This is a genomic window from Actinophytocola gossypii (assembly GCF_025165815.1).
GTDB classification, from domain to species: Bacteria; Actinomycetota; Actinomycetes; order Mycobacteriales; family Pseudonocardiaceae; genus Actinophytocola; species Actinophytocola gossypii.
Genome location: NZ_JAFFZE010000014.1, coordinates 337,599 through 392,289, shown reverse-complemented (window position 1 = coordinate 392,289; position 54,691 = coordinate 337,599). Strand labels below are relative to the sequence as shown.

The 54,691-nt window shown below is 71.5% G+C and carries 60 protein-coding genes (2 of these 60 only partly in view); 33 read left to right on the top strand and 27 right to left on the bottom strand.

Annotated elements, in window-relative coordinates:
* Positions 1-837 carry the 3' portion of a F0F1 ATP synthase subunit beta gene (gene atpD, locus JT362_RS18395; RefSeq protein ID WP_260192515.1) on the top strand. The gene continues 588 nt to the left of window position 1, outside the view, so only the last 837 of its 1,425 coding nucleotides appear in the window; its start codon lies beyond the left edge, outside the window; it ends in the stop codon at positions 835-837.
* Between the two features lie 52 nt (positions 838-889).
* Here atpD and JT362_RS18390 read toward each other — a convergent pair whose 3' ends face one another.
* On the bottom strand, positions 890-2,248 hold the full coding sequence (locus JT362_RS18390; protein WP_260192514.1) for a hypothetical protein: 1,359 nt from the start codon (positions 2,246-2,248) through the stop codon (positions 890-892).
* 1 nt (position 2,249) lies between these two features.
* Positions 2,250-2,753: a SigE family RNA polymerase sigma factor gene (locus JT362_RS18385; RefSeq protein ID WP_260192512.1), complete on the bottom strand. Its 504-nt coding sequence runs from the start codon at positions 2,751-2,753 to the stop codon at positions 2,250-2,252.
* A 115-nt stretch (positions 2,754-2,868) separates the two neighbouring features.
* Between JT362_RS18385 and JT362_RS18380 the strand changes: the two genes are divergently transcribed.
* Together JT362_RS18380 and JT362_RS18375 are read left to right on the top strand one after the other, a co-directional pair.
* Positions 2,869-3,231, top strand: coding sequence for a F0F1 ATP synthase subunit epsilon (locus JT362_RS18380; RefSeq protein ID WP_260192511.1), 363 nt, complete (start codon positions 2,869-2,871; stop codon positions 3,229-3,231).
* 21 nt (positions 3,232-3,252) lie between these two features.
* The gene (locus JT362_RS18375) at positions 3,253-3,693 is read left to right on the top strand and encodes a DUF2550 domain-containing protein (RefSeq protein WP_260192510.1); all 441 of its coding nucleotides are present in this window, start codon (positions 3,253-3,255) and stop codon (positions 3,691-3,693) included.
* An 8-nt stretch (positions 3,694-3,701) separates the two neighbouring features.
* Here JT362_RS18375 and JT362_RS18370 read toward each other — a convergent pair whose 3' ends face one another.
* From JT362_RS18370 to JT362_RS18360, 3 genes are read right to left on the bottom strand one after another with little or no spacing between them, the layout of a single operon-like run.
* Complete coding sequence (locus tag JT362_RS18370; protein WP_260192509.1) at positions 3,702-4,511, bottom strand: DUF1206 domain-containing protein; 810 nt, start codon at positions 4,509-4,511, stop codon at positions 3,702-3,704.
* A 54-nt stretch (positions 4,512-4,565) separates the two neighbouring features.
* Positions 4,566-5,141, bottom strand: a complete 576-nt coding sequence (locus tag JT362_RS18365) for a cob(I)yrinic acid a,c-diamide adenosyltransferase (RefSeq protein ID WP_260192507.1) — start codon at positions 5,139-5,141, stop codon at positions 4,566-4,568.
* A gap of 33 nt (positions 5,142-5,174) precedes the next feature.
* The gene (locus JT362_RS18360) at positions 5,175-5,882 is read right to left on the bottom strand and encodes a hypothetical protein (protein ID WP_260192506.1); all 708 of its coding nucleotides are present in this window, start codon (positions 5,880-5,882) and stop codon (positions 5,175-5,177) included.
* A 109-nt stretch (positions 5,883-5,991) separates the two neighbouring features.
* Here JT362_RS18360 and murA point away from each other — a divergent pair, with 109 nt between their 5' ends.
* Positions 5,992-7,266, top strand: a complete 1,275-nt coding sequence (murA, locus tag JT362_RS18355) for a UDP-N-acetylglucosamine 1-carboxyvinyltransferase (protein WP_260192505.1) — start codon at positions 5,992-5,994, stop codon at positions 7,264-7,266.
* Between the two features lie 11 nt (positions 7,267-7,277).
* On the opposite strand, the gene JT362_RS18350 is transcribed toward murA, so the two are convergent.
* From JT362_RS18350 to JT362_RS18340, 3 genes are all read right to left on the bottom strand, one after another.
* Positions 7,278-8,048: a DinB family protein gene (locus tag JT362_RS18350; RefSeq protein WP_260192504.1), complete on the bottom strand. Its 771-nt coding sequence runs from the start codon at positions 8,046-8,048 to the stop codon at positions 7,278-7,280.
* Between the two features lie 327 nt (positions 8,049-8,375).
* Entirely contained in the window at positions 8,376-9,107 is a 732-nt protein-coding gene (locus tag JT362_RS18345; RefSeq protein ID WP_260192503.1) for an alpha/beta hydrolase, read from the bottom strand.
* A 1,794-nt stretch (positions 9,108-10,901) separates the two neighbouring features.
* Entirely contained in the window at positions 10,902-11,588 is a 687-nt protein-coding gene (locus JT362_RS18340) for a DedA family protein (protein ID WP_260192502.1), read from the bottom strand.
* Positions 11,589-11,754: 166 nt separating this feature from the next.
* On the opposite strand from JT362_RS18340, the gene JT362_RS18335 reads away from it, so the two are divergent.
* From JT362_RS18335 to ggt, 3 genes are all read left to right on the top strand, one after another.
* Positions 11,755-12,906, top strand: a complete 1,152-nt coding sequence (locus tag JT362_RS18335; protein WP_260192501.1) for a sensor histidine kinase — start codon at positions 11,755-11,757, stop codon at positions 12,904-12,906.
* Positions 12,897-13,541: a response regulator transcription factor gene (locus JT362_RS18330; RefSeq protein WP_260192500.1), complete on the top strand. Its 645-nt coding sequence runs from the start codon at positions 12,897-12,899 to the stop codon at positions 13,539-13,541. The genes JT362_RS18335 and JT362_RS18330 overlap by 10 nt, the downstream gene beginning before the upstream one ends.
* A 61-nt stretch (positions 13,542-13,602) precedes the next feature.
* A complete protein-coding gene (gene ggt, locus JT362_RS18325) occupies positions 13,603-15,402 on the top strand; it encodes a gamma-glutamyltransferase (RefSeq protein ID WP_260192499.1) in 1,800 nt (599 codons plus the stop codon).
* 235 nt (positions 15,403-15,637) lie between these two features.
* On the opposite strand, the gene JT362_RS18320 is transcribed toward ggt, so the two are convergent.
* Entirely contained in the window at positions 15,638-16,015 is a 378-nt protein-coding gene (locus JT362_RS18320; RefSeq protein ID WP_260192498.1) for a DUF4267 domain-containing protein, read from the bottom strand.
* A gap of 96 nt (positions 16,016-16,111) precedes the next feature.
* On the opposite strand from JT362_RS18320, the gene JT362_RS18315 reads away from it, so the two are divergent.
* Complete coding sequence (locus JT362_RS18315; protein ID WP_260192497.1) at positions 16,112-16,681, top strand: TetR/AcrR family transcriptional regulator; 570 nt, start codon at positions 16,112-16,114, stop codon at positions 16,679-16,681.
* An 8-nt stretch (positions 16,682-16,689) separates the two neighbouring features.
* Here JT362_RS18315 and JT362_RS18310 read toward each other — a convergent pair whose 3' ends face one another.
* Positions 16,690-16,974, bottom strand: coding sequence for a hypothetical protein (locus JT362_RS18310; RefSeq protein ID WP_260192496.1), 285 nt, complete (start codon positions 16,972-16,974; stop codon positions 16,690-16,692).
* Positions 16,975-17,065: 91 nt separating this feature from the next.
* Here JT362_RS18310 and JT362_RS18305 point away from each other — a divergent pair, with 91 nt between their 5' ends.
* The 6 genes from JT362_RS18305 (at position 17,066) to JT362_RS18280 (ending at position 23,245) form a co-directional block, all read left to right on the top strand.
* The gene (locus tag JT362_RS18305) at positions 17,066-19,081 is read left to right on the top strand and encodes an ethylmalonyl-CoA mutase (RefSeq protein ID WP_260192494.1); all 2,016 of its coding nucleotides are present in this window, start codon (positions 17,066-17,068) and stop codon (positions 19,079-19,081) included.
* Positions 19,082-19,301: 220 nt separating this feature from the next.
* On the top strand, positions 19,302-20,201 hold the full coding sequence (gene ehuB, locus JT362_RS18300; protein ID WP_260192491.1) for an ectoine/hydroxyectoine ABC transporter substrate-binding protein EhuB: 900 nt from the start codon (positions 19,302-19,304) through the stop codon (positions 20,199-20,201).
* Positions 20,202-20,226: 25 nt separating this feature from the next.
* Entirely contained in the window at positions 20,227-21,000 is a 774-nt protein-coding gene (ehuC, locus tag JT362_RS18295) for an ectoine/hydroxyectoine ABC transporter permease subunit EhuC (protein WP_260192490.1), read from the top strand.
* Positions 21,001-21,003: 3 nt separating this feature from the next.
* Entirely contained in the window at positions 21,004-21,669 is a 666-nt protein-coding gene (gene ehuD / locus JT362_RS18290; RefSeq protein WP_260192488.1) for an ectoine/hydroxyectoine ABC transporter permease subunit EhuD, read from the top strand.
* 16 nt (positions 21,670-21,685) lie between these two features.
* Positions 21,686-22,450 carry an ectoine/hydroxyectoine ABC transporter ATP-binding protein EhuA gene (gene ehuA / locus JT362_RS18285; RefSeq protein WP_260192486.1) on the top strand — a complete coding sequence of 255 codons (765 nt, stop codon included), beginning with the start codon at positions 21,686-21,688 and terminating at the stop codon, positions 22,448-22,450.
* A 21-nt stretch (positions 22,451-22,471) separates the two neighbouring features.
* Positions 22,472-23,245 (top strand): enoyl-CoA hydratase-related protein, encoded by a 774-nt coding sequence (locus JT362_RS18280; RefSeq protein ID WP_260192485.1) that lies wholly within the window; start codon positions 22,472-22,474, stop codon positions 23,243-23,245.
* Positions 23,246-23,389: 144 nt separating this feature from the next.
* On the opposite strand, the gene JT362_RS18275 is transcribed toward JT362_RS18280, so the two are convergent.
* Both JT362_RS18275 and JT362_RS18270 read right to left on the bottom strand, forming a co-directional pair.
* The gene (locus JT362_RS18275; protein WP_260192484.1) at positions 23,390-23,596 is read right to left on the bottom strand and encodes a hypothetical protein; all 207 of its coding nucleotides are present in this window, start codon (positions 23,594-23,596) and stop codon (positions 23,390-23,392) included.
* The gene (locus tag JT362_RS18270) at positions 23,593-24,192 is read right to left on the bottom strand and encodes a hypothetical protein (protein WP_260192482.1); all 600 of its coding nucleotides are present in this window, start codon (positions 24,190-24,192) and stop codon (positions 23,593-23,595) included. The genes JT362_RS18275 and JT362_RS18270 overlap by 4 nt, the downstream gene beginning before the upstream one ends.
* A 133-nt stretch (positions 24,193-24,325) precedes the next feature.
* Here JT362_RS18270 and JT362_RS18265 point away from each other — a divergent pair, with 133 nt between their 5' ends.
* The 5 genes from JT362_RS18265 (at position 24,326) to JT362_RS18245 (ending at position 29,917) form a co-directional block, all read left to right on the top strand.
* Positions 24,326-25,528 (top strand): sensor histidine kinase, encoded by a 1,203-nt coding sequence (locus tag JT362_RS18265; protein ID WP_260192480.1) that lies wholly within the window; start codon positions 24,326-24,328, stop codon positions 25,526-25,528.
* Positions 25,525-26,166, top strand: a complete 642-nt coding sequence (locus JT362_RS18260; RefSeq protein WP_260192479.1) for a response regulator — start codon at positions 25,525-25,527, stop codon at positions 26,164-26,166. The genes JT362_RS18265 and JT362_RS18260 overlap by 4 nt, the downstream gene beginning before the upstream one ends.
* A 10-nt stretch (positions 26,167-26,176) precedes the next feature.
* Positions 26,177-26,836 (top strand): endonuclease NucS, encoded by a 660-nt coding sequence (gene nucS, locus JT362_RS18255; protein WP_260192477.1) that lies wholly within the window; start codon positions 26,177-26,179, stop codon positions 26,834-26,836.
* Between the two features lie 248 nt (positions 26,837-27,084).
* Entirely contained in the window at positions 27,085-28,050 is a 966-nt protein-coding gene (locus JT362_RS18250) for a DUF3558 family protein (RefSeq protein ID WP_260192476.1), read from the top strand.
* Between the two features lie 91 nt (positions 28,051-28,141).
* A complete protein-coding gene (locus JT362_RS18245; protein ID WP_260192474.1) occupies positions 28,142-29,917 on the top strand; it encodes a 3-hydroxyacyl-CoA dehydrogenase family protein in 1,776 nt (591 codons plus the stop codon).
* A gap of 7 nt (positions 29,918-29,924) precedes the next feature.
* On the opposite strand, the gene JT362_RS18240 is transcribed toward JT362_RS18245, so the two are convergent.
* The gene (locus tag JT362_RS18240) at positions 29,925-30,128 is read right to left on the bottom strand and encodes an FmdB family zinc ribbon protein (RefSeq protein WP_260192472.1); all 204 of its coding nucleotides are present in this window, start codon (positions 30,126-30,128) and stop codon (positions 29,925-29,927) included.
* A gap of 35 nt (positions 30,129-30,163) precedes the next feature.
* On the opposite strand from JT362_RS18240, the gene JT362_RS18235 reads away from it, so the two are divergent.
* Together JT362_RS18235 and JT362_RS18230 are read left to right on the top strand one after the other, a co-directional pair.
* Positions 30,164-30,463, top strand: a complete 300-nt coding sequence (locus JT362_RS18235) for an Rv1322 family protein (RefSeq protein ID WP_260192470.1) — start codon at positions 30,164-30,166, stop codon at positions 30,461-30,463.
* A 114-nt stretch (positions 30,464-30,577) separates the two neighbouring features.
* Positions 30,578-30,856, top strand: a complete 279-nt coding sequence (locus JT362_RS18230) for a hypothetical protein (protein ID WP_260192469.1) — start codon at positions 30,578-30,580, stop codon at positions 30,854-30,856.
* A 9-nt stretch (positions 30,857-30,865) separates the two neighbouring features.
* Here JT362_RS18230 and hisC read toward each other — a convergent pair whose 3' ends face one another.
* A complete protein-coding gene (hisC, locus tag JT362_RS18225; protein WP_260192467.1) occupies positions 30,866-31,918 on the bottom strand; it encodes a histidinol-phosphate transaminase in 1,053 nt (350 codons plus the stop codon).
* A 44-nt stretch (positions 31,919-31,962) separates the two neighbouring features.
* Between hisC and JT362_RS18220 the strand changes: the two genes are divergently transcribed.
* Entirely contained in the window at positions 31,963-32,694 is a 732-nt protein-coding gene (locus JT362_RS18220) for an alpha/beta fold hydrolase (protein WP_260192466.1), read from the top strand.
* Complete coding sequence (pspM, locus tag JT362_RS18215; protein WP_260192464.1) at positions 32,694-33,407, top strand: phage shock envelope stress response protein PspM; 714 nt, start codon at positions 32,694-32,696, stop codon at positions 33,405-33,407. The genes JT362_RS18220 and pspM overlap by 1 nt, the downstream gene beginning before the upstream one ends.
* 2 nt (positions 33,408-33,409) lie before the next feature.
* Here the strand turns inward: pspM and JT362_RS18210 are convergent, their stop codons facing one another.
* Entirely contained in the window at positions 33,410-34,537 is a 1,128-nt protein-coding gene (locus tag JT362_RS18210) for an adenylate/guanylate cyclase domain-containing protein (RefSeq protein WP_260192463.1), read from the bottom strand.
* Entirely contained in the window at positions 34,534-34,986 is a 453-nt protein-coding gene (locus tag JT362_RS18205) for a universal stress protein (RefSeq protein ID WP_260192461.1), read from the bottom strand. The genes JT362_RS18210 and JT362_RS18205 overlap by 4 nt, the downstream gene beginning before the upstream one ends.
* 88 nt (positions 34,987-35,074) lie before the next feature.
* On the opposite strand from JT362_RS18205, the gene JT362_RS18200 reads away from it, so the two are divergent.
* Complete coding sequence (locus JT362_RS18200; protein ID WP_260192459.1) at positions 35,075-35,533, top strand: nucleoside deaminase; 459 nt, start codon at positions 35,075-35,077, stop codon at positions 35,531-35,533.
* A gap of 5 nt (positions 35,534-35,538) precedes the next feature.
* On the opposite strand, the gene JT362_RS18195 is transcribed toward JT362_RS18200, so the two are convergent.
* On the bottom strand, positions 35,539-36,603 hold the full coding sequence (locus JT362_RS18195; protein WP_260192458.1) for a coiled-coil domain-containing protein: 1,065 nt from the start codon (positions 36,601-36,603) through the stop codon (positions 35,539-35,541).
* 56 nt (positions 36,604-36,659) lie between these two features.
* Entirely contained in the window at positions 36,660-37,991 is a 1,332-nt protein-coding gene (ccrA, locus tag JT362_RS18190; RefSeq protein ID WP_260192457.1) for a crotonyl-CoA carboxylase/reductase, read from the bottom strand.
* Positions 37,992-38,120: 129 nt separating this feature from the next.
* Between ccrA and JT362_RS18185 the strand changes: the two genes are divergently transcribed.
* Both JT362_RS18185 and JT362_RS18180 read left to right on the top strand, forming a co-directional pair.
* Positions 38,121-38,501, top strand: coding sequence for an SPW repeat protein (locus JT362_RS18185; protein ID WP_260192455.1), 381 nt, complete (start codon positions 38,121-38,123; stop codon positions 38,499-38,501).
* A 77-nt stretch (positions 38,502-38,578) separates the two neighbouring features.
* Complete coding sequence (locus tag JT362_RS18180; protein WP_260192454.1) at positions 38,579-39,187, top strand: TetR/AcrR family transcriptional regulator; 609 nt, start codon at positions 38,579-38,581, stop codon at positions 39,185-39,187.
* Here JT362_RS18180 and mce read toward each other — a convergent pair.
* Entirely contained in the window at positions 39,153-39,593 is a 441-nt protein-coding gene (gene mce / locus JT362_RS18175) for a methylmalonyl-CoA epimerase (RefSeq protein WP_260192453.1), read from the bottom strand. The two genes, JT362_RS18180 and mce, sit on opposite strands and share 35 nt — an antisense overlap.
* Before the next feature lie 124 nt (positions 39,594-39,717).
* On the opposite strand from mce, the gene JT362_RS18170 reads away from it, so the two are divergent.
* The 3 genes from JT362_RS18170 to JT362_RS18160 are packed head-to-tail and all read left to right on the top strand — an operon-like array spanning position 39,718 to position 42,536.
* Positions 39,718-40,896: an acetyl-CoA C-acetyltransferase gene (locus JT362_RS18170; RefSeq protein ID WP_260192452.1), complete on the top strand. Its 1,179-nt coding sequence runs from the start codon at positions 39,718-39,720 to the stop codon at positions 40,894-40,896.
* Positions 40,897-40,929: 33 nt separating this feature from the next.
* Entirely contained in the window at positions 40,930-41,886 is a 957-nt protein-coding gene (gene meaB, locus JT362_RS18165) for a methylmalonyl Co-A mutase-associated GTPase MeaB (protein ID WP_375546518.1), read from the top strand.
* Between the two features lie 23 nt (positions 41,887-41,909).
* Positions 41,910-42,536: a hypothetical protein gene (locus JT362_RS18160; RefSeq protein WP_375546521.1), complete on the top strand. Its 627-nt coding sequence runs from the start codon at positions 41,910-41,912 to the stop codon at positions 42,534-42,536.
* Here the strand turns inward: JT362_RS18160 and JT362_RS18155 are convergent.
* The 3 genes from JT362_RS18155 to pip form a co-directional block, all read right to left on the bottom strand.
* Entirely contained in the window at positions 42,533-43,543 is a 1,011-nt protein-coding gene (locus JT362_RS18155; RefSeq protein ID WP_260192645.1) for a class I mannose-6-phosphate isomerase, read from the bottom strand. The genes JT362_RS18160 and JT362_RS18155 overlap by 4 nt on opposite strands.
* Positions 43,544-43,548: 5 nt before the next feature.
* Positions 43,549-44,526: a LacI family DNA-binding transcriptional regulator gene (locus JT362_RS18150; RefSeq protein WP_260192449.1), complete on the bottom strand. Its 978-nt coding sequence runs from the start codon at positions 44,524-44,526 to the stop codon at positions 43,549-43,551.
* A 99-nt stretch (positions 44,527-44,625) separates the two neighbouring features.
* Complete coding sequence (pip, locus tag JT362_RS18145; protein ID WP_260192448.1) at positions 44,626-45,546, bottom strand: prolyl aminopeptidase; 921 nt, start codon at positions 45,544-45,546, stop codon at positions 44,626-44,628.
* A 102-nt stretch (positions 45,547-45,648) separates the two neighbouring features.
* Between pip and JT362_RS18140 the strand changes: the two genes are divergently transcribed.
* Together JT362_RS18140 and JT362_RS18135 are read left to right on the top strand one after the other, a co-directional pair.
* Positions 45,649-46,560, top strand: coding sequence for an ABC transporter ATP-binding protein (locus JT362_RS18140; RefSeq protein ID WP_260192447.1), 912 nt, complete (start codon positions 45,649-45,651; stop codon positions 46,558-46,560).
* Positions 46,557-47,603, top strand: coding sequence for an ABC transporter permease (locus JT362_RS18135; RefSeq protein WP_260192446.1), 1,047 nt, complete (start codon positions 46,557-46,559; stop codon positions 47,601-47,603). The genes JT362_RS18140 and JT362_RS18135 overlap by 4 nt, the downstream gene beginning before the upstream one ends.
* Before the next feature lie 27 nt (positions 47,604-47,630).
* Here the strand turns inward: JT362_RS18135 and JT362_RS18130 are convergent, their stop codons facing one another.
* On the bottom strand, positions 47,631-48,134 hold the full coding sequence (locus tag JT362_RS18130; RefSeq protein ID WP_260192445.1) for a MarR family winged helix-turn-helix transcriptional regulator: 504 nt from the start codon (positions 48,132-48,134) through the stop codon (positions 47,631-47,633).
* Between the two features lie 70 nt (positions 48,135-48,204).
* On the opposite strand from JT362_RS18130, the gene JT362_RS18125 reads away from it, so the two are divergent.
* Together JT362_RS18125 and JT362_RS18120 are read left to right on the top strand one after the other, a co-directional pair.
* Positions 48,205-48,507 carry an MTH1187 family thiamine-binding protein gene (locus tag JT362_RS18125; protein WP_260192444.1) on the top strand — a complete coding sequence of 101 codons (303 nt, stop codon included), beginning with the start codon at positions 48,205-48,207 and terminating at the stop codon, positions 48,505-48,507.
* An 88-nt stretch (positions 48,508-48,595) separates the two neighbouring features.
* On the top strand, positions 48,596-49,537 hold the full coding sequence (locus JT362_RS18120) for a tetratricopeptide repeat protein (protein ID WP_260192443.1): 942 nt from the start codon (positions 48,596-48,598) through the stop codon (positions 49,535-49,537).
* A 114-nt stretch (positions 49,538-49,651) separates the two neighbouring features.
* Here the strand turns inward: JT362_RS18120 and JT362_RS18115 are convergent, their stop codons facing one another.
* The 4 genes in view from JT362_RS18115 to glgB are tightly spaced (at most 56 nt apart) and all read right to left on the bottom strand, a layout consistent with a single transcriptional unit that may run on beyond the window.
* Positions 49,652-51,127 (bottom strand): neutral zinc metallopeptidase, encoded by a 1,476-nt coding sequence (locus tag JT362_RS18115; RefSeq protein WP_260192441.1) that lies wholly within the window; start codon positions 51,125-51,127, stop codon positions 49,652-49,654.
* A 49-nt stretch (positions 51,128-51,176) separates the two neighbouring features.
* A complete protein-coding gene (locus JT362_RS18110; protein WP_260192440.1) occupies positions 51,177-52,589 on the bottom strand; it encodes a neutral zinc metallopeptidase in 1,413 nt (470 codons plus the stop codon).
* A gap of 56 nt (positions 52,590-52,645) precedes the next feature.
* Positions 52,646-53,815, bottom strand: coding sequence for an MFS transporter (locus JT362_RS18105; protein WP_260192439.1), 1,170 nt, complete (start codon positions 53,813-53,815; stop codon positions 52,646-52,648).
* 4 nt (positions 53,816-53,819) lie between these two features.
* Positions 53,820-54,691 carry the final stretch of a 1,4-alpha-glucan branching protein GlgB gene (glgB, locus tag JT362_RS18100; protein ID WP_260192438.1) on the bottom strand. Its footprint extends 1,324 nt past the window's final position, so 872 of the gene's 2,196 nt are visible here — the last part of the coding sequence; its start codon lies off the right edge, out of view; the stop codon is at positions 53,820-53,822.

Here is a 54,691-nt window from a genome sequence, read left to right as displayed (position 1 = left end):
GGCACCGACCTGTTCCTGGAGATGAGCGAGGACGGCGTCATCAACGACACCGCGCTCGTGTTCGGCCAGATGGACGAGCCGCCGGGTACCCGTATGCGGGTCGCGCTGTCCGCGCTGACGATGGCGGAGTACTTCCGCGACGTGCAGAACCAGGACGTGCTGCTGTTCATCGACAACATCTTCCGGTTCACCCAGGCCGGCTCCGAGGTGTCGACCCTGCTGGGCCGCATGCCCTCGGCCGTGGGTTACCAGCCGACGCTGGCCGACGAGATGGGTGAGCTGCAGGAGCGGATCACCTCGACCAAGGGCCGGTCGATCACCTCGATGCAGGCGATCTACGTGCCGGCGGACGACTACACCGACCCGGCCCCGGCGACGACGTTCGCCCACCTGGACGCCACCACCGAGCTCTCCCGGTCGGTGTTCCAGAAGGGCATCTTCCCGGCGGTGGACCCGCTGGCGTCGACCTCGACGATCCTCGACCCGGCCATCGTGGGTGACAAGCACTACGCGGTGGCCTCCGAGGTCATCCGGATCCTGCAGAAGTACAAGGAGCTGCAGGACATCATCGCCATCCTCGGCATGGACGAGCTGTCCGAGGAGGACAAGCTGACCGTGCAGCGGGCGCGCCGGATCGAGCGGTTCCTGTCGCAGAACATGCTGGTGGCCGAGACGTTCACCCAGATCCCCGGCTCGACGGTGCCCCGCGAGGAGACCGTCGAGGCGTTCGACCGGATCACCAAGGGCGACTTCGACCACTACCCGGAGCAGGCGTTCCTGGGCATCGGTGGCCTGGACGACCTGGAGAAGAAGTACAAGGACATCACCGGCAAGTAGTCCGCACGACGAACGGCGCCCCCACGACCTCGCGGGGGCGCCGTTCTCGTGTCTACAGATCGACGACCTCGTCGCCGACGCGGACCGACACCGTGTCGGCCGGTACCAGCGCGGCGTCCGCGACCGGCTGCGACCAGGTGCCGTCGTCGGCGGTGCGGTAGCTCAGCTGCTGTCCCCGTGCGGCGACGACGACCTCCTGGCCGCCCGGCACCCGGTACACGACCGGCAGCGGGCGCTCCGGGTCCACTTCGGACACGCGGGCCACGCGGGCCACCTCGTACCCGCCTGGCCTGAGCGTCACCGCGTACAGGTAGGCGGGATGGTCGAGTTCCTGCCACTCGCCGAGAACGACCGTCGTGCCGTCCGCCAGCCCGGCCACGACCGTCCACTCCGGCGCCCTCGGAACGTACGACCAGGGATCGAGCACGTTCCCGTCGCGGACCGCGGTGACGAACACGTCCTCGGGCGTCCGGCTGAGGTCGCGTGGTTCGCCGGCGACGAGCGTTCCGTTCCAGCCGAGGCCGTGGAAGGCGGGCTCGGGCGCGGGGTCCGGGTAGGTTGCGGTGCGCAGCAGCGGCAGGTGGCCGCCGAGCTTCGCGTTCTCCGGCTCGTCCGGCCGACCCGCGACGAGCCGGACGTTGTGCACGTTCGTGCCCTCGGGGAGCTGGAGGACGCCGGCGCCGCCGTCGATCGGCACCTCGGTCCACGCGCGGCTCGACGTGCCGTTCCCGGCGTAGCGGATCTCGGGGGAGATCGAGAGCCCGCCGGGCACGTGCGGCGGGGCCACCGCGAGCACCGTCCGGTCGTCGGGCAGTAGGAAGTAGCCCAGCTGTCCCGGAGCGTCGACCTGGACGCCGAGCAGTCGGGGCTCGTCGGTTCCCGGCGCGGGCGCGACGAGCCCGGTGACCACCCGTTCCTGACCCTGCTGTTCGGGCGGCACCCGATCGTCCCCGGGGAGCCGCACGGTCTGCATGACGAGCGCGGCGACGCCGTACGGGGTCTCGCCCGCCCAGTAGACGTGCGGCTCGCCGAGGCGGTCGTCGAGGGCGCCGTCCGGGTTGACCGGGGCGCCGGTCATGCCGGTGTTCCATGCCTCGACGACCTGGCTGACGACCGCCTGCTCGTGAACGAGTTCGCCGCCGGACAGGTTCAGCCGCATGTCCGCCTTCGGTGCCCGTTCGGTTTTCGAGACACCGGGTGGGAGCGGGCCTGCCCCCTGGGTCGGCACCACGACCGCGACGGCGACGGCGGCCGTGAGGACGGCGGTGCCGGCGACGGCGGCGGTCACGGCGCGGCGGGTGCGGGTGCGCCTGTGCCGGCCGCCGTGGACCACGGAGTCGGTGAAGCCCGGCGGCGGTTCGATGTCGTCGGTGGCCTCGCGCAGGGCGTTGGTGAGATCGCGGGTGTCCATGTCAGCTGCTCCGTTGGGGGGTGGGCTCGGCCATCAGCTCGCGCAACCGGGCGAGCCCGCGCGAGGTCTGGGATTTCACGGTGCCGACACCGCAGCGCAGTGCCGCTGCCGTGTCGGACTCGGAGAGGTCGTCGAAGAAGCGCAGGACCAGCACCGCGCGCATCCTCGGCGGCAGTGTGGCGAGCGCCCGCACCACGCGGTCCCGGTCCAGTACGTGCTGTTCCGGCCCGGCGACGGCCGGGTGCGGGCCGTCCCACACCAGCGGCGTCTCGGCGACCCGGCGGCTCCGGCGGCGCCAGCGGTTCGTCGCCGCGTTGACCAGCGCCGCCCGCACGTAGGGCTCTGCCCGGTCGCGGATTCGGCGCCAGCGGGGGTAGACGCGTTCGAGGACCTCCTGCAGCAGGTCCTCGGCCGCGGCGTGGTCGCCACCGCAGAGCAGGTACGCGGTGCGCAGCAGCGCGGGGGAGCGGTGGGCCACGAAGTCGGTGAACTCCGCATCGTCCATGTGTTCCTCAGAGGTTCGGGTGAGGTGATTCACCCGTATTGACACCGGCCTGCCGGGAGAGGTTGTCAGCAGACCAATTAGACTTCGACCCAAGCTGACTCGTAGGAGGTATCGCGTGGCTGAGATGTCCGTCCAGCTGGTCGCCGTGGAACGACGCCTGTGGTCGGGTACTGCCACGTTTGTCGTCGCGCAGACCACCGAGGGTGAGATCGGCATCATGCCTGGTCACGAGCCGGTGCTCGGGCAGTTGGTCGAGGGTGGTGTGGTCACCGTCCGGACCACCGACGGCGAGACGGTCACCGCCGCGGTGCACGGCGGCTTCCTGTCGGTCACCGCCGACACGGTGAGCATCCTCGCCGAGTCCGCGGACCTGGCCGACGAGATCGACGTGGCCGCCGCCAGGGCCGAGCTCGAGGGCGACGAGGAGACTCGGGCGAGGGCACACGCCCGACTGCGCGCCGCGGGACAGACGGACTGACGGCAGGCGGGGCGGGCCGTCGTGGACATCACTGTCGTCGTCGGAGCGGTCCTGTTCCTGGTCACCGTCGTGCTGGCCTGGTTCGCCGTGCGCAGGTTGCGCGCGCTGCGGTCCGGTGGCGTGCACGCGGCCCTGCGCACCCGCCTCGACGACTCCGGCAAGGGATGGCACCTCGGCGTCGGCCGCTACCAGGGCGACGAGTTCGTGTGGTTCCGCGTGCTGAGCCTGCGCCCCGGCCCGGACCGGGTCCTGCACCGCAGCGGTCTCGAGATCGCCGACCGCCGGGAGCCGTCCGGGCCGGAGCAGTACAGCATGCCCCCGTCGTCCCTGGTCCTGCGCTTCCGTGCCGGCGCCGCCGGCCCGGGCCCCGACGTGGAGCTCGCGATGAGCCCGGACGCGCTGACCGGGTTCCTGTCGTGGCTGGAGTCCGCCCCGCCCGGCCGCCTGCCCTGGGCGTCCTGAGTCGCGTTCTAGGTGCGGTGCGCCTTCGCGGCGGCGAAGCAGAACACGCCGTAGGCCGCCAGGCCCAGCGCCACCGCCACCAGCGCCGCCGTCCCGAACGGCTGGCCGGCGACCGTCCTGAGCGCGGCGTCCAGCCCGCCTGACCGGCCCGCGTTCCGGTGCAGCGCGGCGATGCCGATGAGCACCCCGACGATCCCCAGCACGACGCCCTTCGCGAGGTAGCCCGCGATGCCGAGCCTGGTCACCCAGCGCCGGCTGCCCGTCGGGAGCGCGGTGGTGTCGAGGTCGTCGAGGAACGATTCGCGCACGCCCTTGACCACGAGCGCGACCGCGATCCCGATGACGACCATGGCCACCACGCCGACCAGGACCCGGCCGGCGGGCAGGGCCAGCAGTTGGGCGGTCCACGACCGCTGCTGCTGGTCGCCGGAGCCGCCGGAACCGTTCCCGCTGGCCAGCCGGACGGCCGTGACGCCCAGGACGACCCCGATGACCGCCCGCGCGACCGCGGCGACGCGCTTGACCGTGCGCTCGCGCCGCTTGAGGACCCAGTGGAAGCCCTTGGCGGCCATCAGGGCCTGCCAGGCGGCGTAGGCGAACAGGCCGACGGCCAGGACCCACAGCACGAGCTTGCCGAACCCGCCGCTGCCGATCTCGGTGAGCGCGCCGCGCTGGTCGGCCTGCTCCCCGCCGTCGCCGAACGCGACGCGCAGGGCCAGGTAGCCGATGAGGACGTGGATGACGCCGTAGCAGACCATGCCGGCGCGGCCGAGGGTCTGCGCGGCGGTGCTGTTCTTGGCCTGGATCGCTCTGGACATGCCCGGTGGACTACCCGGGCGGGGAGGGCCGGAACGGTCCGTTCGCAGTAATCGTCAGTCGCGGTCGCCGCCGGGGACCCACAGCACGTCGCCGTCCGGGTTGGCCACCCGGCCGAGGACGAACAGCAGGTCGGAGAGCCGGTTGAGGTAGGTGGCGGCGAGGGCGTTGGTCCGCTCGCCGTCGACCTCGACGAGCCGCCACGCGCCGCGCTCCGCCCGTCGGGTGACCGTGCGGGCGACGTGCAGCAGGGCGGCGCCGGGGGTGCCTCCGGGAAGGATGAACGAGTCGAGCTTGCCCAGCCGCGCGTTGAAGTCGTCACACCAGCCCTCGAGGCGGCCGACGTACTCCTCGGTGATCCGCAGCGGCGGGTACTTGGGGTTGTCGACGACGGGCGCGCACAGGTCGGCCCCCACGTCGAAGAGGTCGTTCTGCACGCGGCGCAGCACGTCGACCAGCTCGGCGTCGAGGTTGCCCATGGCGACCGCGACACCGATCGCGGCGTTGGCCTCGTCGACGTCGGCGTAGGCCGCCAGCCGGGGGTCGGTCTTCGGAACCCGCTGCCCGTCACCGAGCGCGGTGGTCCCGCTGTCCCCGACCCGGGTGTAGACACGCGTGATGTGGACGGCCATGGTCCGCACGATACCGGCGGCGCGGTGCCGCACTCATCTCTCGTCCCGGTCGTCGGGTGGGTCGTCGTCACGGAAGAACCCCGCGACCGGGGTGTCGGTGGCCTCCCCGGCGGTCCGGCCGGGTCGGCGGAGCATCAGGTCCCTGATCAGCAGCCCGACGTTGACCAGGGCGATCAGCATCAACCCGAACAGGCTGAGCCAGAAGCCGATCTCCGCGTGGATCATCTCGTCGACGATCTGGTCGACGTCCGGCATGGCGGCCTGCTCCCCGTCGGAGAGGTTCTCCGCGTCCGCCCGCAGCTCCGTGGCGAGGTTCGACCGCGCGACCAGCTGCGTGACCAGGACCGCCGCCGCGGCCAGCAGGGCCGTGCCGACGGCCAGGTACGACCGGGCCCGGCCGCGCGGGCGGGGGAGCAGCGGCACCACGATCCCCGCGAGCAGGACCAACCCGGTGACGATCGCGAGAACCTGGACGCCCGGGTCCGGCGGCGGCTCCTGGCCGTCCCCGCCGGGCAGTTCCCCGGCCATGTCGGCGAGGTCCGGGGGAACCTCCACCTCCGGTTCGGCGCCGACCGCGAGCTGCCCGCCGCTGTAGTCGGCGCCGATCGACCCGACACCGGGCACCTCGCAGGACACCGACAGGAACGGGAGCAGCAGGAACAGCAGCAGGACCAGCAGGAACCCGGTCGGACTCGCCAGCCTGGACAGCGCGGTGTCCGACCGGTCGGTCTGCGCGTTCATGGCGTCCCCTCTCGTGACGGCGGCAGGCTAGCGGACGGGCGGACGGGGTCGTCGGCGAACCACGGGGCGTGCGCGAGGGATTCATCCGGCTCGGGCATGATGGGCGCTCGTGACAGAGCACTTCCAGGTCCACGGTGGCGCGCGACTGGCCGGTGAGGTCGAGGTCGTCGGCGCCAAGAACAGCGTGTTGAAGCTGATGGCCGCCGCGTTGCTGGCGGAGGGCACCACCACGCTCACCAACTGCCCGCAGATCCTGGACGTGCCGCTGATGGCCGAGGTCCTGCGCAGTCTCGGCTGCGAGGTGACGATCGTCGGCGACACGGTCACCATCAGCACACCCGCCGAGCTGAACCACCGGGCGGACTCGGCCGCGATGGGCAAGCTGCGGGCGTCGGTCTGTGTGCTCGGACCCCTGGTCGGCCGCTGCAAGCGAGCGGTGGTGGCGATGCCGGGCGGGGACGCGATCGGCTCGCGCCCCCTGGACATGCACCAGAACGGCCTGCGCCAACTGGGCGCGCGCAGCGAGATCGAGCACGGCTGTGTGGTCGCGGAGGCCGAGGGCCTGCACGGCGCGCAGATCTGGCTCGACTTCCCCAGCGTCGGCGCCACCGAGAACATCCTGATGGCCGCGGTCCTGGCGAACGGCACGACGGTGATCGACAACGCCGCGCGCGAGCCGGAGATCGTCGACCTGTGCACGATGCTGCAGCAGATGGGCGGCAAGATCGAGGGCGCCGGCACGTCCACCCTGACGGTTCATGGTGTGAACGCCCTGCAATCCACCGAGCACCGCGTCATCGGCGACCGCATCGTCGGCGCCACCTGGGCCTTCGCCGCCGCCATGACCCAGGGCGACGTGACCGTGCGCGGCGTCGACCCGCACCACCTCGACCTGGTCCTGGAGAAGCTGCGTACCGCCGGCGCCGAGGTGACGATCCAGAGCGACAGCGCGTTCCGGGTCGTGCAGAGCGACCGGCCCACCGCCGTGGACTTCGTGACCCTGCCGTACCCGGGTTTCGCCACCGACCTGCAGCCGTTCGCCATCGCCCTGTCGTCGATCGCCGACGGCACGTCGATGATCACGGAGAACCTGTTCGAGGCGAGGTTCCGCTTCATCGAGGAGATGGTCCGCCTGGGCGCCGACGCCCGCACCGACGGCCACCACGCCGTGGTCCGCGGCGTCCCCAAGCTGTCCAGTGCTCCCGTGTGGGCCTCCGACATCCGCGCCGGCGTGGGCTTGGTGCTGGCCGGCCTGTGCGCCGAAGGGGTGACCGACGTGTGGGACGTCTTCCACATCGACCGCGGCTACCCGGGCCTGGTGGAGAACATGGTCGCACTGGGTGCCGATGTCCGCCGCGTGGCCGAGGCCCCCGACCGAGCCTGATCGTGTAGCCGCTACTGGCCGACCCGCCCGTCGATCCGTTCCCGCAGGAGGTCGGCGTGCCCGCAGTGCCGCGCGTACTCCGCGATCTGCGCCATCAGCATGTCGCGTAGTTGCAGGTCCGCGCCGTCCGGCCCGAGGTCGGAGACGCCGGCGTTCCGGGAGCCGAGGTCATCGACGCCCGCCACGAACCGGTCGGTGAGTTCGACCTCGGTTCGCCACTGCCGCCAGGCGTCGGCCACGACGGCAGGGTCGGCGATCGCGCCGTTCCAGTCCCCGTCCCGGTCGTCGTCGGTGCGGTAGAGCTTGGGCGCGTCCTCGCCGCCCATGACCCGGCGAAGGTGCCGTTCCTCCTCGGTCAGGTGCCGTACGAGTCCGAGCAGGGACATCGTGGACGGGGGGATGGAGCGCCGAGCGAGTTGCTCGGCGTCGAGGCCCGCGCACTTCATCTCCAGCGTGAGGCGGTAGTAGCGCAGGTAGTCGAGCAGCATGCCGCGCTCGTCGGCGCTTTCGACACCGGTCTCCCGCGGATCGTCATCCGGGTCGACCCACATGTCGGGGTAGACGGTCGCGTCCGTCCAACGAGTCGCGCCGGTCGCTGCGGTCGCGGCGGTCGCGGCGGTCGGGCCGGTCGCGCTGGTCGCGGTGGTCGCGGCGGTCGGGCCGGTCGCGCTGGTCGCGGCGGTCGGGCCGGTCGCGCTGGTCGCGGTGGTCGCGGCGGTCGGGCCGGTCGCGCTGGTCGCGGTGGTCGCGGTGGGCCCTGCCGAATCCTCCGACGAGGTCATTCCCGCATTGTCGGCCGCGCCGCCCCCGCCTGCCACCGATTAACCAGCCAGAGCCCGGTGATTCGTCGTGCACCTCCCCCGAGGGTCCAGCACCGCCACAAGTACCTGGCGTTCGCCGAGTTCCGGGTCGACCCATCCGACAGCGCGGCACGCTCGGCAGCTTCCGCCGGAGCCGACGGAAATTCGCTCCGAGTCGCTCGCCCGACCGTTCGGGCGCGAAATGGCCGCACGCCGAGGTCGGACGGTACACACCAGTTCGCCGTCGAAAGGCCGCCTGTCTCTCGAGAAAGACGTCCCAACATCAGCCGTCACCCAAACGTCCGGGTCTCACATCAGATGCCGGGCGAAGAACCGATTCCCCGCGTCCCCCTCGAATGGTGGGACGCCGGTGTGCCCGCCCATGTTGGCGTGCAACGTCTTTTCCTTGGAACCGAAGGCGTCGAACAGATCCAACGCCATCTGCCGATCGTTCCCTTCGTCGTCCCACTGCAGTAGAACGTGCAGCGGAATGGTGACCCGCCGCGCTTCCTCGAACGTGATGCGCGGCACGAAACTCCCGGCGAACAGAAGGGCGGCCGAAATACGCGGCTCGACCACCGCCAGCCGAACACCGACGGCGATGACCCCACCCGCGTACCCGACCGTCCTCCCGATCCCCGGCACCGAAAGGAGGACGTCCAGCACGCCCCGCCATTCCGGAACCGCCATATCCACCAACGGAACAACGAGCCGATCGACGATGTCGTCGTCGACTGGTCGGCCGCCCTCCAACGCCCGAAGCAGATCGGCCCGCGCCTGCTCCGCGGCGGCGGAACGAGGCCGCTCCCCGCCCCCGGGAAGCTCGATGGTGGCCGCGGCGAAGCCCTCCGCCGCGGCGTGCCGAGCCCGGGCCATCAGCCGCGGGTACATGTTGTCCAGCCCGCCCGGGTGCCCGAGCAGAAGCAGCGGTGCCGGTGCGGGCGTGGATGCGGGCGTCCACAGGAGTCCCGGGATCTCCCCGATGGTGAATCCGCGTTCGAGGACACCGTCGTCGAAGCGCTGTTCGGACGTGAATCGCATGGTCGTGCCTTTCGGGAGTGCTCGTGAACGGCGCTCCCGGACGACCTATCGCCCGACCGTGACCCCAGCGCGGAGCACCCATGTCGATCCGGTCACGGGTACCACCTCCTCGCTCTCCCGCACGGCTTCCCGAAAGCTAGCAGCGACTGCCGCGGACCACGAACGGGTTTTCCAGAGGCTCCGGGACCGGACGCCGCAGAGCCGTATCTCAACACCCCGTACGTGCTCAACACCCGGATGCCGCTGATGCGATCTACCGCCGCGGCTCGGTACACACTCTGAGGGTATCGAACCGACAGCACCGGCCGGTTGCTCGCCCTGGCCCCGCTCACGGCCCAGTGCGAGCCAGTTCCGCCGCGGTCACGGCCGAGCCCCGGACCAGCCCTCGGCACGGCCCCCGACACGGCAATGGTCGGGGCTGAAGCTCAGCCCGAGCTACGGCCCGGTCGCGGCCTCGGCCGCAGTCGTTGCCCAGCCCGAGCTACGGCCCGGTTCTGGTCACGGCCGCAGCTCTGGTCGCGGCGATGCATGTTCTGGCCCTGGTCATAGCCGAGCCCGAACAGCCCTCAGCCATGGCGATGATCGTGGCCAAGTCTAGCCCGATCACGGCCTCGGTCGCGGCCTTTGGCCCCCAATCGACGCTCATTGCGATCTGCGGGCACAGCTCTGACCACTTCACGGCCCTGGCCCCGGTGCGAGCCAGCTCGGCTGCGGTCACGGGGGGAGCCCAGACCAGCCGGGTCACGGCTCAAAACTACGGGACCTGGTCGTGGTCACGGCTGCCCCGAGCCACGGCCCGATCGTCGTCCCAGTCGCGGTCGAGGCTCACCTCGATCCATGGCCATGGCCATGGCCATGGCTACGGCTTTGGCAACGGCTTTGGCCACGGTCATGCCCCGTCCGAAGCCAGCTCAGTCGCGGTCAGCACCCCGGGCCAGTCCCGGTCGTGGGTCGTCCCTCGACCGCGGGTCGTGGTCATGGCTGCGGCCGAGCCGAAACCCCGGTCGCGGCCCCAGCCGAGTCACGACCAGGGCCCTGGTCACCGCACGCTGGCCTTGGCCTTGGCCTTGGCCTTGGCCTTGGCTCTGGCTCGGGTCCCGCTCTGGGTTGGCTCGGCCCTGACCCCGGTCCGAGCCAGCCCTTGGCACGGCCCCCAGCCACGGCAATGGTCGTGACTGCAGGTCAGCCCGAGCTACGGCCCGATCCACGGCCCGATCCACGGCCACGGCCACGGCCACGGCCACGGCCACGGTCACGGCCACGGCCACGGCTGTGGCCAGGCTCTGGCCACGGGCATGGTCAGTGCGAGCCAGCTCGGTCGTGGTCACGGCTCAGCCCGAGCTGTGGCGGCAGGCGACCGTCAGCAGAGCCATGCATATTGCCGGTGGGGCCACAGTCCTTGGCGTGGGCGTAGCCCATGGGGGCTGGATATTGGCGGCTGTTCTCGGCGCTTGTTGGGTAGGGCCCGCCGACAGGGCTACGACTGTGTGCTTGCCGTCGTATCGCAGCGGCGTGCGCTCCAGGTCCGCGGTGTGCTGCGGTGTGGGGGCGAGGCCACGTTCGGCGGCGCTGCCGGTCGTCGAGCGGGTGGCGGGCTGGGTGCTGCGCTTCGAACGGAGTGGGCTGGGCTTTGCGGCTGCGTTGGCGCCTCCCTTCTGCCGCTGTTCGTACTCTCGATCTTTGGGGGATGTCGGCGTTTGGGGTTCTGTGAGTGGTGCTGGCTTGTGGTTTGGTACGAACGCTGACCGGTGGGTCACCTAATGCGGTCAGCGTTCGTGGTGGTGGGCTAGGGGGTTAGGGGTGTGGGTGGCTGCCGGTTGGGGTCGTCTCCTGCTTGGACTTCTCCCTGCGGCGGTCGCGGAGGCGGTGTACGACGAAGACGACGATCGCCAGGACGACCAGGCCGATGACCACCTTCTGGAAGATGCCGGCGTACTGGTCCACGACCTGCCAGTTCGCGCCCAGCATGTAGCCGGCGATGACGAAGCCGGAGTTCCAGATCAGGCTGCCGAGCGTGGTGAGCGACAGGAACTTCCACAGCGGCATCCGCTCCACACCCGCGGGTAACGAGATCAGGCTCCGGAACAGGGGCACCATGCGGCCGAAGAACACCGCCTTCGTGCCGTGTTTCTGGAACCAGCGTTCGGTTCGGTCGAAGTCGGACGCCTTCATCAGGGGAGCGCGGGTGATCAGGGACCTGGTGCGGTCGCGGCCCAGCCAGGCGCCGAGGTAGTAGGTGAGCATGGCGCCGGCGACCGATCCGACGGTGGTCCAGATCAGGGCGCTGATCAGGCTCATGGTGCCCTGGCTCGCGGCGAACCCGGCCAGTGGCAGCACGAGCTCGCTCGGCATCGGCGGGAACACGTTGTCGATGCCGACCAGCAGCGCGGCTCCTGGTCCACCCAACCTGTCCATCAGGTCCACGGCGAGGCCGGCGATGCCGTCCACCGGCTCGGCTTGGGCGGCTAGAGACAGGTTCATGCGGGTGGGCCTTCCTTGGGTGTTCGGTTGGTGTCGATCTCCACGCTACGAATCTGGGGGTGGGTCGGCCATGTGGTGAACCGCAAAACTCGGTGGGTGAATACCTCAGTAGGACATTGCGGTAAACCGCAGTACGGTGCCGCCGCACCCTCGGTAACGTGGCCATATGCCCAACACCGCCCTCCTTCGGCGCGCGTTCGAGGGCACCGTCGGGCTCGTTCTGGGCAGCCTCGTCGCAGTGGTCGAGACGCCCTTCTTCCTCCTCGCGGTGCCCTTGCAAGCGGTGCCGGTGTTACGTCCCTTCGTACACGCGAGCGCCCGCCGCCTCGCCACGGCCGACCGCGGCCGCGTCAACCGCTACCTCGGCACCGGCCCGGCCGTCGACGCCGACTTCACCGGCGAGCGCGCGCTGCGATTCCTGTGCCTGCGATCGCCCGTCGGCCTGCTCGGCATGAGCATCTTCGTACTGATCCTCTGGGGCGCGGCCAGCGGCGCGCTCATGCTCTGGCAGATGCTGAACGGCGAGGCGATCGGCGGTGATCCGGCCGAGACCATGGGCTGGAGCGACCCGATCGTCGTCGTCGGGCTGGGTGCGATGCTCGCGTTCGTGGCCGTGTGGGGGCTCATCGGCGTCGCCCGGCTGGAGGGGATGCTGATCAGGTACTACCTGGGCCCGAGCGAGGAGGAGCTGTTACGCGAGCGTGTGTCCGAGCTGGCCACGACCCGCGCCGGCGTGGTCGAGGCCGTCAACCAGGAGCGCCGCCGCATCGAACGCGACCTCCACGACGGCGTGCAACAGCGACTGGTCGCGCTGGGCCTGTTGCTCGGCCGTGCCCGCCGCGCGACCGACCCAGACCGGCTGCACGAGCTGATGCGGCTCGCCCACGAGGAGGCCCAGCAATCCCTCGCCGACCTGCGGGACGTCACCTGGCGGGTGTACCCGACCGCGTTGGACGAGGGTGGACTGCATCCCGCTCTGGAGACGGTGGCCGAACGATCCAGCGTCCCGGTGCGCCTGGTCTACGAGTTACCCGACCGGCCCGACCTGGCAACCGAGACCGTCGCCTACTTCGTCGTGTCCGAAGCGGTCACCAACGCGATCAAGCACGGTGCGCCGAATCGGATCGACATCGGTGTGCGTCAGAGCGGCTCCTGGCTGGAGGTGCGGGTGTGTGACGACGGCCGAGGCGGCGCTCAGCCCACCGGCACGGGCCTGTCCGGCCTGGCCCGGCGAGTGGCCGCGGCGGACGGCGAACTCGACGTGGTCAGCCCGACCGGCGGGCCGACGGCCGTCACCGCGAGGTTGCCATGCGCGTGACCCTGGCCGAGGACTCGACCCTCCTGCGCGAGGGCCTGGTCCGGCTGCTCGTCGAGGAGGGCCACGAGGTCGTCGCCGCGGTCGGTGACGCCGCCGCGCTGGTCGCCGCCGTCGCAGCCGACCAGCCGGACGTCGTCGTCACCGACGTACGGATGCCGCCCGGCCACACCGACGAGGGGCTGCGTGCCGCGCTGGAGGTGCGTGACCGCTGGCCGGAGGTGGGCGTGCTCGTCCTCTCGCAGTACGTCGAGAAGCGCTACACGGCGGAGCTGATCAGCGACGACCGTGGTCGGGTCGGCTACCTGCTCAAGGACCGGGTCGCCCAGGTCGCCGAGTTCCTCGACGCGCTGGAGCGGGTGGGCGGCGGCGGCGCGGCGTTCGACCCGGAGGTGATCCGCGGGCTGGTGGCGCGCACGTCGCACGTGGACCCGCTCGCCAAACTGACCGAACGGGAACGTGCCGTGCTGCAGAAGATGGCCGAGGGCCATACGAACGCCAACGTCAGCAAGCTGCTGCACATGTCACTGAGCGGGGTGGAGAAACATGTGAACTCGATCTTCGACAAGCTCGACCTGTACCCACGGACGGGCTACAGCCGACGAGTGCTCGCGGTGTTGCGGTACCTGGGTTCGTAGTCGTTGTGCACGACCGGCATGACGGGTATGAACTAGAAGGCACCTGACGGAAGGGGTTGGCATGCGCACCCGCCGCATCGGTTCGGCACTGTCGGTCGGTCTCCTGCTCACGTCCGCGCTCGTGGCCGGTGGCGTCGCGGCCTCGGCCGACCACCGGCCGAGAGGGGAGGAACACCTCGCGGTGGGCTACGGCGGCGCGGTCGTCTCCGACACTCCCGAGTCCACCGAGGCCGGGCTCAAGGTCCTGCGCCGAGGCGGCACGGCGGCCGACGCCGCGGTCGCCGTCGCGGCGACGCTCGGGGTCACCGACCCCTACGTCGCCGGGCTCGGCGGTGGTGGCTTCTTCGTGTACTACGACGCGCGCACCGGCCGGGTGTCCACGATCGACGGCCGCGAGACCACCCCGATGGCCGGCGACGAGACCATGTTCATCGATCCGGAAACCGGCGAGCCCTACCCGTTCGACAAGGCCGTGACCAGCGGGTTGTCGGTCGGCGTCCCGGGCATGCTCGCCACCTGGGAGCGCGCGCTGGACCGGTGGGGCCGGTTCGACCTGGACGACATGCTCGAACCCGCGATCCGGGTGGCCGAGCGCGGCTTCGTGGTCGACGAGGCGTTCCGCTCGCAGACCGCCGGGAACGCCGAGCGGTTCGCGCAGTTCAGCTCCACCGCCGAACTGTTCCTGCCGGACGGTCGGGTACCCGAGGTCGGCTCCCGCCTGCGCAACCCCGACCTGGCCGACACCTACCGCGAGATCGCGCGCCACGGCACCGGCGCCTTCTACCGCGGGGCGATCGGCCGCGACATGGTCGACGCGGTGCGCACGCCGCCGCTCGCCCCGGACGCCACCATCGACCCGCCGCAGGGCCTGATGACCATGGCGGACGTCAAGGACTACCGCACCATTGACCGCCGGCCGACGCGGTCGAGCTACCGCGGCTACGACGTCTACGGCATGGCGCCTCCCTCCAGCGGCGGCATCACCGTCGGCGAGTCGCTGAACATCCTGGAGCAATTCGACCTGTCCGAGATGGAGCGGGTGTCGGCCCTGCACCACTACCTGGAGTCCAGCCGGCTCGGGTTCGCCGACCGGAACCGCTACATCGGCGACCCGGCCTATGTGGACGTTCCGCAGCGCCAGCTGCTGTCCGACCGGTTCGCGCGGCAGCGCGCCTGTCAGATCGACCCGGACGCGGCGGCGACCAGCCCGGTACCGCCGGGCGACCCGTTCGGTCCCGGCGGGTGCGTCGACACCGGGGAAGCGACCCCCGGAGGCAACCACGGCGCGCACACCAACCACCTCGTCGTGAGCGACAGGTGGGGCAACGTGGTCTCCTACACGAACACCATCGAACAGCTCGGCGGCAGTGGGATCGTCGTGCCGGGCCGGGGCTTCCTGCTCAACAACGAGCTGACCGACTTCAACTTTGCGCCGACGCAGGGCGACGCGCCCGACCCGAACCTGGCCGAGCCGGGCAAGCGGCCGCGGTCGAGCATGTCGCCGACGATCGTGCTCAAGCACGGCGAGCCGTTCCTCGCGGTGGGGTCACCCGGCGGGACGACGATCATCACGACCGTGCTGCAGATCCTGGTCAACCGGCTCGACTTCGGGATGAACCTGCCCGAGGCGATCGCGGCACCCCGCGCTTCGCAACGGAACGCGCCGACGACCCTGGCGGAGCCGGCGTTCCTCGAATCGGCCGGCCCGGCACTCGAGGCGCTCGGCCACCGGTTCAGCACCAGCTCGTCCATCGGGGTGGCGGCAGGTCTGGAGTTCGCCCGGCACGGGAAGGTCATCGCGGTGGGCGAACCGGTCCGCCGAGGCGGCACGTCCGCGGGGGTGGTTCACCCGACCCGGTGAAACCCGACCGGCGCGGACCGGGGGCCACCCGCGACCGCCGCGGACCGGGGCTACCCGCCGCCGCGGACCGGGGCTACCCGCCGCCGCCGCGAACCGGGGCTACCCGCCGCGGCGGACCGGGGCTACCCGCCGCCGCGGACCGGGGCTACCCGCCGCGGCGGACCGGGGCTACCCGCCGCGGCGGACCGGGGCTACCCGCCGCGGCGGACCGGGGCCACCCGCGGCTGACACGTCATCAGGCGACGAGCAGTAGCACGCTGGTCGCCAGCATCACCGCGGCGGTGGCCCCGTGCACGCCGTAGACGGCCGACCTGGGCCCGTTACTGCGCGCCACGATCAACGCGTCGGCGGCGGGTATGGCGGTGGCCGCCAGCATGACCCAGCCCAGTAGGTGCGGTGTCGCTCCTACCAGCACGATGAGGAGGAGCGCCCCCAACGCCGTGTCGCGCGCGGCCTTCACGGCCAGCCAGGCCCGGACCGTGTGGTCCTCGGTCGGCGTGCCGGGGATGCCGAAGCCGAGCGCGGCCCGCGGCACCAGAAGGTTGCCCGCTCCCATCAGGACGACACCCGCACCGATCAGTCCGGCGAGCACGTTGGCGACGTAGCTGAGCATGGTTCCTTCTTCCGTGAATGAAATCTAGCGGCGCTAGAGATAATAGCGACGTTACGCTGCCCTCGGCAGGATGTCTAGCGTTGCTACGATCCACCCATGTCCGCCGTCAGCGACCGCCGCGAACGCGAACGCGCCCACCGTCACCAACTGATCATCACGGCCGCGCGCGAACTCGCCGAGACCGAAGGCTGGGAGGCCGTCACCACCCGCCGGCTCGCCGAGCGCGTCGAGTACAGCCAGCCGGTGCTGTACAGCCACTTCAACGGCAAGGACGCCATCGTGAGCGCCGTCGCCCTGGACGGGTTCGGCGAACTCGCCACCCACCTGCGCCGCGCCCGGCGGAACACCCCAGAACACGCCCTACGCGCCGTCTGCCGCGCCTACCTGGGGTTCGCGGCCGAGCGCCCCGCCCTGTACCAGGCCATGTTCATCCTGCCCACCGACCTCAAGTTCGCGAGCGCCGAGACCCCGCCCTCGCTGCGAGCCTGCTTCGACGAGTTCGTCCACTGCTTCGGCCAGGACGACGAGCGACGTGAACTGTTCGCCGAGGTCGTCTGGAGCACCCTGCACGGCCTGGTCGTCCTGGCCGACAGCGGTCGCATCCCCCCGGCCGGGCAGGAGGAACGGCTCGACCTCCTCGTCACCCAGCTCGCCGGCACCGGCTGACCTCGGCGTCAGTCCCGGAGCAGCGTCCGGACGGCCACGTCCTGATCGGTGGGGAAGACGAGGACCCGCCAGTGTTCGCCGTCCTCGGCGGGGACCGTGGTCGTGGGGACACCAACGGACCGCAGTCGTTCCTCCACGATCCGGGCCGCGGTCGCGGACGGAACCGTGGCCACCGAACGCAGCAGGCCGTACTCCTTGCGGTGGGCCTTGTCGGTGTCGAGGTTCGACGCCCACCACAGAACCACCGCCAGCACGCCGATCACGCCCAGCGGGACGAACAGGGTGTACGCCACCCTCCCATTGTCCTCCGTGCGGTCTTCACCACAACCTCTGCCCATCGGGTTACTGGCCAGTACAGTCGGGGGATCGCACGGGAGGTGTCCGATGCCGTATCCGACCGACGACGAGCGCGACCGCCCCTGGGTCATGCGCACCTATGCCGGGCACTCCTCCGCCCGCGCGTCCAACGCCCTCTACCGGCGCAACCTGGCCAAGGGCCAGACCGGTCTCTCGGTCGCGTTCGACCTGCCCACGCAGACCGGCTACGACCCCGACCACGTCCTCGCCCGCGGCGAGGTCGGCAAGGTCGGTGTCCCGGTCAGCCACCTCGGCGACATGCGTCAGCTCTTCGACGGCATCCCGCTCGCCGACGCCAACACCTCGATGACCATCAACGCCACCGCCATGTGGCTGTTCGCCCTCTACGTCTCCCTGGCCCAGGAACAGGCCGAGGAACAGGGCGCCGACTGGCACGACGTGGTCGCGAAGCTCACCGGCACCACGCAGAACGACATCATCAAGGAGTACCTCTCCCGCGGCACCTACGTCTTCCCTCCCGGCCCGAGTCTGCGCCTGATCACCGACATGGTCGCGTGGACCGTCGCCAACGTGCCGAAATGGAATCCCACCAACATCTGCAGCTATCACCTGCAGGAGGCGGGCGCCACCCCGGTCCAGGAAGTCGCCTACGCCATGTGCACCGCGATCGCCGTGCTCGACGCGGTTCGCGACTCGGGACAGGTGCCGCGGGAGAAGATGGGCGACGTCGTCGCGCGCATCTCCTTCTTCGTCAACGCCGGCGTGCGGTTCGTCGAGGAAATGTGCAAGATGCGGGCGTTCGCCACCCTGTGGGACGAGATCACCCGCGAACGCTACGGCGTCGAGAACCCCCGGCACCGCCGCTTCCGCTACGGCGTGCAGGTCAACTCGCTCGGTCTGACCGAGGCGCAGCCGGAGAACAACGTGCAGCGGATCGTCCTCGAGATGCTCGCGGTCGCCCTGTCCCGCAACGCACGCGCCCGCGCGATCCAGCTCCCCGCCTGGAACGAGGCGCTCGGCCTGCCCCGCCCGTGGGACCAGCAGTGGGCGCTGCGCATGCAACAGGTGCTCGCCTACGAGACCGATCTGTTGGAGTACGAGGACATCTTCGACGGCTCCCCGGTGGTCCAGTCCAAGGTGGACGAGATCGTGGCCGGCGCGAAGGCCGAGATCGACCGCGTGCTCGAGATGGGCGGCGCGGTGGCGGCCGTCGAGTCCGGGTACATGAAGACCCAGCTCGTCGCCTCGCTGGCCGAGCGGCGCCGCCGGATCGAGACGGGTGACGAGATCGTGGTCGGCGTCAACCGCTTCGACACCACCGAAACCAGCCCGCTGCAGGGCGAGGGAACCATCGAGACGATCAAGCCCGAGGTCGAGCAGGAGGCGGTCGCCGCCATCGAGCGGTGGCGGGCCCAACGCAACCAGTCCGATGTGGACAAGGCGCTGGAGTTGTTGACCTCGGCCGCTCGCGGTGACGCCAACCTGATGGAGTCCACTGTGGAGTGCGCACGGGCCGGTGTCACGACGGGGGAGTGGGCCGGCGCGCTGCGTGCCGTGTTCGGCGAGTACCGCGCGCCGACCGGGGTCTCCGGCGCGTCCGCGAGCGGCGAGGCCGCCGGCGAGCTCGCCGTCGTGCGCGACCGCGTCCTGGCCACCGGCGACGAACTCGGCGGCCGGCTGCGCATGCTGGTCGGCAAACCGGGCCTCGACGGCCACTCCAACGGCGCCGAGCAGATCGCCGTTCGCGCCCGGGACGCCGGTTTCGAGGTCGTCTACCAGGGCATTCGTCTCACCCCCGAGCAGATCGTGGCGGCCGCGGTGCAGGAGGGCGTGCACGTCGTCGGCCTGTCGATCCTCTCCGGTTCGCACCTCGCCGTCGTTCCCGAGGTGGTCGAGGGCCTGCGCGCGGCCGGCGCCGACGACATCCCCGTTGTGGTGGGCGGAATCGTGCCGCCGGGCGACGCGCACCTCCTGCGTGAACGCGGAGTCGCCAGGATTTTCACCCCGAAGGATTACGAGCTCACCGAGATCATGAATGAGATCGTCGACGTGGTCCGTGCGGCGAACGGACTCACCGGATGAGCCGTGTGCGACGGACCACCCGCAACCCCCATGACAGCAACCTGCCGTAGTCGTGCGGAAAGTGTCCGCTAGGGAAACAGCCGGCATGTCTCGGTTTGCTAACGGGCAGTCCTGATCTTGCGTCTGACCTTTGACCCGCTCCGGGGATGGGCCTACGTTCGGTCACCAATCATCAGTGACCGAAGAACGCCGGACGCGCGTGAGAAAAAGGACAGACACGATGGCGAGCGACAACTGGACACGGCGGGATCTCTTCAAGCGCGGCGCGGCTCTGGGAGCCGTCGCCCTCGGCGGCCCGGCGTTGCTCGCCGCGTGCTCCGAGGTGCCCGAGTCGGGTGACGGCAACACCCTGCAACGCGTCCAGGACGCCGGCACGATCAAGGTCGGCATCGCCGGCGAGGTGCCCTACGGCTTCACCGAGGGTGACAAGGTCACCGGTGAGGCCCCCGAGGTCGCCAAGGCCGTGTTCAAGGCGATGGGCATCGACAACGTCGACGCCGACCAGGTCGAGTTCGGCCAGCTGATCCAGGGCCTGAACGCCAACCAGTACGACATGGTCGCCGCCGGCATGGCGATCATTCCCGACCGGTGCGAGAACGCCGCGTTCTCGGTGGTCGACTACGTCACCCCCACCGCGTTCATGGTGCCCACCGGGAACCCGCAACAGGTCACCACCTTCGAGGACGTCAAGGCCAAGAAGCTGAAGGTCGCCGTGCTCTCCGGCACCATCGAGCAGTCCGTCGCCAAGGCGACCGGCATCCCCGAGGGCGACATCCAGCCCTACGACGGCCAGGCCGAGCTCTTCCAGGCCCTGCAGGACGGCCGGGCCTACTGCGGCGCGCTCACCGACATCTCGCTCAAGCAGCTGAAGAAGGACAACCCGGACGCCCAGCTCGAGGTGACCGACGGCTTCGTCCCCGTCATCGACGGCGAGGAGCAGATCCAGGCCGGCGGCTTCGTCTTCCGCAAGGGCGACACCGAGCTGCTCGACCGGTTCAACCAGGAGCTGACCAAGCTGCACGACAGCGGCGAGTGGCTGAAGATCGTCGAACCGTTCGGGTTCACCGAGGACAACCTGCCTCCGGACGACGTGACCACCGAAGACCTGTGCGCCGGCTGAGCCGCGGAACGGCGCGGTAGAACCCATGTTCGAGAATGTGCCGGAGTACATCTCGACGGCCGCGGACGGCCTGTGGATCACGGTGGGAGCCACGGTCGCCGGCATCGCGATCGCGGCCGTGCTCTCGTTCGTGTTCGGGCTGGCCATGCTGTCCAGGCTGAAGACCGTCCGGGTGATCGCGCGGATCTACGTGGAGATCTGGCGCGGCACCTCGGAGGTCGTGCAGCTGTACTGGGTCATGTTCGCGCTGCCCATCCTCCTCGGCTACCGGCTGGTGCCGCTGCTCGTCGGCATCCTCGTGCTCGGGCTCAACTTCGGCGCGTACGGCGCCGAGATCGTCCGGGGCGCGGTGCAGTCGGTGCCCAGGGCCCAGTACGAGGGCACGATCGCGCTGAGCATGACCCCCGCGCAGCGGATGCGCCGGGTGATCCTGCCGCAGGCGCTGGTGGAGATGGTGCCGCCGTTCAACAACCTGTTCATCCAGCTGCTCAAGGGCAGCGCGCTGCTGACCATCATCGGTGTGTCGGAGCTGACCCATCAGGGCAAGGAGGTCCTGATCCCGAGGAACGTCAGCGAGGCGGCCACCATCTGGACCGTCATCCTGCTGTTCTACCTGCTGCTGGCGATCCTGATCACGATGGGCATGCGGTGGCTCGAACGCCGTGCGGCCGCACTGGTCGGCAGGCAGCCGACGAAACGTGACAGCGTCTTCGCCAGGTTCGGCGGCGGCAAGGACCCGCTGCCGGCCGAGCAGAGCAAGGGCGGCCTCGCCGATCTGCGCCGCAAGGGGGGTGAGTGACCGGTGAACGACGTGTGGCAGTGGGACTACGCCTTCGAGGTGCTTCCGGGCATCGTCGGCGGCGGGCTGTGGATGACGATCAAGGTCACCGTGCTCGCCTCGATCCTGGCCTACGTGATCGGTCTGGGGCTCGCACTCCTGCGCAGGTCCGACCTGCGAATCGTCAGCATGGTGGCCTGGGCGGTCATCGAGTTCATCCGCAGCACCCCGCTGCTGGTGCAACTGTTCTTCGCCTTCTACGTGCTCCCGGACATCGGGCTGCTGTTCGACCCGGTCACCACCGGCGTCGTCGTGTTCGGCCTGCACTACGCGACCTACGCGGCGGAGGTCTACCGCGCGGGTATCGAGGCGGTGCCGAGGGGCCAGTGGGAGGCGGCGACCGCGCTGAGCCTGCCCCGGTCGCGGACCTGGACCAAGGTGATCCTGCCGCAGGCGATCCCCAGGGTGCTGCCCGCGCTGGGCAACTACACGATCTCCATGCTCAAGGAGACTCCGCTGCTGTTGACCATCGGCGTCCTGGACATCGTGGGCGTCGCCGCCGAGGAGGGTTCGCAGGCGTTCCGGTACGTGGAGCCGATCACGATCGCCGGCGTGCTGTTCCTGATCCTGAGCTACTCGGCATCCCTACTCACCCGATGGATGGAACGACGTGTCGGAATCGCACGCTGAGTCCGGAACCAACGCCATGATCAGGTTCGAGGACGTCGGCAAGAGCTTCGGCCCGGTCACGGTGCTGGACGGGCTGAACTTCACGGTCGCGCCGGGGGAGTTCGTCACCCTGATCGGGCCGAGTGGGTCGGGCAAGACCACGATCCTGCGGCTGGTGATGACCCTGGAGCAGGTCACGTCCGGGGTCATCACGGTGGGTGGCGAGTACCTGAGCCACATGGAGCGCGGCGGCCGGCTGGTGCGGGCCGACGAGAAGCACCAGCGCGAGGTGCGCAAGCGCATCGGCATGGTGTTCCAGCAGTTCAACCTGTTCCCCAACATGAAGGTGATGCAGAACCTCACCGAGGCCCCGGTCCGGGTGCTGGGCAAGTCCAGGGCCGAGGCCGAGGAACGGGCCCGTGAGCTGCTGGACCTGGTCGGCCTGAACGACAAGGTGGACGCCCACCCGTCGCAGCTGTCCGGCGGCCAGCAGCAGCGGGTCGCGATCGCGCGGGCGCTGGCGATGCAGCCGGACGTGCTGCTGCTCGACGAGGTCACCTCGGCGCTGGACCCGGAGCTGGTCGCCGGGGTGCTGGCGCTGCTCAAGGACATCGCCCGCACGACCGACATCACCTTCCTGTGTGTCACCCACGAGATGGGCTTCGCCCGCGATGTGTCCGACCGGGTGATGATGTTCGACGGCGGCAAGGTGATCGAGGACGCGGCGCCGGACAAGCTGTTCAGCGAGCCCGACCACGAGCGCACCCGGTCGTTCCTGCAGGCGGTGCTGGAGCGGGGGTAGCGGGCGGGTTACCGTCGGGGCATGGCGGAGTACCGACACCTGCTGGTCAGGCGGGACGGCGACACGGTTGGGATCACGATGAGCCGGCCGTCCCGCCGGAACTCGCTGTCGTTCGAGCACCTGACCGAGCTGTGCGACGCGTTCCGGGAGGCCGGGGCGACCGACGCCACCGGCATCGTCCTCGGTGCCGAGGGCCCGGTGTTCTCCGCCGGCCACGACTTCGCCGACGTCGCCGCCCGGGATCTGACGGGCGTGCGTGACCTGCTGGACGTGTGCACCGATCTGATGCGCACGATCCAGTCGGTCCCGCAGGTGGTGGTGGCCCGCGTGCACGGCCTGGCCACGGCGGCGGGCTGCCAGCTCGTGGCGTCCTGTGACCTGGCGGTGGCCGCCGAGTCGGCCGGGTTCGCCCTGCCCGGGGGCCGGGGCGGTTGGTTCTGCCACACCCCGGCCGTTCCGGTGGCCCGCGCGGTCGGCCGCAAGCGCCTGATGGAGCTCGCCCTCACCGGCGACCCGATCGACGCCCGTACCGCCCTCGACTGGGGCCTGGTCAACCGCGTGGTCCCGGACACCGACCTCGACGACGCGGTGGCCGAGCTGTTGGCCAGGGCGACCCGGGGCAGCCGGGCGAGCAAGGCCATCGGCAAGCGGACCCTCTACGCCCAACTCGACCGCCCGGAGGACGACGCCTACGCGATCGCGCTGGAGGTGATGGCCTCGGCGTCCCAGCTCCCGGGCGCCCGCGAGGGCATGGCCGCCTTCCTGGAGAAGCGCCCGCCTGCCTGGCCGGACTAGAACTAGCCCGCCTCCCCGCGATTCCATGCGTGGGTCGCGTCCCGGCGCAGGCGTGGATGCCGAGGTTGATTGTGGTTGAGTGCCGTCACGTTCCCCTGAGGTACCTGTTGATCAGGCGCAGACATCCGCACAAGGAATCCATGGCTAGGATGCCTGCCGGCGCCGGGAGTTGGCCAGCAGGACGAGTCCGCCGACCAGTGCGATCACGATCGCGGCCGGGAGCTGGGCGCCGTCCGGTAGCACGTGTCGCACCACGAACCAGCTCGGATGGCCGTGCATGACCGCGCTCACCCCGCCGCCGATGCCCTGGATGCACAGCAGCACGCCCACCAGCTCGGTAACCCACTTCATGCTCGGTCCCTCTCGTAGTCCCTCGTTCCCGACGACAGGAGCGTCCACAGCGGACCCGCCACGAACCAGATCGCCGTGACGATCCCGAGCCGCGGCATCCATCCGCCCGGGGGCTGCCAGAGCGCCTCGGTCCGCTCCGGGGTGCCGACCACGAACGACAGCAGCGCCATCACCGCGCACGCGATCGCGCAGGCCAGTACGCACTTGCCCCACTCCCGCCATTCGTGTGCGAGCCTTGCCGGCCCCCGCTTCGGTGGCTTGACCGGCGGCGGGCCGCCCGCGAACCGGTGCGCGAACCGCTGGTCGGCCCACCGGATCAGCGAGTGTCCGAACGCGACGCTGAACCCCAGGTACGCGGCGCCGAGGCCGTGCACCGCCGACGCCTCGCCGCCGCCCCGCAGGTCCACCACCGTGATCACCAGCAGCGCCAGGTCCAGCAGCGGCGTGCTGACCAGCAGCACGGCGCTGGTCCGCCGCAGCCGCAGCAGGTAGCGGGCCACCAGGCCGCCGGCCAGCACGACCCAGAAGCCCACCTCGCAGAGCACGATCGCCACGGCCAGCGGGTTCTCGGACAACGTCTCGAACAGTTCTCCCACGTCGTCGAGCGTGCCGCCGCTTCCGGCTCGTGTCGTCGGCCGGCGGATTCACCGGCGGGTCATCACTTCGACGGACGACCCCTCCCGCGCCAGGCGGAGGTGCGGGTCCCGGCGGATGTGCTGTGATGGACCCATGAGCTCGACGACCGCCGCGATCCGCCGGTGGGCCGGGCCCCGGATCCCGCAGGTGCAGGCGGTCGTCCTGTTCGCCCTCGGCAACGTGATCCTCGCGTCCGGGCTGCCGGTCATGTTCGTGCTCGACGGGGACGCCGCGCTGGCCATGTCGCACCCGGTGCGTCTGGTGACCCTCGCGGTGATCTGCGCGGCGGAACTGCTGCGGTCGCGCGCGCCGGCCGTGGGGCTGGTCGTCGGTGTGGTGGTGTTCGGTGCGGAGCTGTCCTTCGGGGTCAGCCTCGCCGTGGTGATCGTGTTCACCGACCTGCTGTTCGCCGCCGTCTTGCACGGGTCGCGGCGTACCGTCCGGGTGATCCTGTGGTCGGTCGGCGTGGTCGTGCTCGGCCTGGTCGCGGCCTCGGTGCTGGTCGCGCACACCTGGCGGGACGCGGTGGTGGTCGGCCTGCAGGTGTGCTGCATCCCGCTGATCCCGGTGTGGTGGGCGATGAACGTGCGCCAGCACCGGGACATGGCCCGCGAACAGCGGGCGCGCGCCGACCAACTCACCGTCATCGCCGAGCTCGACCGCAAGGCGGCGGTGGCGGCGGAGCGGTCCCGGATGGCGCGCGACCTGCACGACGTGGTCGCCGGCCACCTGTCCGCCATCGCGATCCAGTCCGAGGCCGTGCTGTCCATGGTGGACGGTGACCGGGCCACGATGCGGAAGGTGCTGCGCTCGGTGCGGGAGAACAGCGTCGCGTCCCTGTCGGAGATGCACGCGATGATCGGTTTGCTGCGCGCCGACGAGGGGGAGACCGAGCGCACCGCCCCGGCGCGGCTGCGCGACATCGACCGGCTGCTGGACTCGGCCCGGGCCGCCGGTCTCGACGTCCACATCCACGCCGACGCCCACGCCACGGTCGAGGACGGCCTGCCCGCGGCGGTCGACCTGTCGGCGTACCGGATCGTGCAGGAGGCGCTGACCAACGTGATCAAGCACGCGCCGGGCAGCCGCGCGGAGGTGACCGTGGGGCGCGAGGACGCGAACCTGGTGGTCGAGGTGACCAACTCGCTGGTGGGCACCGGGACGCCGGGCAGCGGGCGCGGGCTGCTGAACATGCGGGAGCGGGCGCAGGCGGTGGGCGGCGTGCTCGTCGCCGGGCCGGCCGACGGCCGGTGGCGGGTGCGGGCGGAGCTGCCCGCGGAACTGGAGCGGGCGTGACCATCAGGGTGCTGGTCGCCGACGACCACGCGGCGATCCGGGCAGGGCTCGCGATGATCCTGGACGGCGCGGAGGGCGTCGAGGTCGTCGCGGAGGCCGAGGACGGTGCGGCCGCGGTGCGCAAGGCGGCGGCGCTGCGCCCGGACGTGGTGCTGATGGACGTGCGGATGCCGGGCACCGACGGCCTGGACGCCACCCGGCAGGTGATCGAGGCGGGCAGCGCGCAGGTGATCGTGCTGACCACGTTCGACCTGGACGAGTACGTCTACGGCGCGATGCGGGCCGGCGCGGCGGGTTTCCTGCTGAAGTCGGTCGACGCCGCCCGGCTGGTCGAGTCGGTCCGCCTGGTCGCGGCGGGCGACGGGGTCCTGGAGCCGAGCGTGACCCGCCGGCTGATGTCCGCGTTCGCGTCCACCGCGCCCGCGCGGCCCACCCCGGCGCTCGACGAGCTGACCAGCCGGGAGCGCGAGGTGCTCGCGTGCCTCGGGGAGGGCCTGTCCAACCAGCAGATCGCGCGCCGGCTCGGCGTCGGGGAGGCGACGGTGAAGACGCACGTGTCGCGGGTGCTCACCAAGCTCGACCTGCGGTCCAGGGTGCAGGCGGCGGTGCTCGCGAAGGACGCGGGGCTGGTCGGCTAGCCTGCCCTGCGTGCGTCTCGTGATCGCTCGCTGCCAGGTCGACTACGCCGGCCGTCTGACCGCCCACCTGCCCATGGCCACGAGGCTGCTGCTGGTGAAGGCGGACGGGTCGGTGTCGGTGCACTCCGACGACCGCGCGTACAAGCCGCTGAACTGGATGAGCCCGCCGTGCTGGCTGACCGAGGAGCCGGGCACCTGGACCGTCCAGAACAAGGCGGGGGAGAAGCTGATCATCGGTCTGGAGGAGATCCTCCACGACTCGAAGCACGAGCTGGGTGCCGAGCCGGGGCTGGTCAAGGACGGTGTGGAGGCCCACCTGCAGGCCCTGCTGGCCGAGCACATCACCACGCTCGGCGAGGGCTACGCGCTGATCCGGCGCGAGTACATGACCGCGATCGGCCCGGTGGACATCCTGTGCCGCGACGCCGACGGCGCGACGGTGGCGGTCGAGATCAAGCGCCGGGGCGAACTCGACGGCGTCGAGCAGCTGACCAGGTACCTGGACCTGCTCAACCGAGACCCGCTGCTGGCTCCCGTGCAGGGGGTGTTCGCCGCGCAGCAGATCAAGCCGCAGGCCCGCACGCTCGCCGAGGACCGAGGCATCCGCTGCGTCACCCTCGACTACGAGGCACTGCGCGGCATGGACTCCGACGAGTTCCGCCTGTTCTGAACCGGCTGGCCGGGGCCGCCCACGCGCGGGGCGACCCGGCCCGTGTGGTCGTCAGCAGCCGCCGCAGCAGCCGCAGCCCTTACCGGAGCAACTCGCGCATCCGCATCCGCAGCCACCCATCGTTACCTCCTACGGTCGGGAACACACCGTCCCAACGACGTTACGCCCGGTGAGACACCTCGGATAGCGCCGTCCGGGGTGTAGTTGCCGAGCACGACGCGAAACCCGGACCGGATACGGTGCACGGTGTGAGGGGACTCCTGTTGCTCGTGGCCGTCGCCGTGCTGGCCGTCGGATGTGGGGCCGAGGTCGACACGACCAAGGTCACCTATCCGCGTACCACCGTGCCCGCCGGGGAGCTGCCCGCCGCCGAGACGAGGGCCACCGGCACGCCCCGCACCAACGATCCGGCGTTCGCCCCCGAGAAGCTCCGCGCCGTCGACCCGTGCGCCCTGCTCGATCCCGACCTGCTCGGCGAGCTCGGCAGCGCGGACGACAACGTCCGCAACGACTTCGACGAGTGCGCGAACTACATGGAGGACGACGAGGGCAACGAGCTCAACCTGACGCTCACCGTCGGCGACAAGGTGAGCAACGCCGTCGACGCCGACCAGAACATCGGCGGGCTGCCCGCGGTGGAGGACGACGACATCGACGACGCGTGCTTCGTCAGCGTCGTCACCTCGACCTCCCCGAACTTCGGCATCACCGTCCAGGCCAGCGGCGAGACCGGGGACCTCTGTGCCGCCGGCCGCACCCTGCTGACCGGGGTGGTCGACCGGGTCCGCACCGACCCGCCCCGCTACGACCTCGCCAAGGGCACGCTCATCGAGGTCGACCCCTGCACGCTGCTCGAGGGTGAATCGCTGGGTGACGCGCTCGGCGGCGCGATCGAGCCGACGTACTACAACCTGCACTGGTGTTCCTGGTCGGGGACCGGCGCCAGCCTCGGGGTGTGGCTTCGGATCGGGCCCGACCCGGCGGCCAGCGGCACCCCGGTCGACCTCGGTGGCGGGATCACCGGCTACCAGGAGAAGACGGTCGGTGCCACCGCGTCCTGCTCGCTGGACTGGCAGCACCGCCCGTCCGACGGCGACGACGTCGAGATCGTCTCGCTCGAGTACGACGACCGGGAGCCCGCCCAGGGCGAGGATCCCTGCGCCACCACCGTCGCCGTCGCGAAGAAGTTGCTTCCCGCGCTGCCCAAGCCCTGACGCTCGTGACCTGGGCCACGCCCGACCGGTCGATCATGTTACTGGCAGGTAGCATCCGGCCTGTCCGTTCTGCCGGTCTCCGGAGGTTGCGATGGCGCGCGAGTTCGGATGTGTCGGAGTGGTCGGGCTCGGCACGATGGGTGCCGGCATCGCCGAGGTCGTGGCGCGCACCGGCATCCGGGTGATCGGCGTCGAACTGGACGACGAGGGTGTCGACCGGGCCAGGGGGCACGTCGAGCACTCCACCGAGCGCGCGCTGGCCGGCGGCAAGCTCGACGCGGCCGCGCGGGACGCGTTGCTCGGCCGGATCGAGTACACCACCCGGCTCGCCGACCTCGCCGACGCCGACCTGGTGATCGAGGCGATCCCGGAGAGCCTTGAGCTGAAGGCGCGGGTGTTCACCGAGCTGGAGGAGGTGTGCCGGCCGGACGTCGTACTCGCGTCGAACACGTCCTCGCTGTCGGTCACCGAGATCGGCGTGCACACCGGGCGGCCGGGCAAGGTCGTCGGGCTGCACTTCTTCAACCCGGCGCCGGTGCTGCGGTTCGTGGAGATCGTGCGCACGGTGGTCACCGAACCGGACGTGATCGCCGACGTCGAGGCGTTCGCGCGCAAGCTCGGCAAGGAGCCGGTGGTGATCGGCGACCGGGCGGGGTTCATCGCGAACGCGCTGCTGTTCGGGTACCTCAACCACGCGGTGTCGATGTACGAGTCGCGGTACGCCACCCGGGAGGACCTGGACGCCGCGATGCGCTACGGCTGCGGGTACCCGATGGGGCCGCTCGCGCTGCTCGACCTGATCGGGCTGGACACCGCGTACGAGATCCTCGAGACGATGTACCGGCAGTCGCGCAATCGTTTGCACGCGCCGGCGCCGATCCTGCGGCAGATGATCACGGCCGGGCTGCTCGGCCGGAAGTCGGGGCGCGGCTTCTACACCTACGCCGAGGTCGACTCTCCGGTCGTCGTACCGGACTCGCTGACCCCGGCCTCGGCGGCGGCCACCGGGTCCACCCGGGACGTGCGGCGGGTCGGCGTGGTCGGCACCGGGACGATGGCGACCGGGATCGCGGAGGTCTTCGCGCGCCGGGGTTTCGACGTCGTGCTGCGGGCGCGGTCGGCCGAGAAGGCGTCGTCCGCTGTGGACGCGGTGCGGAAGTCGTTGGACCGTCAGGTGAAGCGGGGCCGACTGTCCGAAGAGGAACGCGGCGAGGTGCTGTCGCGGCTGCGCGGGGTGGTGGAGTTCGACGAACTGGCCGACCGGGATCTCGTGGTCGAGGCGGTGGCCGAGGACCTCGCGGTCAAGCGGGCGGTGTTCGGCGCGCTGGACGAGGTGGTGCGGCCGGGGGCGGTCCTGGCGACCACCACGTCGTCACTGCCGGTGATCGAGTGCGCGGCGGCGACCTCGCGGCCGGCGGACGTGGTCGGCCTGCACTTCTTCAACCCGGCGCCGGCGATGAAGCTCGTGGAGGTCGTGTCGACGATCGCGACCGGGGAGGACGTGCTGGCGACCGCGGGGGAGGTGTGCCGGCGGGTTGGCAAGCAGCCGGTGCACTGCGCCGACCGGGCGGGCTTCATCGTGAACGCGCTGCTGTTCCCGTACCTGAACGACGCGGTGAAGATGCTGGAGGCGCACTACGCGGACGCCGACGACATCGACACCGCGATGAAGGTCGGCTGCGGGCTGCCGATGGGCCCGTTCGAGCTGCTGGACGTGGTGGGCCTGGACGTGTCCCTGGCGATCGAGCGCACGCTGTACTACGAGTTCCGCGACGCCGGGTTCGCACCGGCCCCGCTGCTGGAGCACCTGGTCACGGCGGGCCGCCTCGGCCGCAAGACCGGCAAGGGCTTCCGCGACTACGGGTAGCCGGGTCTCAGCCGCAGCCGCAGGCCCCGCCGCAGCAGCCGCCACCGGCCGGGGCCGCGGCGCCGCCGCCGGTGAGCGCGACGGTGGAGAGGAGCTTCGTGGTGTCGGTGTGGCCGTCCGGGCAGGGCGCGGGGTCGGCGGAGGCGCTCATCGGCCGCTGGACGTCGAACGTCCTGGCGCACTCGTGGCAGCGGAACTCGTATGTCGGCACGCGACCATTGTGCCCTGCCACTACGGTGACCGTCCGTGCCCCGCCGTAACCGGGATCGCCGCGCCCGGGCCACCCCCGCACCACCCGCGCCGACGGGGGGTTGGCAACAGCTGGAGACCGCCCAGGACGGCGACTGGCTGGTGCGCAGGGTGACCGGCACCCAGACGACCAAGCAGTACCGCTGTCCCGGCTGTGACCACGAGATCCGGCCCGGCACCGCGCACGTGGTCGTCTGGCCCGCCGACGAGACCGGCGGCGTCGCCGACCGCCGCCACTGGCACGAGTCCTGCTGGAACGCCCGCCACCGCAGGCGCCCCACCACCCGCCGCCGGTGACTACTGCTCTGTTCGGGTGGTCACGGGGAAACGCGCCGAAAATCATGGGCGAGGGTGTCGTTCCGAACGTCTCTGTTTCGTACGTCCGACAAGGCACGTGAAACGGAGGACACCATGTCGCACCCACTCGGCCCGCTCGCGCACAACCTCGCCGCCTACGCGATCTACGCGACCGCGCAGACCGAGATGCGGCGCGCCTACGCCCTGATCGACGCCGGCCGGTACCTCGACGCCGCGGCGGAGCTCGACTCCGCCGCGCACGCGGCCGAGGTGCTGGTCACCGCGTCCCGGCCGGTCGACGAGACCCGGGCCGCGCACTGGCGACGGGTCGCCGCCGCACGGCGCCGGTTCGCCGAACGAGCCAGAGCGGCGGGCGAGCCGGCCGCCGCGTGAACGGATCGTTCAGCGCTCGAACGTCCTGGCCGCGGCCAGGAACGCGTCGTTCTCGTCCGGCTGGGCGACGGTGACCCGGGCACCCTCGCCGGCGAACGCGCGGATCACCACCTTGTGCGCCAGCAGGTGGTCGTTGAACGCGGCGGTCCGGTCGCCGAGCGGCAGCCACACGAAGTTCGCCTGCGACGCCGGTACCTCGTAGCCCATCGCCAGCAGTTCGTCGCGCACCCGCTCGCGCTCGCGGGCGACCGGCGCGCAGCGGGCCAGCAGCTCCTCGGCCGCGTCCATCGCCGCCACGGCCGCCGCCTGGGCGATGCGGCTCACCGAGAACGGGATCGCCACCTTGCGGACCGCCGCCGCGACCGCCGGGGGCGCGGCCGCGTAGCCGACCCGGATGCCCGCCAGTCCGTACGCCTTGGAGAACGTGCGGACCACGGCCAGGTTCTCCCGGCCCTCGGCGAGCGCGAGGCCGTCTGGCAGGTCGGGGTCGGTGACGAACTCGCGGTACGCCTCGTCCAGCACGACCAGCACGTGGTCGGGCACGGCGTCGAGGAAGCGCTCCAGCTCACCGGTGTGCAGCGCGGTGCCGGTGGGGTTGTTCGGGTTGGCGACGAACACGACCCGGGTACGGTCGGTGATCGCGGCCAGCATGGCGTCAAGGTCGTGCCGGTAGTCGCTGGTCAGCGGCACCTTGACGCTCCGCGCGCCGACCACCTGCGTGACGATCGGGTACGCCTCGAACGACCGCCAGGCGAACACGACCTCCTGGCCCTCGGTGCACATGGCCTGGATCAGCTGCTGGCACAGGCTGACCGACCCGCAGCCGATCGCCAGCCGCTCCTCCGGCACGCCGGTGTACCGGCTGGTCCTGGCCATCAGGTCGTCGTTGGCCATCTGCGGGTACCGGTTGATCTCGGCCGCGGCCTCGGTGATGGCCGCCAGGACCGACGGCGGCGCCGGGGTGGAGACTTCGTTGCTGGACAGCACGATCGCGCCGGGGATCTTGCGTCCCGGGATGTAGTCCGGGAGATTGGCGAGGTCGGCTCGAACGGTGAGGGCCATGCCCCGCATCATGTCATTCTGGGGTGATGGATGGTGACGTGCACTTGAGTGATCCTGTCGTGCTGTTGCACGCGTTCCCGCTCGACTCGAGCATGTGGGACGGTCTGCGGCCCGCGCTGGGGTCCCGCCTGGTCACACCCGACCTGCCGGGCTTCGGCTCGGCGCCGCCGGTGACCGAGCCGTCCCTCGACGAGGCGGCCGCCGCCGTGCTGGCGACCCTGGACCAGCGGGGCGTGTCCCGCGCGGTGTTCGGCGGCTGCTCGATGGGCGGGTACGTGGCGATGGCCGTACTGCGCGCCGCGCCGTCCCGGGTCAGCGGGCTGGTGCTGGTCAACACCAAGGCGTCCGAGGACACCGACGAGGCCCGCGCGAACCGGTACGCGATGGCCGACCGCGCCGAGGCCGATGGCACGGACTGGCTGCCCGACGCGATGATGACGACCCTGCTCGGCGAGACGACCCTCGCGCGCCGCCCCGAGGTCGAGGAGCGGGTGCGTGCGTTGATCTCGGCCCAGCCGCCGGCGTCGGTGGCGTGGGCCCAGCGGGCGATGGCGGCCCGGCCGTCGTCGCTGGACGTGCTCGCCGGATCGGGGTTGCCGGCCCTGGTCGTGCGCGGGGCAGAGGACTCGCTGATCCCGGCCGGGGAGGCGACGGCGATGGCGTCGGCGCTGCCCGGTTCGGAGTCGGTGGAGCTGGCCGGGGTCGGTCACCTGGCGCCGCTGGAGGCCCCGGAGGAACTGGCCGGAGTGCTGAACCGATGGATGGAGGCGGGTTGATGGACTCGGCGGCGGGCAGGCTCGGTCACCTGTGGGCGGCGCGGTGGGTCGTCCTGTGGGTGCTGGTCATGGCGGTGTTCGGCGTGCTCATGGGGGCTGAAATGGGGGGACCCCAGATCGACGTCCTGCCCGGAGGGGACAGTGCCCACGTCACCGGCTTCGTGCTGACGTTGATCTCCGGAACCCTGGCGTTCCGGTCGACCCGGCGGGTGGTCCTGACCCGGCGCGGCCAGCGTGACCTCGCCGTGGGTCGCGGTACGCGCGGGTCGAGGCTGTCGGCACGCAAGCTCCCGCCGGAGGGGTCGGCGGCACGGGAACCGATGCGCGAGCTGGCCACGGTGGAACCCGCGTTGGACCAGGTGCTGAAACCGCTCAGTGGGTCCGCCGGGCCGGTGCCCGCGGAGTCGGTCGCCCAGGCGAAGGCCACCGCCGCCGAGACCGCCGCGGCGTTGCGGGCCGCCGCCACCCGGCTGGTGGCCGTCGAGGTCGCTCGCGACCACGCGCCGGAGGACGAGCGGGAGGCGCTGGCCGAGAGCGTTCGCCAGCTGCGCGCCCGGCTGGACGAGGGCGTGCGCGGCTACCGCGGCCTGATCGCCGCCGCCGGCCGGGTCGTCGCCGCGACCTCGCTGGCCGAGTCGGACCGCGAGCTGACCGCAGCGATCGAGCACCTCGCCGGTCTCGCCATGGCACTGCGCGAGCTTCCCGCGCGCTGAGGTCAGCGCCGCCTCCGGCGACCGAGGCGTGGCCGGTCGTCGTCCGGGTGCAGGGGGATGTGGGGTGCCTCGTCGTCACCGTCGGTCAGGCCGAGGAACTCGGCGGCCAGCTGTTGCGCCGACTCCGCCAGGCCGGGGGACTCCTCGCCCGCCCGGCGCAGGCTCGCCGACCGCAGCCGCGCGTAGCCGCGCACCGACGTCGGACGCCTGGTGCGGACGGTGTACGCGGGCTCGTCGGCGAGGGCCTCGGTCAGCTCCCGGTCGACCAGCACCGTCCCCGGCCGGGCGACCGACGTCAGCCGGCTGGCGATGTTGACCACCGAGCCGTACACGTCGCCGAACCGGCTCAGCACCCGGCCGAACGCCAGGCCGACGCGCAGCGGGGGCACGTCGTCCGTGGCGGCCGCGCGTTCCAGCAGGGTCAGCGCGATCTCGGCGCCGTCGGTCGGGGTGTCGGCGACGAACAGCACCTCGTCGCCCAGCATCTTCACGATCCGGCCGTGGTTGTCGGCCACCACCTCGGCGGCGAGCGCGTCGAAGCGGTCCACGACCTCGACCAGCTCGGCCTCGGTCGAGCGCCGGGTCAGGCTGGTGAAGCCCACCATGTCGGCGAACCCGACCACCAGCCGCCGCTCGTCGATGTCCTCGTCCCGGGCGACCAGCATGCGCACCGAGTACGCGGCGAGGTGCCGGCGCCACACGTAGTCCTGCAGCCGCGCCAGCCCGTGGGTGAGGTTCTCGACGAGCCGGGCCAGCTGGCGCTCGTCCGCCAGCTCGGGGTTCGCCACCACCACGTCCCGCAGCATCAGCACCTGCGACTCGGCCAGCCGCGACATGTGCTGGCCGATCATCCTGGTGCTGGCGATCACCGCCGACGGGTCGACGATCCCCGCCCGCACCAGCTCGTTGGCGAACCGCAGCGCGGTGACGTCGCTGTCGGTGAACACCGCGGCGTCGTCGCCGACGGTGGCGAAGCCCAGGGCGCGCCAGAGCGCGGTGGCGCGTTCGAGCGGGACGCCGGCGAGCTCGGCGACCTCGGTGCGGGTGTAGCGGCGCTCGCCGCCGAGCAGGACCCGCTCGATGCGTTGTCGCAGCGCTTCCAGCTCGTCGTCGTCCTGGGGTCCGGTCACGTCGTGCGCACGATGAGCACGTCGATCTTCGACTTGCGCGCCGCCTCCGACGGCACCGAGCCGAGGATGCGCCCGGCGAGCGTGTTGAGGCCGCGGTTGCCGACCACCAGGAGATCGGCGCCGCGTTCGCGGACCACCTTGGCCAGCGTGGCCACCGGCTCGCCGTCGACGACCACGGTGTCGATCTTCGTCGCGCCGGCCGCGCGGGCCCGTTCGGCCGCCGTGCGCACCGAGTCCTCGGCCGGCGTCGAGCCGACGACCTGGTAGGCGACGTCGTCGCCGAGCTCGTCCTGCGCGCGGGCCACGTCGTCCTGCCTGGCCGGGTGGTAGGCGCAGGCGATGACCAGGGTGGCGCCGGCGTCCGCGGCGATGTGCGCGGCGCGGTCGACCGCGAGGTACGAGGAGTCCGAGCCGTCCGTGCCGACGACCACGGTCTGGTAAGCCGCCATCTGTCCTCCCGGAGAGGGCTTATCTACTCGCGGGTAAACCTACCGCGCGGCGCAACCGTCGCGCAGAACGCGTGGTTGGCTTGCGCACATGGACGAACGGATCGAGGGGCGGATCGACGTCTGGCTCGATGTCGCGGTGGACGAGGCCAGGCGAGGTCTCGCCGAGGGCGGCATCCCGATCGGCGCCGCGCTGGTCGGCCCGGACGGCGCGGTACTCGGCCGTGGACGCAACCGCCGCGTGCAGGACGGCGACCCGTCGACCCACGCCGAGACCGCCGCGTTCCGCGACGCGGGACGGCGTCGGCACTACCGGGACACGACGATGGTCACCACGCTGTCCCCGTGCTGGTACTGCAGTGGCCTCGTGCGCCAGTTCGGCATCGGCCGGCTGGTCATCGGGGAGGCGACGACCTTCCACGGCGGCCACGACTGGCTGGCCGAGCACGGCGTGGCGGTCACCGTCGTGGACGACCCGCGCTGCGTGGCCCTGATGAGCGAGTTCGTCGCCGCGCACCCGGACCTGTGGTTCGAGGACATCGGCGAGTAGTCGGGTCAGGGCTTCCTGGCGATCCGCTTGGTCTCGGCCCTTGCCACGTCGTCCGGAATGGCGTCCGCGTCCGCCTCCCAGGCCTCCTTCGGCGGGCCGGGGACCGGGCGCGGTCCCGGGGTCGGCTTGTCCGACTTCTCCTCGGGCAGCGGCTCGAACGCCGGTGACGCCAGCTCAAGGCTCTCGTGCGCGTCGGTCACCAGGTCTCGCGCCGACTGGAGCTGGTGGGCCACCTTCGACCGCAGCTGGCGCAGCGCGTTCACCCGCTGCGCGGCGTGCGCGATCCGGCGGTTCGCCTCCTCGGTCGCCTCGCGGACCCGGCGTTCGGCCTCGTCGGTCGCCTCCTGCAGCCGGGCCGTCGCCTCGGTCCGCGCGTCGTGCCGGCGCCGGTTGGCCTCCTCGGTCGCCTCGCGGACGCGGCGTTCGGCCTCCGACTTGCTCGTCGCCTCCTGAGACGCCAGGGCGCGCATGGACTCCGTGCGGCGGGACGCCATGGCGATCTCGAAGTCCTCCTCGACCGCCGTCCGGCGCTGCTCGCCCTCCTTGTCCAGCCTGGTCGCCTCGGCCTCGGCCGCCGACACGATGTCCGCCGCCTCGGCCCGCGCCTTCTCCAGGATGCTCTTGTGCTCGGCCTCCATCGCGTTCCGGCGCTCGTCGAGCTCCTTGAGCTGGCGCTCGTACTGGCCGCGCAGCTCGGCGGCGTCGGCCTCGGCCTTCGCGCGGATGTGCTCGGCCTCGGCGTCGGCCTTGGCCTTCGTCTCGTCGCGTTCCTCCTGCGCCAGGCGCAGCATCCGCTGCAACCGCTCGCTCAGGCCAGCCATCGTGGTCGGGGGCAGCGACAGGCGCTCCACCTGGCCACGCAGGTCGTCGATGGTCGACCGGGCCACCTCGAGCTGCGCGGTGAGCTCCGCCGCCTGCGCCGCGGCCGCGTTGCGGTCGGCGGCCAGCAGCTTCAGCTGTCCGTCCAGCTGTTCGAGATGCTCCTCCACCTGCACGCGGCTGTAGCCCCGCTTGGTGATGTCGAAGCCGGCTCCCAGCGGTACGAGATCGCGCTCCTCACCTAACGCCATGGGCCCACGCTACCTTGCGATCGCGTTACGGGTGACGACAAGCCACCCGGAGAGGGTCACACTCCGCGGAACCGGTTGATGGCCGGCAGGTGCCGCTCCCGCAGCTCGGGGTCGGTCACCCCGAGACCCTCCTCGGGCGCCAGGCACAGCACGCCGACCTTTCCCTGGTGCGCATTGCGGTGCACGTCGAACGTCGCCTGCCCGGTCTGCTCCAGCGGGTACACACTGGACAGTGTCGGATGGATCCGCCCCCGGGTGATCAGCCGGTTCGCCTCCCACGCCTCCCGGTAGTTGGCGAAGTGCGAGCCGATGATCCGCTTGAGGTGCATCCACAGGTAGCGGTTGTCGTAGGAGTGCATGAACCCGCTGGTGGACGCGCACGTCACGATCGTGCCGCCGCGCCGTGCCACGTACACGCTCGCGCCGAACGTCTCCTTGCCCGGATGCTCGAACACGATGTCCGGGTCGTCGCCCCCGGTCAGCTCGCGGATCCGGGCGCCGAAGCGCTTCCACTCCTTGGGGTCAGGGGTCTCCTCGTCCTTCCAGAACCGGTAGCCCTCCGCGCTGCGGTCGATGATCAGCTCCGCGCCCATCCGCCGGCAGATCTCCGCCTTCTGCTCGCTGGACACCACGCACACCGGCGTCGCCCCGCCGTTCAGCGCGAACTGCGTCGCGTACGAGCCGAGGCCGCCGGACGCGCCCCAGATCAGCACCGTGTCGCCCTGCTTCATGTTCGCGCCGTTGGCCGACACCAGCTGCCGGTAGGCCGTCGAGTTCACCAGCCCGGGGCACGCCGCCTCCTCCCAGGTCAGGTGGGCGGGCTTGGGCATCAGCTGGTTCGACTTCACCAGCGCGAGCTCCGCGAGCCCGCCGAAGTTCGTCTCGAAGCCCCAGATCCGCTGCTCCGGGTCGAGCATCGTGTCGTCGTGCCCGTCCGGGTGCTCCAGCTCGACGTTGAGGCAGTGCGCGACGACCTGGTCGCCCGGCCGCCACGCGTTCACCCCCGGCCCGGTCCGCAGTACGACACCGGCGAGGTCGGAGCCGACCACGTGGTACGGCTGGTCGTGCCGCTTGGCCAGCTCCGAGGTCCGGCCGTAGCGCTCCAGGAACCCGAACGTCGACATCGGCTCGAAGATCGACGTCCAGACCGTGTTGTAGTTGACCGCGCTGGCCATCACCGCGACCAGGGCCTCGCCGGGACCGAGCTCCGGCGTGGGGATCTCGTCGACGTGCAGCGACCGGCGCGGGTCCTTGTCGCTGGTCACCTGGCCGTCGAACAGGTCGACCTCGTCGGCGTGCACGGTCACCCCCCGGTAGGAGGGAGGCACCGGAAGGGAGCCGAGCGCGGCGTGGTCGCCGGCGAGGATGGCGTCGAGGATCTTCCGCATGCCAGGCGAGGCTACCGGCCAGTAACGGTACAGAACCAGCGCCGTGAGTGGTGCGTCACAGCGTTTGACCGCCTGGCCAGTCAAGGTGCATCATGGAATCGAGACTCCATGGACACGGAGGTGGTCTCGATGACGACGAATCCATCCGCAACCGCTCGGCCGTGGACCCGGCCGCACGACTGGGCGGAAGTAGTGCTGGGTGTCGTGGCGCTGCTGTCCTTCCTGTGGACGGACACCAGCGACGCCGCGATGTGGACGATGATCGTCCTGGGTGCGCTGGTCGCCCTGGACGGGCTGGCGTCGCTTGCCGCGCCGGGCCAGGTCTACGGCGAGGGGATCCAGATCGTGCTCGGCGTGCTCATGTTCATCTCCCCCTGGGTGATGGGCTACACCGAGCTCGGCGGTATCGCCTGGTCGTCCTGGATCATCGGCGCGCTGACGGCGATCGCCGGCGCGGCCGCGCTGCCGCTCGCCCAGGCGGCCCACCGGGGCATGGCCGGCCAGCACTGATCCGCTGACAACACGCGGTCCACAACGCGGCCACTCGGCTACGTTGTGGACCGCGACTTCTGTGTGAGGAGACCGGCATGCGGCTGACCAAGCGGGGCGATGACCCGTCCGCGCGCGAGCGGATCCTGTCGGCCGCGGAGGAGCTGTTCGCCGAGTCCGGCTTCGACGCCACCCCGACCTCGCGGATCGCCGCGCGCGCCGGAGTGCCCAAGGGGCTCGTGCACTACTACTTCCAGCGCAAGCCCGACCTGCTGACCGCGCTGGTCGAGCGGCTGCCCGACGAGCACGTCGAGCCGGACGGCGTGGTCGTGCCGGGCGACGTCGCGGCGAGCCTGCGCCGGCTGGTGGCCGAGCTGGACGCCCGGCTGCGGGCCTCGTACCTGCTCTCGCACCTGCTGTGGCGGGAGGCCGACACGCACACGGCCGTCCGGGACGCGCTCCGGCAGCGGTTCACCCACCTGGTCGACCAGGTGCGGGCGGTGATCACGGCGGCGTCCACCGGGAACCTGCCGGTGGCGACCGTCGACACGGCCGCCGGGCTGCTGGCGATGGCGGTCAGCTACCGACACTCGGTCGCCAGGCACGACGCGGACGGGAACGAGGACGAGGACTCCATCGACCGCGAGGTGGACCTCGTGGCCGCCGCGCTGGTCAGCTCTCCGGCGCCGGCTCCACCAGCTCGATGAGCACACCGCCGGCGTCCTTGGGGTGCACGAAGTTGGCCCGGCTGTTCGCCGTGCCCGGCTGGGCCCGGTCGTACATCAGGCGCAAGCCCTTGGCCCGCAGGGCATCGGCCGCCGCCTCGACGTCGGTGACCCGGTAGGCGAGCTGTTGCAGGCCGGGCCCCTTGCGGTCGAGGAACTTCCCGATCGTGGTGTCCGGGCCGAGCGGGGCGAGCAGTTGCACGGCGGGACCGTTCCGGTCGCCCGGTGCGCGCATCATCGCCTCGCGCACGCCCTGCGCCTCGTTGGTCTCCTCGTGCTGGAGCTCAAGGCCGAGGACGTCGCGGTGGAACGCGATCGCCTCGTCCAGGTCGGGCACCGCGATGCCGACGTGGTCGAGGGCGGTGACGTACGGCTTGAGCTCGTCCATGTACTTCACGGTAACCGGCGGGATCCCCTGGTCGCTGTGCGGCTACTCACACCGTGACCGGTTCGGCGGGCCGGTGCCGAGTATGGTCCGAGTTAACGGCCGCTAGCTTTCCTGGGAGGCACCCGTGTCCGGTTCCGTCATCGTCGCCGGGGCCCGTACCCCGATCGGGCGACTGCTGGGTTCGCTCAAGGACTTCACCGGCGCGCAGCTCGGTGGCGTCGCCATCAAGGCCGCGCTGGAACGCGCCGGGGTCGCGCCGGAGCAGGTGCAGTACACGATCATGGGTCAGGTGCTGACCGCCGGCGCCGGCCAGATCCCCGCCCGGCAGGCCGCCGTCGCCGCCGGGATCCCGATGACCGTGCCGGCGCTGACGATCAACAAGGTGTGCCTGTCCGGCCTGGACGCGATCGCGCTGGCCGACCAGCTGATCCGCGCGGGCGAGTTCGAGATCGTCGTCGCCGGCGGGCAGGAGTCGATGACCCAGGCGCCGCACCTGCTGCCGAAGTCGCGGTCCGGGTTCAAGTACGGCGACGTCACGATGCTCGACCACATGGCTCACGACGGGCTGTTCTGCGCGTTCGACCAGGTGGCGATGGGCGCGTCGACGGAGAAGCACAACGCGAGGTACGGGATCACCCGCGAGGAGCAGGACGCGTTCGCCGCGCGGTCCCACCAGCGGGCGGCCGCGGCGATCGAGCAGGGGTACTTCACCGACGAGATCGCCCCGGTGACGATCCCGCGGCGCAAGGGCGACCCGGTCGTGTTCGACACCGACGAGGGCGTGCGCCCGGACACCACGGTCGAGGAGCTGGCGAAGCTGCGCGCCGCGTTCGCGGCCGACGGCACGATCACCGCCGGCTCGGCATCGCAGATCTCCGACGGCGCGGCCGCGGTCGTGGTGATGAGCAAGGCGAAGGCGGAGTCGATGGGGCTCACCTGGCTGGCCGAGATCGGCGCGCACGGCGTGGTCGCCGGCCCGGACGCGAGCCTGCACGAGCAGCCGTCCAACGCGATCAAGGCGGCGCTGGCGAAGGCCGGCCTGAGCGCGTCGGACCTGGACCTGGTGGAGATCAACGAGGCGTTCGCGGCGGTCGGCGTGGTGTCGACCAAGCAGCTCGGGATCAGCGAGGACATCGTGAACGTCAACGGCGGCGCGATCGCGCTCGGCCACCCGATCGGCGCGTCCGGCGCCCGGCTGGCCGTGCACCTGGCCTACGAGCTGCGCCGCCGGGGCGGCGGCCTCGGCGCGGCCGCCCTCTGCGGCGGCGGCGGCCAGGGCGACGCCCTCCTCCTGCGTGTCTAGGTCGGTGCGCCACATCGCGGTCGGGACCTGAGCGTGGACGTGGACGGGCTCGTCGCGGAGGCGCGGGCTGGGCGGGCGCGGGCGGTGGCCCGGCTGATCTCGCTGGTCGAGGACGAGAGCCCGCACCTGCGCGCGGTCGCGGCCGCGCTGTCGCCGCACGTCGGGCGCGCGCGGGTGCTCGGGCTGACCGGACCGCCCGGGGTCGGCAAGTCGACGTCCACGTCGATGCTGATCTCGGCCTTCCGTGCTCGGGACCTGCGGGTGGGCGTGCTGGCGATCGACCCGTCGTCGCCGTTCTCCGGCGGCGCGCTGCTGGGGGACCGGATCCGCCTGCACGACCACACCACCGACCCGGCGGTCTTCATCCGCTCGATGGCCACCCGGGGGCACCTCGGCGGGCTCGCCACCGCGACCCCGCAGGCGCTGCGGGTGCTGGACGCGGCCGGGTTCGACGTGGTGCTGGTGGAGACCGTCGGCGTCGGGCAGTCCGAAGTGGACATCGTGTCGCTGGCGGACACGACGGTCGTACTGCTCGCCCCCGGCATGGGCGACGGAATCCAGGCGGCGAAGGCCGGCATCCTCGAGGTGGCCGACGTGTTCGTGGTGAACAAGGCCGACCGCGACGGCGCCGACCAGACGGTGCGCGACCTGCGGCACATGATCTCGCTCGGCCGCCGCGAGACCGGCCCGTCCTGGCGGCAGCCGATCGTCCGCACCGTGGCGACGACGAGCCAGGGCGCGGACGACCTGGTCTCGGCCCTGGACGCCCACCACGACTGGCTGGTCGCGCACGGCGACCTGGCCCGGCGCCGCGCCACCCGCGCCCGCCGCGAGGTCGAGGCGATCGCGGTGCGGGAGCTGCGGGCCCGGCTGAGCGGCGTCGGCGGTGGCGAGACCCTGGACCGCCTGGCGACGCGGGTGGCCGCGGGGGAGCTGGACCCGTTCACCGCCGCCGACGAACTCATCGGTGAGCACCGGTACCAGCGCTGACGGTTACCATCGGCCGCGTGACGATGCCACCAGGGGGACCGCGGCGGATCGCGCCCGGCGTGGTCCTCGACGTCGGCACCACCGATGGGCGCAAGGCCGTCATCGGGTCCGTAGTGGCCGGGATCCTGGGGTTGCTCGCGGTCGTCTCCGGGGTGCTGGCCGCCTCGGACGACGGGGTCGGCGTCGGGATCGTCCTGATCGTCGTCGGCGTGCTGCTCCTGCTGCCCGGGGTCTTCGCCCTCGTCGCGCGGGACAAGCTGTTCCGGCCCCGCCGGCTCGTCATCGAACCGCCCGGGCTGCGGTGGGACGACCCGAAGGGCGCGCCCTGGGCGGTCCGGTGGAACGAACTCGCCGCCGTCGCCGTCACCAGGCGTCCCGTGCGCCGGTTCACCGTCGGCGTCAGCGACGCCATCGCGCACAAGGCCTCCGACAAGCTCCTCGGCGACAACGCCCTCGTCTGGCTCGACCTCTACCCGGCCGACCCGGGATTCGCCACCCGCCACCCCGAACTGGCCCACCTCTGGCAGCACGACGGCCTCCAGCACGGGTACCGGTTCCCGCTCGGCGGCAACGTCCGGTTCGTCCCCGGCATCGAGCACGCGGTCGGCCGGTTCGCCCCGCACCTCTGGCGCGGCGTCACCGAGATCTAGGCCGGCGGCAAACAGCGCACCGCCGACAGGTCACCGTCCACAGTGGTCGCGCCGGCGGCGTGCGGCAGCACGAACGTCTCACCGGCCGACACCGGCACGTCGCCCGCGTGCTCGGTGCGCAGCACCCCGGTGCCCGACAACGTCACCAGCACCCCGAACGACGGTGCCAACTCGGCACCCGCCCGCACCCGCTCCGCGCGGAAGAACTCCGGCGCACCGAACAGGTCCCGCACCGGCGCGGCGCCCTCCTCGTCGCCGTGCACCAGGGTGTCCAGGCGGTCGGCCCAGCCGTCGCGGTCCACGCAGCCCAGCGCGGTCTCGAAGCCCAGCCCCAGGTGCCCGCCGGCCGCGTCGTCGAGGAAACCCTTCCACTCCAACGTGACCGACAGGTCGGTCGGCTGCTGGAGCTCCACGATGAACACGCCGGCACCGATCGCGTGCGGCAGCCCGGCCGGCACGAACACCGTGTCCCCGGCCCGCACCGGCACCTCGTTCAGCGCGCCCAGCATCGCCGGGGTGTCCTGCCGCGCCACCCAGTCGGCCACCGTCTCCGCCGACTGCTCCCGCGCGAACCCGAGGTGCACGGACGCCCCTGGCGCCGCGCCGACGACGACCCATGCCTCGGTCTTGCCGTAGCGGGAACCGTAGTGCGCCGCGGCGAACCGGTCCGACGGGTGGCAGTGCACCGGCAGCCGCTGGCCAGCGTCGAGCAGCTTCACCAGCAGCGCCGGGTCGGTCCCGTGCCGGGCGAGGTGCGTCGCGCCGAGCCAGTCCTCCGGGTGCGCCGCCACCGCGTCCCGCAGCAGCGTCCCGGACGGCAGCGCCGACAGGCCGACGTCGCGCTTGCCGTGCAGCGTCGTGCACGACGCGACCCAGTCCTCCGGGCCGAACTCGCGCGGCTCGGTCCCACGCAGCGCGGCGATGGCGGCGCCGCCCCGGTAGAAGCGCTCCGGCTGGTTCGCGGGCAGCTTGACGGGACGACGACCGAGGGCGTCGTCGGCAGACATATCAGTCACGGACCGACCTCTCCGGATCCACGGGGTACGAGCCGGACCGGAAGCACGATCCGGCGGGGCGGCGACGAGTCCCCGCCCAGCCGCGCGAACAGCAGTTCGGCGGCGGCCCTGCCGAGCTCGCCGGGGTCCAGCGCGACCACGCTCACCGGCGGGTCGAGCAGGTCGGCGAGCTCGAAGTCGTCGAAACCGACCAGCGCGGGCCGGCGGGGGAGCCCGGCGAGGGCACGCAGCACCCGCACGGTGATCCGGTTGTTCCCGGTGACCAGCGCCGTCGCGGGCGGATCGGCGGCCAGCACCCTGGCCAGCGACGCGGCCGCTTCCTCCTCGGGACCCCGCGCGACCAGCCGCTCGTCGAACTCGACGCCGGCCCGCGCGCAGCCCTCGCGGAAGCCGCGGAGCCGCTCGGCGGCGGTGAAGATGCCCGGCGCGTCGCCGAGGAACGCGATCCGCCGGTGCCCGTGCCGCGCCAGGTGCTCGACCGCCTCGGCCGCGCCGGCCACGTTGTCGACCAGCACGGTGTCGGCCTCGACCTCGCCCGGCGGCCGGTCGACGAACACCACCGGCGTGCCCGAGGCGATCTCCGGCGCCAGGTACCCGTGCCGGCGCCCGGCCGGCACCACGACCAGCCCGTCCACCCGGCGCGCGCAGAACTCCAGCGACAGCTCCCGCTCCCGGCCGGCGTCCTCGTCGGAGGAGCCGGTGAGCACCTGCCGCCCGTGCCGCCGAGCGACCTCCTCGGCGGCCCTGGTCAGGCCCGAGTAGAACGGGTTGGCGACGTCCTCCAGCACGAGCCCGATCGTGCCGGTCGACGAGCCCCGCCGCAGGTTGAGCGCGCCGATGTTGCGCCGGAACCCCAGCCGTTCGATGGCCGCCAGCACGCGCTCCGCGGTGTCGGTGTGCACGCCGGGCTCGTCGTTGACCACGCGGGAGACGGTCTTGATGCTCACCCCGGCGAGCCGGGCCACGTCGCTCATGGTGGCCCGGCGAACGCTGCGTCCACGATCACTGGACAACGTTGTCATCGTCATCATCTTGGCCCTGGTGAGAACCTTCCCGCAAGGCGCCGGAATCGGTCAAAACTCGTCTATCGCGGCGAGCAGCGTGTCCATGATGCCGGGGGTCGCCGTCTCGTGCGCGCCCTCGACGACGTGCAGCCGCCCGTCCGGCCACGCCTGGTCGAGCAGCCACGGCGTGCCGGTGAAGTTCACGAAGTCCAACTGCCCGTGCACCATCACGCCAGGAATGCCGGCGAGCCGGCCCGCCTCGGCGAGCAGCACGCCGTCGTGGGCGAGGAAGTGCCCCTGGCTCCAGTAATGGGTCACGATCCGCGCGAACGCCAGCCGGAACCTCGGGTCGCGGTAGCGCTCGCTCGGGCCGGGCGCGATCGCGTCCTCCCACGCGCACCACCCGCGCGCCGCCGCCGCCCGCTCCTCCGGCGCCGGGGAGTTCAGCCGCCGGGCGTAGCCGGTCGGTAGATCGTCCACATCGGACCCGCCGCGGAACTCCGCCCACGCCTCGGGAAAGAGCCGGCGGAGGCCGCGCGTCAACAGGTCCACCTCGACCTGCCGCCCGGTCGCCAGCGCGAACAGCACCAGCTCCGACACCCGCTCCGGAAACGCCTGCGCGTAGGCCAGGCCGAGCACCGAGCCCCACGACCCGCCGAACACCAGCCAGCGCTCGATGCCCAGCGTGGTGCGCAGCAGTTCGAGGTCGCCGAGTAGGTGCGGGGTGGTGTTGGTGGCGAGGTCGGTCGCGTGCTCGCTCGCGTGCGGCGTGCTCCGCCCGCAGTTGCGCTGGTCCAGCAGCACCACCCGGTAGCGCCGCGGGTCGAACCAGCGACGGTGTCTCGGCGTGCACCCGGAACCCGGCCCGCCGTGCAGTACGACCGCCGGCTTGCCGTCCGGGTTTCCGCACTGCTCCCAGTACACACGGTGACCGTCGCCGACGTCGAGCATGCCGTGCTCGTACGGTTCGATCTCCGGGTACAACTCCATGCCGCCAGGCTATCGACTTTCGTTCACCCCGCGTTCGGCTTTGGTGCCGGAAACCAGCAGGGAGCAAGTGTCCCCGGCTCGTGCTCGGTTAGGGTCACCTGCGTGATCCACACAGGAAACGCCGTGGTGGTCGAGGACATCCGCAAGGCGTACGGGGACCTCAAGGCGGTGGACGGCGTGTCGTTGTCCGTCGCCGAGGGGGAGTTCTTCGGCATCCTCGGGCCGAACGGCGCGGGCAAGACGACCACGTTGGAAATCATCGAAGGGCTGCGCGAACCGGACTCCGGCTCGGTGCGCCTGCTGGGGGAGTCGCCGTGGCCGCGACGGGTCCCGTTGTTACCCAGGGTAGGCGTGCAGCTGCAGGCGTCGTCGTTCTTCGAGAAGCTCACCGCGCGTGAACAGCTGGAGACCTTCGCGTCGCTGTACGGCGTCGGCGCGACGCGGGCACACGAGATGCTGGACCTGGTCGGCCTGGCCGACAAGGCCGACACCCGCGAGGACAAGCTCTCCGGCGGGCAGCGCCAGCGGCTGTCGATCGCGTGCGCGCTGGTGCACGACCCGGACGTGGTGTTCCTCGACGAGCCGACCGCCGCGCTGGATCCGCAGGCCAGGCGGAACCTGTGGGACGTGCTGCGGGCGATCCAGGCACGCGGGAAGACGATCGTCTACACCACCCACTACCTGGACGAGGCGGAAATTCTTTGTGACCGGGTGGCGATCATGGACAAGGGCAGGATCCTGGCGATGGACCGCCCGGCCGCCCTGGTCCGCGGCCTGGACGCGCCGACGCACGTGATCCTCGAGCGCGGCTCGCTGTCCGCCGCCGACGCCGCCGCGCTGCCCGGCTCGGGCGAGGTCGGCGAGGACGAGCTGTCCCTGACCATCTCCACCCGGCAGCCGGCCGAGCTGCTGTCGGCCCTCGCGAACCGCGGCGCCCTGGAGGGCCTGCAGGTTCGCACCGCGACCCTCGAGGACGTCTTCCTCAACCTGACCGGACGGGAGTACCGGGCGTGACCGCGTTCAAGAGCCTCGCGCTCGCCATGGTGAAGGGCTTCTACCGCGACAAGGCGACCCTGTTCTTCACCTTCGTCTTTCCCCTGATGTTCCTGCTGATCTTCGGACTCCTGTTCCGCGACTCGGGCTCGGAGAAGATCACGGTCGGCGCGGTCGGCGAGGGCCCGGTGATCACGGCGCTGGCCGACACCGGTGTCGTGGAGCTGGAGCGCTACCCGACGATGGCGGAGGCGGTCGCGAAGGTCCGCGACGGCGACCTGCCCGCCGCGGTCGGCCAGTCCGGCAACGAGATCACCTACCGGTTCGCCGCCAGCGACCAGAACCAGGCCGGTACGGTCCGCGGCATCGTCGTTGGCGTGGTGGACAACCTGAACCTGGCGGCGACCAACCAGCCGCCGAGGTACACGGTCGACGAGTCCAATGTGGAGGACAGTTCGCTCGAGCCGATCCAGTTCATCACCCCGGGCATCATGTCCTGGGGCGTGGCGATCTCCGCGGTGTTCGGCGCCGCGTTGACCCTGGTGAACTGGCGCAAGAAGCAGGTGCTGCGCCGGATCAGGCTGGCCCCGGTCGGGGTTCCGACGGTGCTCAGCTCCCGGGTCGTGGTCAGCGTCGGCGTGGCGATCGTGCAGGCCGTGGTGTTCCTGGGCATCGGCTCGCTGCCGGTCTTCGGGCTGCGACTGGTCGGCACCTGGGCGCTGGCGATCCCGGTGTTCCTGCTCGGCGTCCTGGCGTTCTTCGCGATCGGCATGCTCGTCGGCGCGTTCTGCAAGACCGAGGAGGCCGCCACCGGCGCGGCGAACATCGTCGTGATGCCGATGGCGTTCCTCTCCGGGACGTTCTTCCCGATCGAGCAGTCGCCGAAGTGGATGCAGGCCGTGTCGCAGATCTTCCCGCTGCGTCACATGAACGACGGCATCATGGACTTCCTGGTCCGCGGCCAGGGCGCCAGCGCACTGGTCGTGCCGTGCCTGGTGCTGGCCGGCTTCACCGTCGTGGTCGGCGCGATCGCGGCCAAGGTCTTCCAGTGGGAGGACAGCTAGCCGGCGACCGGCCAGAACGTGTGCTGGTCAGTCCTCGAAGTCGCCGACGGCCTTGCGGACCTTGGCGAGCAGGTCGGTCAGCTGGGTGGTCTGGCGTTCGGTCAGCCCGCGCATGCCGAAGTCGATCTCGGTCACCGCGGCGGTGGCCTCCTCGCGGCGCTGCCGGCCGGCCTCGGTGATCTCCGCGAGCGTCGTGCGCCGGTCGGTGGGGTGCGGCAGGCGCTTCACCAGCCCGTCGCCCTCCAGCCGGTCGACGATGTTGGTCACGCTGGTCGGGTGCAGCTGCAGGCGCTCGCCCATCACGCGCATCGGCAGGCTGCCCTGTTTGGAGAACGTCAGCAGCACCAGCGCCTCGTACCGGGCGAAGGTCAGGCCGTGCGGGCGCAGCGCACCGTCCACCGCGGACTGCAGGACCTGCTGCACCCGCATGATGCTGGTGACCGCCGCCATCGTGCCGGAGGGACCGACCCGGTCCTCCCACAGCTCCGCGGCGCGGGCGATCGGGTCGAACGGCAGCACTCGCGAGCTCATGGAGCTTGAAGTTACCACCGAGTACCGGACAGGGTGCCCGGGCACGGATCATCGCGGGAGAGGAGCAGGCGTGTTAGTGGCGTTCAGTGTCGCCCCGGCCGGCGGCGAGTCGGACAGTGTGAGCAAGGCCGTCGCCGAGGCGGTGCGGGTGGTGCGGGAGTCGGGCCTGCCGTCGGAGACCACGAGCATGTTCACCACCGTCGAGGGCGAGTGGGATGAGGTGATGGCCGTGGTCAAGCGGGCGGTCGACGTCGTCGCGCAGGGTGCGCCCCGGGTCAGCCTGGTGCTCAAGGCCGACATCCGGCCCGGTCACACCAACCAGCTCGTCGCCAAGGTCGAGCGGGTCGAGCGGCATCTCCGGGAGGAGTCGTGAGGACGATCGGCGGTCGCTGCGGCGAGCGGTCGACGACTCGTGCCAGGATGGAACCGTGACAAGGCCAGACCCACGTCAAACAGCGGCCATGTCGGCCGCCCTGTCCGGAGCCGTAGACCTGTCGGCGCTCAAGGCACGCGCCGACGCCGCGAGCAAGGCGCCCCCCTCGGCGCCCCAGCAGCCTGCCGGCGAGCCGGGCCCGTCCAGTGCCTTCGTCCTCGACGTGACCGAGGACACGTTCCAGGCCGAGGTCGTCGAGCGCTCGCTGCAGGTCCCGGTGGTCGTCGACCTGTGGGCCGAGTGGTGCGGCCCGTGCAAGCAGCTCTCCCCGGTGCTCGAGCGGCTCGCGCGAGCCGCGAACGGCGCCTGGATCCTCGCGAAGGTCGACGTCGACGCGAACCCGAGGATCGCGCAGCTGTTCGGGGTCCAGTCGATCCCGACGGTCGTCGCGATCGCCGGCGGCCAGCCGGTGGAGGCGTTCGCCGGGGCGCAGCCGGAGCCGCAGATCAAGCAGTGGCTGGCGAGCCTGCTCGACGCGCTGCGTGACCGGCTGCCGGGCATCCGGGCCGCCGAGGAGGGCGCGCCGGCGGACGATGCCGCCGAGCCGGAGCCGGAGCCGGAGGACCCGAGGTTCGTCGCCGCCGAGGAGGCCTTCGAGCAGGGCGACTACGCCACGGCGGAGGCCGCGTACCAGAAGATCCTGGACGCCGAGCCGGCCAACGAGCAGGCGAAGGCCGCGCTCGCGCAGGTCCGGTTCCTGGCCCGCGCCGAGGCGGCCGACCCGTCGGTGGTCGTCCGCGCCGACACCTCGCCGGAGGACGTCGACGCCCAACTCCAGGCCGCCGACGTGGAACTCGCGAGCCAGCGCGTGGAGCAGGCGTTCAACCGCCTACTCGCCGTCATCCGCCGCACCGCCGGCCCCGACCGTGACCGCGCCCGCACCCACCTGGTGGAGCTGTTCGGCCTCTTCCCCCCGGAGGATCCCACGGTCGCCCAGGCCCGCCGAGCCCTCGCCAGCGCCCTGTACTAGCCCGCACCCACCTCCCGAAACGCGAACGTACGACTCGCGGTCCGGGAACGTACGACTCGCGACGCTCGCGAGTCGTACGTTCGCGTCGCGCGAGTCGTACGTTCGCGGCGGCGGTCAGGCGAAGTCCTCCGTGCAGGGGGTGGGGCCCTCCATGTAGCCGCGGCGGAAGGCCTCGACGCGGGCGAAGCCGGACTGCACCTGGGTGCCGTTCACGTCGGCGGCGATCAGGGAGTCGTCCTGCAGGAGTTCGGCGACCGCCTCGTCCAGGTCGCCGACCGCGAGGCGCAGGCCGCGGGCCTCCTGCTCCTGGTCGGTGTAGCCGGCCCACGCGCCGGTCAGGCACGCCGTCCGCAGGCCGGCGTTCTCGTCGTCCAGCGGCAGGCCGACCGACTTCTGGATCGACAGCGCGTACCGGGACGCGACCTCCGCGAACGCCGCGAAGTCGCCCAGCCCGCCGTGGCTCTCCTCGCCGGGTTGCGCGTTCGGGTCCGGCTTGGCGGCGAGTTCCCGCAGCGCGTCGGCGTCGTAGCCGACGACGTTCTCCTCCGGGCAGTAGGTGACCGGCTCGGTCGCCTCGCCGTTCTCGCAGGTCGAGCCGTTGTCGACGATGTCGGGCTGCTCGGCGCCGTTCTCCTTGAACGCCTCGTTCAGGCTCTGCTGCAGGTACTGCTGGTTGTCGTCCGTCGTCGGGTCGATGTCGCCATCGTTCGCGTCCGACCGCAGCTCGCTCTCGCTGCGCTCCTTCTCCGCGATCCGGCCGTCGATCTCCTCCGGATCCATCTCCGCGCACCGCGTGGGGTCCTTGGTGAACCCCTCCTGGAACGCGTACACCCGGTCGAACGCCAGCCCGTGCGCGCCCTCGGTGCGGTGGTCGAGACCAGCGGGGTCGCGGATGAAGAACAACGTCGCGAGGATCGCGTTCAGGCCCTCGCCGGTGTTGATCTGGAAGTGTGCGGCCTGGTCCTCGGCGACGTAGCGGAAGAAGTTGCCCATGTAGCAGTCGGCCTGCTGCTCACGCACGATCGTCGGCGTGGCCTGGTTGATGTTGCTCTTCTCCCCGAGCCGGAACTGCACGGCGTGACCCATCTCGTGGGCCAGCACCCCGACCACCGACATCGGTCCGAACATGTCGTTCAGCATCGGCAGCAGCTCGCCCCGGTCCCAGGCGATCGCGTCCTCGCCGCCGCCCCCGCAGTAGAACGCGTTGACCAGCCCCGCGGTGTTCGCGCCGCAGATCGGCACGCCCTCGCCGTTGGCGTCGTAGGACAGCAGCCGCTGCAACGGCTCGAACTCCTGGTCGAAGTGCTTGGGCAGCTGCTCGCCCCAGTAGTCGTAGAGGTCGGCGATCGCGTTGATCGCCAGCCGGTCCATCTCGCTCCCGTCGGTGCCCTCGACCTCCAGGTCGGCGTCCTCGACACCATCCCTCGGCCCGCTCGGCCCGTCGGTCACCTCGAGCCCGCCCGCGCTCGTGGTGTCGATCGCACCCGTCGCGACCGGAGTCCCCGAGACGACCTGCCCGCACGCCCCCAGCGCCGCCACCGTCGCCGCCACCACCGCGACGATCGCTCCGCCCCGCAGCACTCCGCGCATCGTTTCGTCCCCTCCGTACCGTTGCTGCCCGCACACTAGCCAAGCGGGTTCAGCCGAGCTCGCACGCCTCCAGGCCGTCCAGGGTGCCGTCGCGGAACACCGACACCCGGTCGTAGCCGGTGTCGATCGCGTCACCCGCGCTGTCCCGGCCCGGGTAGTCGTAGCGCAGCAGCATCTGGATGGCCTCGTCGAGGTCACCTGGGGAGAGGGTGAACCCGTCGGCCCGGCTCAGCAGCTCGCCGGTGTAGGTGCCGGACAGGCACACCAGCCGGCGCTGGGCGTCCGCACCGTCGGTGGGCAGCCCGAGCGCGTCCAGGGCGGCCATGGCGTAACGGCTGGTCAGCATGACCCCGGTCGCGTAGTCGCCGACGTCGCTGTGCAGCTCGGGCAGCTCACCGCCGGTGGCCAGGTCGATCTCGTCGGACTCCGCGCAGAACGCGACCGGCCCCTGGTCGGCGTCGGTGCACGCCGGCTCCTCCTCGCTGTTCGCCAGCGACGGCGAGGACCACTCACCGCCCTGCCCGGTGACCACGCCCTCGAAGTACGTGTCGAGGTCCTCGGTGATCGCCTGGACGAGCTGGTCGAACGGCAGGTTGCCGCCGAGCTCGTAGTCCTGGGCGTTGGTGAAGCCGCGCTGGGTGAACGTGCGGTTGTCGATGCTGATGCCCGCGCACAGCTCCGCGCCGGAGTCGTAGCCGTCCTGGAACGCCGAGATCCGGTCGAACGAGTCGCCGTGCGCGCCCTCGTCGGTCTGCGCGGTGCCCAGCGGGTCGCGGAATGTGATCAACGACTCGAGCGCGGAGTCCAGCCGGTCGTCGGCGACGCTCAGGTGATGGGCGTTGCCCTCGGCGACCCAGCGCACGAACGAGCCGGCGTAGCAGTCGGCCTGCGCCTCGACGAGGATCGTCGGGAACTGGTCGGGGTTGGCGCGGCGCTCCTCGAACGTGAGCCCGGCGCGGTTCTGCACGGCGTGGCCCATCTCGTGGGCGAGCACGAGCATCACGGCGGCCTCGCCGAACCGCTCCTTGAGCACCGGCAGCAGCGCCGCCCGGTCCCAGGCGATGACGTCCTCGGACGGGCAGTAGAAGGCGTTGCCCTCCACGTCGCTGGCCTTGTCCACGCACGGCGGGGCGGGCGCGTCGGCGGAGGCGGTGTCGACCGAGTAGTAGCCGCCGGTGAGGTCCTCCCACTCCTGTCCGTCGAAGGTGGCGGGGAAGGTCTCGGTCCAGTAGGTGCGCACGTCGGACAGCACGGCGGCGGCGAGCTGGTCGATCTCGCCGCCGTCGGTGTTCTCGATGAACGAGGGGTCGCCGCCCCCCGGCTGGTCGGGGTCGGGGTTGGACACCACCGAGCCCGAACTGGCCGGCTGCCCGGCGATGGCGGTCGTGCACGCGGTGGCGCTCGTAGCGACCAGCACCAGCAACGGCACGACCCAGCGAGTGGCGGCGGGTCGGGTTCGCACGCGTCCAGTGTGCCCAACATCGCGCTGCCGCGTGCCGATCCGGCCCGATCCGGCCGTCACCCCCGGAACCTGACCGCAGCGAGCACCACGATCCCCAGCTGGGCGAGCCCCGCCGCGAGCAGCGCCGGCCCGCTGACCCCGGGCCCCGCGAGCTGTCCCGCGACGGTCGTGCCGACCCCGAACCCGACCCACATGGTGCTGAACACCCAGGCGAACGCCTCGATCCGCTGGTCGTCCCGACTGTGCTCGCCGATCAGCAGCTGCTGCAGGGTCTCCACCGGCCCGGTGCACAACCCGACCACCGCGAACACGAGCCCGACCAGCACCAACCCGAACCCGGCCGGCCCGACCAGCGACCCGGCCCCCAGGGCGACCGCGGCGCCGAGGTGCAGCACGACCAGCTGAGTGCGGGGCTTTCCCGGCCAGCCGCGCGCACCGTAGGCGACCCCGCTGATCACCCCGCCCACGGCGAGCGCACTGGTGAACAGCCCCGCCGCGCCCTCACTCCGCGCCGCCGCCACCGCCGTCACCTCGAGGCACCCGAAGCCGAACGTGTCCAGCGCGACCATCGTGAGCATCAGTCGGATCTGGCCGTTCGCCAGCGGGCCGAACATGCCCCGCCGCGCCTGTTCGGTCGGCTTCGGCCGAGCCCGCAACGCCGGGGCCACCGCGACCAGCGCGTCGCCCGCGAGTTTCACCACTCCGGTCGCGGCGAGCACCCAGAACGGGGGCAGCACCAGCAGCAGCGCCCCGGCGAACAGTGGCCCGGACACGAAGGTGACGGTGTTCAGGGCCGCATCGAACGCGTACGCGGTGGGAAGTCGCCCGGCCGGTACCAGGTGCGGCCACAGACTCCGCACCACCGGTCCGGCGGGCGGCACACTCGCCCCGAGCACGACCGCCACCGCGTACAGCACCCCGACCGGCACCGTGGCCGTGATCCCTACCGCCAGCCCCGCGTAGGCCCCGACGTGCCACCCCAGCAGCACGAGCATCAGCCGCCGCGGCTGTCGCCGGTCCGCCAGCCGGCCCCGCACCGGCCCGACCACCCCGTTGGCCACCGCGAAGACCATCATCAGCAGCCCGGCCTCGCCGTAGCCGTACGCCCGCGCCACCGCCACCAGCAACGCCAGGTTGAACATCGACGTCGACACGCGGCTGAGCAGCACCGCGGCCGTCAGCCGGGGCACACCCGCGATCGCGAGCAGCTCCCGGTATCTGCGCAAGGACTCAGATCTCGGGCGCCAGCCAGAGCACGCCCTGGGGTGGGAGCTGGAGCAGGGCCGACGCGGGCTGTCCGTGCCACGGGTCGGTGGTGGCCTCGACGCCGCCCAGGTTGCCCCAGCCGGAGCCGCCGTAGACCTCGGCGTCGGTGTTCAGGACCTCGCGCCACCGGCCCGCGTGCGGGAGGCCGACGCGGTAGTTCCGGTGCGGGTTGCCGGCGAAGTTCGCCACGCACGCCAGGACCACGCCGTCCCGGTGCGGGTCGCGGCGCAGGAAGCTCGCCACGTTGTTCGCCGAGTCGTTGGCGTCGATCCAGGCGAAACCGTCCGGGCGGACGTCGGCCGACCACAGCGCGGGGTGGTCGCGGTAGGTCCGGTTCAGGTCACGCACCATCGCCAGGAGGCCGGCGTGCAGCGGCTCCTCGGTCAGCTCCCAGTCCAGCGACCGGCTCTCCGACCACTCCTGCCGCTGGCCGAACTCCCCGCCCATGAACAGCAGCTGCTTGCCGGGATGCGCCCACATGAACGCCAGCAGCGCGCGCAGCCCGGCCGCCTTGTTCCAGTCGTCGCCGGGCATCCTCGTCCACAGCGAGCCCTTGCCGTGCACGACCTCGTCGTGGGACAGCGGCAGCACGAAGTTCTCGCTCCACGCGTACATCAGCGAGAACGTGACCTCGTTGTGGTGGTACGACCGGTGCACCGGGTCGTGCGCGACGTAGCTGAGCGTGTCGTGCATCCAGCCCATGTTCCACTTGAACCCGAACCCGAGCCCGCCCAGGTGCGTCGGCCGGGTCACGCCGGGCCACGCGGTCGACTCCTCGGCCACCATCAGCGTGCCGGGGTGGTGCTTGTAGACCGTCGCGTTCAGCTCCTGCAGGA

Bases quoted from the DNA above. Each gene is read 5' to 3' on its own strand.
- JT362_RS18390 (WP_260192514.1), bottom strand. From the start codon at position 2,248: ATGGACACCCGCGATCTCACCAACGCCCTGCGCGAGGCCACCGACGAC.
- JT362_RS18385 (WP_260192512.1), bottom strand. From the start codon at position 2,753: ATGGACGATGCGGAGTTCACCGACTTCGTGGCCCACCGCTCCCCCGCG.
- JT362_RS18370 (WP_260192509.1), bottom strand. From the start codon at position 4,511: ATGTCCAGAGCGATCCAGGCCAAGAACAGCACCGCCGCGCAGACCCTC.
- JT362_RS18365 (WP_260192507.1), bottom strand. From the start codon at position 5,141: ATGGCCGTCCACATCACGCGTGTCTACACCCGGGTCGGGGACAGCGGG.
- JT362_RS18360 (WP_260192506.1), bottom strand. From the start codon at position 5,882: ATGAACGCGCAGACCGACCGGTCGGACACCGCGCTGTCCAGGCTGGCG.
- JT362_RS18350 (WP_260192504.1), bottom strand. From the start codon at position 8,048: ATGACCTCGTCGGAGGATTCGGCAGGGCCCACCGCGACCACCGCGACC.
- JT362_RS18345 (WP_260192503.1), bottom strand. From the start codon at position 9,107: ATGCGATTCACGTCCGAACAGCGCTTCGACGACGGTGTCCTCGAACGC.
- JT362_RS18340 (WP_260192502.1), bottom strand. From the start codon at position 11,588: ATGAACCTGTCTCTAGCCGCCCAAGCCGAGCCGGTGGACGGCATCGCC.
- JT362_RS18335 (WP_260192501.1), top strand. From the start codon at position 11,755: ATGCCCAACACCGCCCTCCTTCGGCGCGCGTTCGAGGGCACCGTCGGG.
- JT362_RS18330 (WP_260192500.1), top strand. From the start codon at position 12,897: ATGCGCGTGACCCTGGCCGAGGACTCGACCCTCCTGCGCGAGGGCCTG.
- ggt (WP_260192499.1), top strand. From the start codon at position 13,603: ATGCGCACCCGCCGCATCGGTTCGGCACTGTCGGTCGGTCTCCTGCTC.
- JT362_RS18320 (WP_260192498.1), bottom strand. From the start codon at position 16,015: ATGCTCAGCTACGTCGCCAACGTGCTCGCCGGACTGATCGGTGCGGGT.
- JT362_RS18315 (WP_260192497.1), top strand. From the start codon at position 16,112: ATGTCCGCCGTCAGCGACCGCCGCGAACGCGAACGCGCCCACCGTCAC.
- JT362_RS18305 (WP_260192494.1), top strand. From the start codon at position 17,066: ATGCCGTATCCGACCGACGACGAGCGCGACCGCCCCTGGGTCATGCGC.
- ehuB (WP_260192491.1), top strand. From the start codon at position 19,302: ATGGCGAGCGACAACTGGACACGGCGGGATCTCTTCAAGCGCGGCGCG.
- ehuC (WP_260192490.1), top strand. From the start codon at position 20,227: ATGTTCGAGAATGTGCCGGAGTACATCTCGACGGCCGCGGACGGCCTG.
- ehuA (WP_260192486.1), top strand. From the start codon at position 21,686: ATGATCAGGTTCGAGGACGTCGGCAAGAGCTTCGGCCCGGTCACGGTG.
- JT362_RS18280 (WP_260192485.1), top strand. From the start codon at position 22,472: ATGGCGGAGTACCGACACCTGCTGGTCAGGCGGGACGGCGACACGGTT.
- JT362_RS18275 (WP_260192484.1), bottom strand. From the start codon at position 23,596: ATGAAGTGGGTTACCGAGCTGGTGGGCGTGCTGCTGTGCATCCAGGGC.
- JT362_RS18265 (WP_260192480.1), top strand. From the start codon at position 24,326: ATGAGCTCGACGACCGCCGCGATCCGCCGGTGGGCCGGGCCCCGGATC.
- JT362_RS18245 (WP_260192474.1), top strand. From the start codon at position 28,142: ATGGCGCGCGAGTTCGGATGTGTCGGAGTGGTCGGGCTCGGCACGATG.
- JT362_RS18230 (WP_260192469.1), top strand. From the start codon at position 30,578: ATGTCGCACCCACTCGGCCCGCTCGCGCACAACCTCGCCGCCTACGCG.
- hisC (WP_260192467.1), bottom strand. From the start codon at position 31,918: ATGGCCCTCACCGTTCGAGCCGACCTCGCCAATCTCCCGGACTACATC.
- pspM (WP_260192464.1), top strand. From the start codon at position 32,694: ATGGACTCGGCGGCGGGCAGGCTCGGTCACCTGTGGGCGGCGCGGTGG.
- JT362_RS18205 (WP_260192461.1), bottom strand. From the start codon at position 34,986: ATGGCGGCTTACCAGACCGTGGTCGTCGGCACGGACGGCTCGGACTCC.
- JT362_RS18200 (WP_260192459.1), top strand. From the start codon at position 35,075: ATGGACGAACGGATCGAGGGGCGGATCGACGTCTGGCTCGATGTCGCG.
- JT362_RS18195 (WP_260192458.1), bottom strand. From the start codon at position 36,603: ATGGCGTTAGGTGAGGAGCGCGATCTCGTACCGCTGGGAGCCGGCTTC.
- ccrA (WP_260192457.1), bottom strand. From the start codon at position 37,991: ATGCGGAAGATCCTCGACGCCATCCTCGCCGGCGACCACGCCGCGCTC.
- JT362_RS18185 (WP_260192455.1), top strand. From the start codon at position 38,121: ATGACGACGAATCCATCCGCAACCGCTCGGCCGTGGACCCGGCCGCAC.
- JT362_RS18180 (WP_260192454.1), top strand. From the start codon at position 38,579: ATGCGGCTGACCAAGCGGGGCGATGACCCGTCCGCGCGCGAGCGGATC.
- mce (WP_260192453.1), bottom strand. From the start codon at position 39,593: ATGGACGAGCTCAAGCCGTACGTCACCGCCCTCGACCACGTCGGCATC.
- JT362_RS18160 (WP_375546521.1), top strand. From the start codon at position 41,910: ATGCCACCAGGGGGACCGCGGCGGATCGCGCCCGGCGTGGTCCTCGAC.
- JT362_RS18155 (WP_260192645.1), bottom strand. From the start codon at position 43,543: ATGTCTGCCGACGACGCCCTCGGTCGTCGTCCCGTCAAGCTGCCCGCG.
- JT362_RS18150 (WP_260192449.1), bottom strand. From the start codon at position 44,526: ATGAGCGACGTGGCCCGGCTCGCCGGGGTGAGCATCAAGACCGTCTCC.
- pip (WP_260192448.1), bottom strand. From the start codon at position 45,546: ATGGAGTTGTACCCGGAGATCGAACCGTACGAGCACGGCATGCTCGAC.
- JT362_RS18130 (WP_260192445.1), bottom strand. From the start codon at position 48,134: ATGAGCTCGCGAGTGCTGCCGTTCGACCCGATCGCCCGCGCCGCGGAG.
- JT362_RS18120 (WP_260192443.1), top strand. From the start codon at position 48,596: ATGTCGGCCGCCCTGTCCGGAGCCGTAGACCTGTCGGCGCTCAAGGCA.
- JT362_RS18115 (WP_260192441.1), bottom strand. From the start codon at position 51,127: ATGCGCGGAGTGCTGCGGGGCGGAGCGATCGTCGCGGTGGTGGCGGCG.